This window comes from Brucella sp. GW823-FHT04E01, assembly GCF_058796175.1.
This window is the reverse complement of the sequence record NZ_JBXAIK010000004.1, coordinates 400,061-457,129: the sequence shown is the minus strand read 5'-3', so window position 1 is coordinate 457,129 and position 57,069 is coordinate 400,061. Positions and strand designations below refer to the sequence as shown.

Here is a 57,069-nt window from a genome sequence, read left to right as displayed (position 1 = left end):
AGCGCGCCCGCACCACCGATCCGGGCCTTGCCGAAGACATCGCCTTGCTCCATTCCCAGACCCAGCGCTGCCGTGAAATTCTTCAGCGGCTGACCAGTCTTTCCTCGGAGGGCGAGGAACACATGTCGCGCCTGCCGCTCTCCTCTCTCATCGAAGAGGTGATTGCGCCGCACCGCAACTTCGGTATCACGATTGACGTGCAGAAGACGGAAGGTCCGAAACCGGAACCCGTCACCCGGCGCAATCCCGGCCTTCTCTACGGTCTCGGCAATCTGGTGGAAAATGCCGTCGATTTTGCACGTGGTACGGTCAACGTGACCTGGGGTTGGACCGACGGTAATGTGAGCGTGACCATTCAGGATGATGGCGAGGGGTTCAAGCCGGAAATCCTCGACCGTATCGGCGAGCCCTATATGACGAGTCGCGACAATACGCGGAACGGCGGCGGACTCGGCCTTGGTCTGTTCATCGCCAAGACTCTGCTGGAACGCTCAGGCGCGCATATCACCTTCCGCAATCGCAACAATCCCGGACAGGGCGCAGAAGTGAAGGTGGTGTGGCCGCGTTCAGCATTCACATCAGGCTGAAGAAGGATGCAGCATGACGATTCCGCTTGAAATCCAGAGGGCGACGGAGGAGTTCGACAAGTTTCTCCATATGGCTCGGGATGAGGCAGGGCTCGCTACACGCAATCAGGCCTATACGATGGTGGAAGCTGTGCTGCTCACCTTCCGCCACCGGTTGGAGGTCGATGAAGCGATTCGCTTTGCCACGATATTGCCACCCGTTCTTCGTGCGGTTTTTGTAGCAAACTGGGATATTGGCGAAATTAAACGGCCATTTCAGAACCGACAAGTCTTGACCCGTGAAGTGCAATCTCTGCGCAAAGATCATAATTTTGCACCGGATTCAGCTATTTACGATGTTGCCAAGGCGCTGCGTGCGCATATCGATCAAGTGGAGCTCGACAGCTTTCTGGCTGGGTTATCCGCCGAGGCTCGGCAATATTGGGCCATCTGAGCAAAGGACTGCGGCTTACGCACGATTTTGCTATCAATTCCTTGTGTCCATTTTTAAAAATATTCTGAAAATACAATGGCTTGTATTATTCCTGTGTATGGGCGAATGCTGAAATTGCTTCAACAATTCAATGGCTATTTGACTTTTTGACGCAGGGGTATCAATAAGGAAAGAAAAATACAGGCAGGAAGCACCCGATGGACGACTTGAAGCAGGAAGACACCGAAGCCATAGGCAACGATCCGACCCTCCTTCTGGTTGATGACGACAAGCCCTTTTTGCAGCGCCTTGCCCGCGCCATGGAGAGTCGGGGTTTTCAGGTGACAACTGCGGAATCGGTTGAGGAAGGCATTGCTGCCGCCAAGGCCGCCGCCCCGGCCTATGCGGTCGTGGATATGCGCCTCGGCGACGGCAACGGCCTCGACATCATAGAAGCTATTCGTTCGCGCCGTGCCGATACGCGCGCCATCGTTCTCACCGGATACGGCAATATCGCAACTGCTGTGAACGCTGTTAAGCTCGGCGCAATCGACTATCTGTCGAAGCCTGCCGATGCGGATGAGGTCTTCGCAGCATTGACCCGCCGTCCCGGCGAAAAGGTTGCGCCGCCGGAGAATCCGATGTCTGCCGACCGGGTTCGGTGGGAACATATCCAGCGCGTCTATGAAATGTGCGAACGCAATGTCTCCGAGACCGCACGCCGTCTCAACATGCATCGCCGTACATTGCAGCGCATTCTGGCCAAACGCGCGCCTCGTTAACTTGGGCAGCTAAATCAATCTATTTCTGTCTCGGGTACATCGAGACCCGCAAGTTCGGCGATTGTCAGGCGGGCGGCGCCCGCCCGCGCAAAGCGTAGCATCAACGCCTTTCGGGTTGCGCCGGGCAATTTATGTTCTGGCGCATCACGCATAATTTCCGCCCCATATCCATCAGAGAGAATGAAGCCGCATTCCTGCGGAAATATTTCGCGCGGCACCGCCGGATGAGTGGCGAAGAACAGCCGGTCGCAGTAAGCGCGATATTCGGGCCATTTGTGATCTGCTTTCCAATCCTCGATCGACGATTTGATCTCCACGATCCAGATTTCACCCTTGCGGTTGACCGCCATCAGGTCGGCGCGCCTGCCGGATGCCAGCGGCAGTTCAGGCAATGTTGCAAGCCCCATTTCCAGAAAAAGACGCTGCACGCCACGCCGCACCAGCATGGCGTTGTCCGACTGTCGGCCGTCGGAAAGAGGATGGGTCTGGTTGGGAATCACGATTGGCATGGGCGCATTTTGTGCGTGGATTCAGATCGAAACAATCGGAAAACTGGGACGAGCCGTACGAAAACCGCGCTACCAAGGCAAACATGGCCAAAAAATGTCTTATTCAAGGAATTTTCAATTTACGGTTAACGCCTGGTTAACAATACTACCGCATCTTCGACAAGAATGAGCGATTCGCTTCTATCTCCGGCCCATCGTGGTCCCATTGACGGAATGAACCAATCTGGGGGAATGCATGAATTCTCGCGTCCTTAAATTGACGACGGCTCTTTTTCTGGCAGGTGCATTGGCAGGCTGCTCGACCGTAGGCGGCACTTTCTATACTGCCTCCTATTCTTCGGTCACCGACGCTGGCTATGTCGTCCCGGCCATCCCGAGTGAAAAGATCCAGGCGCAATATCGCCGCCAGATCGTCAAATATCCAACGGACGAAGCCCCCGGCACGATCATCGTCGATACGCGGGAAAAGTTCCTCTATCTCATTATGCCGGAAGGCAAGGCCATGCGTTACGGCATCGGCGTCGGTCGTGAAGGATTTGAATGGTCCGGTACGGCGCGCGTTGCCATGAAGCGGGAATGGCCGACCTGGACGCCGCCTTCCGCCATGATCAAGCGCCAACCGGAACTGGCAAAATATCGCAACGGCATGGACCCCGGCCTGCGCAATCCGCTCGGCGCGCGCGCTCTATATCTCTACAACAAGGGTGGCGACACGGGCTATCGTCTGCACGGAACGCCGGAATGGTGGTCCATCGGCAAGGCAATGTCTTCCGGCTGCATCCGCCTCATGAATCAGGACATCATGGATCTTTACGACCGCACCGAACAGGGTGCCAAGGTCATCGTGAAGCAGTAAGTCCAGATGATGACAGATATGAAAAAGGCCGCTTCAAGCGGCCTTTTTCTTTACAAGTCTCAGCAAGGTCAGATCTGTTCGACCTGCTGCACTTCCGGCACGAAATGGCGCAGGAGGTTCTGAATGCCGTGCTTCAGCGTTGCAGTCGACGACGGGCAACCAGAGCATGCACCCTTCATGTTCAGGAACACGGTGCCGTTCTCGAAACCGCGGAATGTGATGTCGCCACCATCCTGTGCAACTGCCGGACGAACGCGGGTCTCGATCAGTTCCTTGATTATCTCGACGGTTTCGGCATCGGCTTCATCGAAAAACTCTTCTTCGCCATGAGCGGCGGCAGCGTCTGCATTGCTGTTGCCAGCCATTGCAGGTGCGCCCGACATGAAATGTTCCATGATCGTGCCAAGAATGGCGGGCTTCAGATGCTGCCACTCGCCGTCTTCCTTGGTGACGGTGATGAAGTCATAACCGAAGAAAACACCGGTCACGCCCGGAACCGAAAAAAGCTTGGCTGCGAGCGGCGATGTGTTGCCCGCGGTGGAGGCATCGCGGAAATCGGCGGTACCTTCCGGCATCACGACCTTGCCGGGAAGAAACTTCAGGGTCGCCGGGTTGGGCGTGGTTTCAGTCTGGATGAACATGCCAGTTGTCCCGCTTTCAGATTTTGGAACGATTCTCGTAAGCGCAGATACTCATGGACGCAAGTACTGTCCCGATGCTGCGTGTATCAGTTGTCATCAATATAGGGTGATTAGGTCACCGCATCAATGTCATCGTCGCTCATACCTGCCGGAATGACCGTAACCGGGATCGGGAACTGGGAGCGGCTGGCCAGCGATTGCACGAGAGGGCCGGGGCCTTCCTTGCCCGAACCGGCAGCCAGAACCAGAATGGCGATGTCCTGATCTTCTTCGATGAGGCTAATCAACTCCGAGGCGGTTTCGCCCTCACGGATGTTGATTTCCGGCTCGATGCCCTGGGCTGCACGCACAGTTGCGGCGAATTTTTCCAGCGCTGCGCGAGCACGTTCCTGCGCTTCGGAGCGCATGATTTCGCCGACGCCCAGAATTTGCTGGAAATCAGAGTCATCAATCACGAAAAGCAGGATGAGAGAGCCGCCCGTATTTTTTGCACGGCGCGCGGCATATGCAACGGCGCGCCCGCATTCGGGCGTCTCATCGATGACGGCAAGAAACTTGCGGCGGTGACCGGCTTCCCGGCTAAGTCGTTTTGATACCATGGCCGCAATTTGCCATCGGGATTGACCGTCTGCAAGCTGACATTTGGTAGGTACTTGAAGATCGGATGATGATTTTCAAGTGAAGAGCGGCGGCAGCAAAAATGTTGCCGCTCGCTTGATCATTGAGAAGTTTAGTTCTGCAGCCAGCCGACGATGTCGCGAACATGGCGCATGGTCTGTTCGGCAATCACGCCAGCCCGCTCACCACCGTCGCGCAGAACGCTGTCGATGTAAGCCGGATCAGCGACCAGACGGCGCATCTCATGAGTGATCGGCGAAAGCTTTGCCACCGCGAGATCGGCAAGTGATGCCTTGAATTCGGAGAACTGGCGTCCGCCGAATTCGTTGAGCACATCTTCCTTCGATTGAGAGGAAAGTGCTGCATAGATGCCAACCAGATTATCGGCTTCCGGACGACCGGCGAGACCGTCGAGCTCGGTGGGCAGGCCGTCCGAGTCGGTCTTTGCCTTGCGGATTTTCTTGGTGATGGTCTCTTCGTCGTCGATCAGGTTGATGCGCGACAGATCGGACGGATCGGACTTCGACATCTTCTTGGTGCCGTCGCGCAGCGACATGATGCGCATGGCAGGGCCGGAGATCATCGGTTCCGTCATCGGGAAGAAGCCGGAAACCTGCTCGTCACCAACCTGCATATCCACGCCCACGCCGAGCGAAGCGATGCGATCCGAATAATCGTTGTTGAATTTCTGCGCGATGTCGCGGGTCAATTCCAGATGCTGCTTCTGGTCCTCACCCACCGGCACTGCGGTTGCGCGATAAAGCAGGATGTCGGCGGCCATCAGACTTGGATAAGCGAACAGGCCGAGCGAAGCGTTTTCGCGGTCCTTGCCTGCCTTGTCCTTGAACTGGGTCATGCGGCTCATCCAGCCGATGCGCGCGATGCAGTTAAATACCCATGCCAGCTCTGCGTGCTGCATGACGCGGCTCTGGTTGAAGACGATGCTTCTCTTCGGGTCGATACCGGCAGCAAGGAAAGCCGCGGTGACTTCACGGGTCGATTGCATCAGTTCAGCCGGATCTGGCGAAATGGTCAGCGCGTGCATGTCCACGACGCAATAGATGCATTCCTGCGTTTCCTGAACCTCGACCCACCGCTTGATCGCCCCAAGGTAATTGCCGAGGTGAAGATTTCCGGTCGGTTGGACGCCGGAGAAGACAAGCGGTTTGAACGTGCTCATGGCTTTATCCTAAAAAAGTTAGCCCCGCCGGTGGAGAGCGGGGATTTTGAATGCTGGTCTTTTCGCAGAGACGCAGCCGCCTTTCAAGCTTGAATTATTGCTCGCTTTCAGGGGCTTTCTTTGCCGCGCCGCGCTTGATGTTGCGACGGATCATTCCCGTATTGGCGCCACCCAGACCGAAGGCCAAACCGAAATAGACCACCATTGCCGCAACAACGATAGCGGTGACGGTTCCCGCCCGCAGAGCAAGCGGCGCTGCGGAGGAAAGTTCGTAGGCAAAATGGCCGATGGCATAGTGGATTCCGAATGCCATGATCGCGGCAGCGATGAGGAGACGCGGAATACGGGTGAGCAGCGGAATATCGCGTCCCCAATGGCCGCGCTTCACGAGCATGGCGAACAGCAGGATAGCGTTGACCCATCCGGCAACGATTTCAGCCGTGGCGATGCCGGTCGGACCGAAATGCGGGAAAAGCGTGATGGCAAGCGAGACGTTCACCGCCACCGAAATGGCGGCGAAGATCATCGGTGTGCGGGTGTCTTCTCGGGCAAAAAAACCGGGAATGAACGCCTTGATCAGCACGAACGCGGGCAGGCCGAGGCCGTAGATGGCCAGAATATTGGAAACGACAAGCGTGGAATCCGGGCTGAACTTGCCGCGTTCGAACAGAAGCCGGACGATAGGTTCCGACATGACCAGAAGAGCGGCAGCGGCTGGCAACGTTAGAAACAAGGTGAACTCAACCGAGCGGTTCTGAAGGTTCGACGCTTCTTTCATGTGCCCGCCACGCAGCGCGCGTGACAGTTCCGGGAGAAGCACGGTTGCGACGGCGATGCCGACGACGCCGAGCGGAAGCTGATAGATGCGGTCCGCATAGACGAGCGACGATACCGCGCCTTCCATGCCGGATGCGATATTGGTGTTGATGAGCAGGTTGATCTGCGTGATGCCGCCGGTGATCGCTGCGGGCAGTGCCAGCACGAGAAGCCGTTTGACGTTCGAGGTCAGACGTGGACGGCGGAAGCCGATCTTGATACCTGCATTGCGCACGGCGATCCACACAATGGCAAGCTGGACCAGACCTGCAGCCATCACGCCCCACGAAAGGCCATAGCCGACCGAAAGCGCGTCATAGCCACGCCACCACGCGAAAGCCAGAACCCCGATCAGGATGATGTTGAGGAATACCGGCGCAATGGCCGCTGCAAAATAGCGATGCAGCGAATTCAACATCCCGCCCATCATCGCCGCCAGCGACATACAGGCGAGATAGGGGAACATGATAACGGCGAGACGCACCGTATTGTCGAACTTCACCGGATCGTCGGTGAAACCCGGTGCAATTATCGTCCGTACGATGAAGGGCATCGAAAGTTCCATCACGATGGTCAGGAACAGAAGCACCGTGAAGAGAACGCCGAACACTTCTTCGGAAAAACGGCGCGCGCCGTCCATGCCGTTCTTTTCGATTTCCTTGGCAAAAAGCGGCACGAAGGCTGAATTGAACGCGCCTTCGGCAAACAACCGCCGGAAGGTATTTGGAAAACGGAAGGCGGCGTTGAAGGCGTCGGCTACCGGACCGGTGCCGAGCGCTGCCGCCATGAACATCTCGCGCGTGAAGCCGAAAATGCGGCTCATCAGCGTTCCGGACGCGACCGTGGCGAACTTTTTGACCAAACTCATTTACTGAAAAACCTATGCTGCGGCCTGAGATGAGCGGCCGTTTGTCTTGCTGCCATTTTCGCCGCTGAGAACACCAAGCAGCTTGCGCCTGATATTGCCCTGACGGGTGGCGTTTGAAATCTTGTGGCCCACAAGGTCAGTCACATAAAAACTGTCGATCACTTTCTCGCCGAAGGTGGTGATATGAGCCGATGCAATATCCAGCGAAAGGTCGGAAATAAGGCCAGTCAGTTCTGAAAGCAAACCGGGCCGGTCCAGACCTTCCACTTCAATGACGGTAAACTTGTTCGAAAGCGTGTTGTTGATCTCGACTCGCGGTTCCACCTTGAACGCCTTGGCGGCCCTCTTCGGCTTGGTGCGCTTGGCCAGCACGTCCGGCAGATGGGCCTTGCCGGACAAAACATCCTCAATGACCTTGCCGACGCGTTCGGCACGGCGGCGCTCGTCGTCATCAGTGTCGAACTCGCGGCTGATGAGAATGGTATCCAGTGCGCGCCCGTCGCCAGTGGTGAAAATCTGCGCGTCGACAATGTTGGCGCCAGCTGCTGCGCAGGCACCGGTGATGATCGACAACAGGCGCGGATGGTCAGGCGCCAGTACCGTGATTTCCGTAACCGCCTCGAAAGTATGCGGCTTGGCCATGGTGGCCAGCGCCCGCTCGTTGCGGTCGGCTTCGCGAATGAAATGGGCGTGCCGGACCTGATCCTCGAGGCTGACAGTCAGGAAATAGTTGGTGTAATGAAGCGCCAGGTATGCATCGCGCTTGTCCTTCGGCCAATCAGAGAGCCGGTCCGCCAGCGCCTCTCGCGCCTGATGGTCGCGGTCGGCACGGGACAATTCCGAAAAGCCACCGGTCAGGACCAGTTCGGTTTCGTAGAAGAGCGTACGCAGAAGCTGGCCCTTCCAGCCATTCCACACGCCGGGACCAACCGCCTTGATATCGCAGACGGTCAGGATCAGGAGGAGCTTCAACCGCTCCATGGTCTGCACGGTGTCGGCGAAGTCGATGATGGTCTTGCGATCGTTGAGATCACGTGACTGCGCGACCATGCTCATGGTCAGATGTTCGCGCACAAGCCATTCAACGGTTTCTGTTTCGGTAGGGGTAAGACCCAGCCGTGGTCCCAGCCTGCGGGCGATGCGTGCACCAGCAACGGAATGATCTTCCGGGCGCCCCTTGGCGATGTCGTGCAAGAGCAGCGCCACATAAAGCAGGTTGCGGTCGCGCTTGACTGTCGTGATGAGGTGGTTTGAAAGCGGATGTTCGTTTTCAAGCTCACCATGCTCGATTTCCGACAGCACGGCGATGCAGCGTAGCAGATGCTCGTCCACCGTATAATGGTGGTACATGTTGAACTGCATCATGGCGACAATCTTACCGAAGTCAGGAATGAATTTTCCAAGCACGCCGGATTCGTTCATACGGCGCAGGATGAGTTCGGGATTGCGCGGCGAGGTCAGGATTTCGAGGAAAAGCTTGTTCGCTTCGGGATTCTCACGCAGATCGGAATTGATGAGTTTCAGTGAGCGCGTGAGGCTCTGCATTGCTTCGGGGTGAAATTCCAGCCCGTGTTTGTCGGCCAGATGGAAGAGGCGGATGATATTGACCGGGTCTTCCTTGAAAACGTCTGGCCGTGCGATGTTGATGCGGTGATTTTCCGAAACGAAGTCGCCGTCAGCGGAAAGCTTACGCTTGCGTCGCGAGAACGTAAGGAAAATGCGGTTGAAGCCCGGTACATGCTTGGCCTGCTGCTCCTCCAGCGCTGCGCTGATGATGCGGGTGAGATCGCCCACATCCTTGGCCACGAGGAAGTAATGCTTCATGAAACGTTCGACATAGTTCTGGCCGGGATGCGCCGTATAGCCAAGGCGTTGGGCGATTTCCGGCTGGATGTCGAAGGAAAGGCGTTCTTCTGCCTTCAACGTCGCGAAATGCATGTGGCACCGCACCGCCCAAAGAAAATCTTCCGCCTTGTTGAACAGCTTCAGCTCGGCTCGTGACAGAACGCCGAGCTTGACCAGCTCTTCTTTCGTTTTGACACGGTAAAAATATTTGGTGATCCAGAACAGCGTATGCAGGTCGCGCTGGCCGCCCTTGCCTTCCTTGACGTTCGGCTCAACCAGATAGCGGGTTTCGCCTGCCTTGCGGTGGCGCTGGTCGCGCTCGGCAAGCTTGGCCTGGATGAATTCCGGGCCGGTATCCTTGACGATTTCCTCGTCGAAGCGGGTAACAAGCGTTTTGAAGAGCTCGCGATTGCCGGTGAGAAACCGCGCATCGAGAATTGCCGTGCGGATCGTCATGTCTTCGCGCGAAAGCCGGATGCACTCATCGATGTTGCGCGTGGAATGGCCGACTTTCAGTCCCATGTCCCACAGCATGTAGAGCATGTATTCGACAACTTGCTCGCCCCAGGGGGTCTGCTTGTAGGGCAGCAGAAACAGAAGATCGATATCTGACCCCGGCGCCAGCCCGCCGCGCCCGTAACCGCCGACCGCGACGATAGCCATGTTCTCGGCCTTCGACGGGTTGATCATCGGATAGGCTTTGGTAGTGGCGAATTCGAACAGCGCCTCGATCAGCGTATCCATGAGAAAGGACAGACGTTTGGCGCAGAGCGTGCCGCCGCCATCCTTCATCAGCATGCCTTCGGCATTGGCGCGACCGCGCACCAAAGCGTCCTTCAGAGCCTGAAGCACCACTTTTCGCACGGTAGGACTGGTGTAGTTTTCGTCCGTGGAATCCGCCAGTTCGTTGAGCTTGCGGCGTAGCGTCTCGGGATTGACGATCTCTTCCAGCTTAAGGTCGTGTGCGCTCATGCGGCATGTAGATCCGGTTTGCGGAGAAAAGGATAGTGGACGATGGCTATCCTATAGCCGCTTTTATGGATGATGAATATCCAAAAGCAAAGGCCGGGAAAACCCGGCCTTTGTATTACTCTTCGCTGATCTTTCAGTTCGTCGCGTTATAGGCGGTAATTGCCGCCATATTGACGATGTCGGAATCCTTCGCTCCGATGGTGACGATCTGCGCTGGCTTGTCGAGGCCGACGAGCAACGGGCCGATAATCGTTGCGCCACCCAGTTCCTGCAGCATGTCGGCGGCAATCGAGGCCGAATGATTGTCCGGTGTGACGATCACATTGGCCGGGCCCGACAGGCGGATGAACGGATATTGTTCCATCAGCTTCGGGTTCAGCGCCACATCGGCACTCATTTCGCCGTCGAATTCGAAATCGACATGACGCGTTGCGAGAATGCGGACGGCTTCCTGAATGCGCGCGGAGCGTTCACCGCCCATATGGCCGAAAGTCGAGAAGGCGGTCAGTGCAACACGTGGTACATAACCCATGCGGCGCGCCATGCCCGCAGCTTCAACCGCAATATCGGCAAGCTCCGCTGCGGTCGGCATTTCATGAACGGCGGTATCGGCGATGAACACCGTGCGTCCACGGCAAAGTGCGATGGAAACACCAACCATGCGGTGGCCGGGCTTGGAATCGATCACGCGGCGCACGTCGTCCAGACCCGTCGCGTAATTGCGGGTCACGCCCGTTACCATACCGTCGGCATCGCCGAGCGCCACCATACAGGCCGCAAAATGATTGCGGTCATTGTTGATGAGGCGGTGGCAATCGCGCGTCAGATAGCCCTTGCGCTGCAGTTTCTCGTAGAGATAGTCGGCATAGGCCGCATTGCGGCTCGAAAGGCGCGCATTGATGATTTCGATGCCGGGACGGTCGAGATCGAGACCGGCAGCCTTGGCCGTATCCTTCACCCGTTCCTCGCGGCCAACCAGAATAGCGGTGCCGAGGCCCTGATTGACGTAGGAAACGGCGGCACGCATCACCTGTTCTTCTTCACCTTCGGCAAAGACGATGCGCTTCGGCTGACGACGCACGCGCTCATAGATGCCGCGCAGCGTCGAGGCGATCGGATCGCGACGTGCCGACAGTTCGCGCTTGTAGCCTTCGATGTCGGCAATGGCACGCCCGGCAACGCCGGTTTCCATCGCTGCCTTGGCGACGGCAGCCGAGACGGATGCAAGCAGACGCGGATCAAACGGCACCGGAATGATGTAACTTGAGCCGAAGCGCGGACGGCTGCCCTGATAGGCGGCAACCACATCGTCCGGCACGTCCTCGCGGGCAAGTTCGGCCAATGCATTGACGGCTGCGATTTTCATCGCATCGTTGATGGTGGTTGCCCGTACGTCGAGTGCGCCACGGAAGATGTAAGGAAAACCAAGGACATTGTTGACCTGGTTCGGATAATCCGAACGACCGGTGGCAACGATGGCGTCATCACGGATGCGCGCCACTTCTTCGGGCGTTACTTCCGGGTCGGGATTGGCCATGGCGAAGATGATCGGGTTCGGCGCCATGGAACGGACCATGTCTTCGGTGAATGCACCTTTGGCCGAAAGGCCGAACACGACATCCGCGCCGTTCATGGCATCTGCGAGGGACCGCTTGTCGGTTTTCACCGCATGGGCGGACTTCCACTGGTTCATGCCCTCTTCGCGGCCCTGATAGACGACGCCCTTGGTGTCGCACAGGATGACGTTTTCCGAGGCAAAACCCATCGCCTTGATAAGCTCGATACAGGCAATACCCGCCGAGCCCGCGCCATTGCAGACGAGCTTCGTCGTCTTCATGTCGCGGCCGGTCAGATGCAGCGCATTGATCAGGCCGGCAGCGGCAATGATGGCCGTTCCATGCTGGTCGTCATGGAAAACCGGAATGTCCATCAGTTCGCGCAGGCGCTGCTCGATGATGAAGCAGTCGGGCGCCTTGATATCTTCCAGATTGATGCCGCCGAACGACGGTCCGAGATAGCGCACCGCATTGATGAAGGCATCGATATCGGTCGTATCGACCTCAAGATCGATGGAATCGACATCGGCGAAGCGCTTGAACAGCACAGCCTTGCCTTCCATCACCGGCTTGGATGCGAGCGCACCCAGATTGCCGAGCCCGAGAATGGCGGTGCCGTTCGAAATGACAGCGACGAGATTGCCCTTGGCCGTATAGTCATAGGCGCGGGCGGCGTCTTCAGCGATTGCCTTCACCGGCACGGCAACGCCCGGAGAATAGGCGAGCGACAGATCGCGCTGCGTGGTCATGGGCTTGGTGGGGTTGATCTCCAGCTTGCCCGGGCGACCCTGCGCGTGAAAGTCTAGCGCTTCCTTCTCACTGGCTGTGGGTGCGCGTTCTGATGTGTTGCCCTTCGGCGTCGAGGCTGGCATGTTCCCTCCGGTTTCATCTGCGGGAGAACCTCGATAGCGCCAGTCACGCATCGTGTAAACAGTGCTTCGAGGAATAGATATTCATCCAAAAACGATGGAATACGAAATTTTATAACTTTAGCCTCGCCGGCTAAGCAATAAATGAAGGTTTTCAGATGGAAACGACGGCTAACGAACACGGCTCGGAAGCGGAAGAAAACACCGCCGAGGCAGCGCCCGTTCGCCTGACGCCCATGATGGAACAGTATATTGAGATCAAGGCGGCGAATGTCGATTCGTTGCTCTTCTATCGCATGGGCGATTTTTACGAGCTGTTCTTCGATGATGCAGTGGAAGCCTCTGCGGCACTCGGCATCACGCTCACCAAGCGCGGCAAGCATCTGGGCGAGGATATTCCCATGTGCGGCGTGCCGGTCCATGCCGCCGACGATTATCTGCAGAAGCTGATCGCCAAGGGCTATCGCGTCGCGGTCTGCGAACAGGTGGAAGACCCGGCAGAGGCGAAGAAGCGTGGCTCCAAATCGGTGGTGAAGCGCGATGTGATCCGTCTCGTCACACCGGGCACGCTGACCGAAGAAAAGCTGCTGGATCCGTCCGAAGCCAATTTCCTGATGGCGATGGGGCGTACGCGCGGCGATGGTGCGCTGGCGCTCGCCTGGATCGACATTTCAACCGGAACTTTCCGTGTGGCGGAAACCACGCCGGACCGGCTTTTCGCCGATGTGATGCGGGTCGACCCGCGCGAACTGGTCGTGGCTGACAGCGCCTTCCATGATGAGGAGCTGCGCCCGGTCTTCGATCTGGTCGGCAAGGCGGTAACGCCGCAACCGGCGACCCTCTTTGACAGCGCGGCCGCGGAAACGCGCATCCAACGTTATTTCAACGTCGCGACATTGGATGGTTTCGGCCAGTTCAGCCGTCCTGAACTTTCAGCTATTTCCGGGGCAATCGCCTATATCGAGAAGACGCAGATTTCCGAGCGCCCACCCTTGATGCGGCCCGAACGCGAACATGAGGGCGGCACGCTTTTTATCGACCCGGCCACACGCGCCAGTCTGGAACTTGCCCGCACCATGTCGGGCAATCGAGATGGCAGTTTGCTGAAGGCGGTTGATCGCACGGTGACGGGCGGCGGCGCGCGACTCCTTGCCGAACGCCTGACTGCACCGCTGACCAATCCGAAGGAAATCGCGCTGCGGCTCGATTCCGTTTCCTGGTTCCTGAGCGAGCAGTCGCTCTGTGAAGCCATGCGCGCGGAACTGAAGGGCGTGCCGGATATGCCGCGCGGTCTCTCGCGCCTTGCCGTCGGGCGCGGTGGTCCGCGTGATCTGGGCAGCCTTGCCCGAGGCTTCGAGGCTGCGCATGTCATTGCGAGCCTGCTGGAAAGCGCTTTGCTGCCCGACGAACTGGCACATGCCCGCGATGCCGTCAGTGCCATGCCCGCCATCTTTACCGCCCATCTCGACCGGGCCTTGGCCGACGAATTGCCGCTTCTGAAACGCGATGGCGGTTTTGTGCGCGGAGGCTATAATTCCGAACTCGATGAAATGCGGGCTTTGCGTGATCAGTCACGCCGGGTGATCGCCGGTCTGCAGGCAAATTATATCGAAGAAACCGGTATCAAGTCGCTGAAGATCAAGCATAACAATGTGCTTGGCTATTTTATCGAGGTGACGGCCAACAATGCCGGGGCGATGACGGATACGGATGAAGCCAAGAGCCGTTTCATCCATCGCCAGACCATGGCCAATGCCATGCGCTTTACCACGACCGAACTGGCGGAACTGGAAAGCAAGATCGCCAATGCTGCCGACCGCGCATTGTCAATCGAGCTTGCCGTGTTCGAGGAATTGACGGCGGAAGCGGTCTCCCATGCTGATAGCATCCGTGCCGCCGCATCGGCGCTTGCTGTTTTCGACGTCTCGGCAGCGCTTGCTGTGCTGGCGGAAGAGCAGGGTTATTGCCGTCCGCAAGTCGATGACAGCCTGTCCTTCAATATTATCGCGGGTCGTCATCCGGTCGTAGAGCAGGCCCTCCGGCGTCAAGCGGCCAATCCGTTCGTCGCCAATGATTGCGATCTCTCGCCGCAAGCAGACGGCGGCAATGGCGCGATCTGGCTTCTGACCGGCCCGAACATGGGCGGTAAGTCAACCTTCCTGCGCCAGAATGCGCTGATTGCGATCATGGCACAGATGGGCTCCTTCGTGCCTGCGGGTTCTGCACAGATCGGTGTCGTGGACAGGCTGTTCAGTCGTGTCGGTGCTTCCGACGATCTGGCACGCGGGCGTTCAACCTTTATGGTTGAAATGGTGGAAACGGCTGCGATCCTCAATCAGGCAGGCGAACGCTCGCTGGTGATCCTCGATGAGATCGGGCGCGGTACAGCCACTTTCGACGGATTGTCCATTGCCTGGGCAGCGGTTGAATATCTGCATGAAAAGAACCGTTGCCGGGCTTTGTTTGCCACGCATTTTCATGAAATGACTGCACTTTCAGAAAAGCTTGAGCGGCTTTCCAATGTCACCATGCGGGTCAAGGAATGGGACAATGATGTCGTCTTCCTGCATGAGGTGGCGAAAGGGGCAGCTGACCGTTCCTATGGCGTGCAGGTCGCGCGTCTGGCGGGGCTGCCCGAAGCGGTCGTCAATCGCGCGCGCGATGTGCTGCACCAGCTTGAAGCGGGCGAGACCTCGGGCAAGGCTGACAAGCTGATCGATGATCTGCCGCTGTTCTCTGTCGTCTTGCAGCAGGAAAAGCCGAAGCTGCAGGTTCAGGGGAAAGATAGTGAACTGACCAAGGCTGTCTCTGCAATCAGTCCAGACGAACTGACACCGCGAGAAGCGCTGGACCTGATCTACAAATTAAAGGAACTGGCCGGAAAGGCGTGACGAGTTCTGGCCAGGTAGGGTGCTCCAGTCTGTTTGAGATTCTGGTTATGACGAGCCGAAAATGGTGATGTTTGCGACCCGGAGCGGAGTGTACTTTTGGGTACATGAGCACCGGAAGCGCAAAACAGCGCCATTTGCAGGCCGTCAGAACCAGAATATCTACAGACTACACAAAGCGGTTCGCTTCCGCGCCGTAATAGGTGATGTAGCGGCTGGAAATGCGCTCAATCGGCAGGATGATGAAGACATCGGTTGTGCCGAATGCCTCGTCGATCACTGCGCCGTCGCCGATCATTGCGCCGAGACGTAGATAACCCTTGACCAGTGGCGGCATTGAGAACAGCGCAACCTTGTTGTTGATGGCTTCCTTCGGCATCAGGTCCATGGCCTGATAACGATTGGGCAGGGCACGAACGTCCCAGTCATCGGTGGCACGGCAGTTGTGATGGAGGAACGACAGGCCGAGCGCGTGCGCTGCAGGCACCGCGCCGTGGAATGAAGCACAGCCGAACATCACATCGATGGAATGGCGGCGGCAATAGGCCCAGGCACCTTGCCAAAGAAGCTCGACAGTGCGCTTGGAGCGGTATTCCGCCTTCACGCAGGAGCGACCCAGTTCAAGCAGGCGGAGGTTCGGGCGTGAAAGGGCCAGACGCTGCACGTCATATTCATCGGCAGAATAAAAGCCGAGCGCCTGTTCCGCCTGATCGCTACGCATCAGACGATAGGTGCCGACAATCTGCTGATGCTCCGGCACGGGCAGGGCGGTGTCGTAAACGAGCAGATGATCGCAAATAGCGTCGAAACGGTCAGCGTCTCGAAGCTCCACCGCTTCGATGCTTTCCCTACGCGCGCCCATTTCGTCGAAGAAGACGCGGAAACGCAATTCCTGCGCGGCTTCTACCGCCTCGCGTGAATTTGCAAGCCGTACTTCCAGCGATCCGATGCGTCCCAGAACGATGGGATCGCCGTTGGACGCGAACAGCGCCTGTTGTGCTTCTAAGCCTGACATGACCGTATCATCAATGATTTGCTGGTCCATTCCAAGCAGTACTGTCATGATGATGGCTCCTGATTTGTCTATTCACGTATTCCTGAACGGCTTTCCCACGGATATTTCAGCGAGAGCTAGCCAATTCCAATCCTTGTTCAGCCGATTGCATGGACAGGGTGTCCAGTTCGACCGAAGCAGTACAGATTCAGTGCTACGCGACGATGACAGAAGCATGTCACCAATGTGTCAATTCGGATGGCTGGACCTTATCCTCTTCAAAAAGCTTTTAATTTTAAGAGATCAAATTATGCGAAAGGCAGAAACTGTTCAACCCGGCGGGTTAGCGGGCAGCCCGTTCGCGCCGCCAGCCGAGGAATTCCTCCAGAATTATGAGACCTGCACCGATTGTAATGAAGGTGTCGGCGAGGTTGAAAACTGCGAATGACCAGGTTGGCAGGTGAAACAGAATATAATCCACGACGTAACCGTGCATCACGCGGTCGATAAGATTGCCGATGGCGCCGCCAACGACAAGTGCAAAACCGTAGCGTGCGAAGATGCGGTCCGGCGCGTTGGTCCACCACAGATAAAGTACGAACAAGATAACTGCTGCGGTGATTGCGACCAGTCCCCAATCATGCAGCCATGCCAGCATGGAAAAGGCGATGCCCTCATTGTGCGTACGAAACAAGGCAAGGAACGGTAGCAGGTCGATCTGCTGGCCGTAGCCCATCCGTGTTTCCACCAGATGTTTGACACCCTGATCGATCAGTATGGTGAGGACAACGACGAACAGTGAGGACCAGACTGCGTGTCGCTTCATCCGGAAACCCTTTCATCGAGCGTGAGTGCGTCGCGACGAATTTCGTAGAGCATGACGCCGGTGGCAATTGCAAGATTGAGGGAATCTGCACGGCCTGCCTGCGGAATGCGTGCGAGCTTGTCGCAAGTATCGGCCAGACTGTCCGGCAGGCCCTGCTGTTCGTTGCCCATCATCAGCACGACCGGCTTGTTGGCATAGGGAATGGTGCGATAGTCGACCGCACCTTTCAGATGGGTGCCGACGACAAGGCCGGAAATGCCCTTGCGCCAGTTGAGGAAGTCGGCTTCCGTCACTTTATAGAGCGGCATGGAAAAGACCGAGCCCATCGTGGCGCGCACGGTTTCCAGCGAATAGGGGTCGGTGGTGTCGCCGATCAAAATGATGCCCTTGGCGCCGACCGCATCGGCGGTACGGATGACAGTGCCCAGATTGCCGGGATCGCGCACGCGGTCGAGCGCGATATAAACATCGTTGTTCTTCGGCTTGAGGTTTGTGAGCGGGCGATATTGCTGTTCGAAAACACCAACCACCATTTGCGGGTTGTCGCGGCGGGTAATGGCAGCCATGATCTTTTCGGTCACTTCCAGCACCAATCCGCCCTTGGCGAAGGTGCGGGCGGCAACCTGCTCGACCATCTTGTTGCCCTTGCCGGATTTGGCGAAGACCAGCGTCTTGATGCGCCAGTCCTGTTCCAGCGCGTCGATGACAAGCTTCAGCCCTTCGGCCAGAAAAACGCCCTGCTGGTCGCGGAATTTTTTCAGCGCCAGCGAGCGGAGATCTTTCACGATAGGGTTGGTGAGGCTGGTGACTTCCTTCACCTGACCTACCTTGGAATATTCGGCACGAGAGCCGCCTTTGGAAAAATCGTCGTCACGGCTCATTTTGCTACCCAGCGGCTGAACATGGATGTGGAAAGCGCGCGTCCTCCCGACTGATCGGCGGAACGTTCGCGCAGAATAAGTTCGCCCGATTCGACCGTACCACCAAGACCGGTGAAACGGTCGCGCATCAGTTCGTGAATGGCGAAGAAGGATGCGCGGATCGAATAGGCAGTCAGGATGACGGCGAGCGGTTTTGGCGTCAGGATGGACCGGCATGTATCGACCATTGCGGGCAGATGCTCGAACAACTGCCAAACCTCGCCGCTCGGCCCGCGCCCATAGGCAGGCGGATCAAGCAGGATGATGTCATAGAAACTGCCGCGCCGTTCCTCACGCTGAACGAATTTCATCGCGTCTTCACAGATCCATCGGATTGGCTTGTCCGAAAGCCCGGCCATTTCCTGATTTTCACGCGCCCAGAGAATGGCCTTCTTGGAGGCATCCACATGGGTCACTTCCGCACCTGCACGTGCCGCTACCAGCGAGGCGACGCCCGTATAGCCGAAAAGATTGAGCACCTTAACGCTGCGTCCGGACTTTACCCCATCTCGGATAAGCCCATCCATATAGGACCAATGCGCGGCCTGCTCTGGGAACACGCCAACATGGCGGAACGAGGTGAAACGGCCATGAAAGGAAATGCCATCGTGCTGCATTGGCCATGTTTCGCCGAGCGGCACTTTCGGAAAGGCCCAGCGTCCCATGCCTTCCTCGTCGGTGTTGCCGGTGAAGACGGCATCGGCCTGGTCCCATTCCTTCTGCGGCAGGCTCGGCAACCAGATTGCCTGACCTTCCGGGCGGACGATCCGATAGGGACCATATTGCTCGAGCTTCAACCCGTTGCCGCTGTCGAGAAGCGCATAATCGGGCGAGGGTTCCGTTTCGAGAATGAGCGGCAGTCGTTCTCCCGGGCGTGCACCGGCATAAGGCTTGATTTCGCGAAGCGGAGTAGCGGGCTTGTCGTCTACGGGCTTGGGTGCGGCCTTGGCGAATTGGGGACGCGGCTTTTTGAAAGACGAGCCTTTATTGTCAGACTTGCCATCAGATCGGCCTTCAAATTTGCTTTCTGAACGCGGCGCATCATGTCTTGCGCGCTCGAAACCACGGTCCTGTTTGCCGCCCGACGGCTTTTTGCCTTTTCCCTTTGGCGCTTTCACCCGAAACTCCAATCATCATGATTGGGGTCTAGGTAGGATAAACAGGGCCGGTGTGAAAGGGGAAAACGACGTTCAATCGCGCTTCGACCATGAAAACCCGGAAGTTTTGCCTCCGGGTTTGAGAATAGCAGGTGTTTCAGGAGTTCACGACCGGCATATTGCGCTTTTCGGCGGCGGTGCTCCGTTCAAGCAGGCGCGCAGCTTCCTGCTTGTACATGCGCTCCTTGCGGCGGTGCTTGCCTTGTGTGAGCCACGTCACCAGTGAGCCGATGACAACGCCGAGAAGAAGCGCGCCGAACAGCCACAGAAACAGAGGCGCATTATAGGACAGAGCGGGATTGCCCGGATTGAACGGATCGATCGTAAACTGCACCGATGCGCGATTGGCAACCGACAACGCAATCAGAGCCACTGCAAGCGGCACGAGAACGATGATGGCGATGATGCGTTTTGCCGCCATGATGTCTATCAGACTGCGCCGTTGAGACGGTCGCGCAGTTCCTTGCCGGTCTTGAAGAAGGGAACCCACTTTTCTTCCACATCCACCGTTTCGCCGGTGCGCGGATTGCGACCGCTGCGAGCAGGGCGGTTCTTCACCGAAAAGGCGCCGAAGCCGCGCAGCTCAACACGATTGCCTTCGGCAAGAGCGTTTGTGATCTCGTCGAATACCGCGCCCACGATGTTTTCGACATCGCGCTGAAAGAGATGCGGATTACGGCTGGCGATAATCTGAACGAGTTCCGATTTGATCACGGCTTTAAACCCCTGTTCTTCTGTTTGTTTCATCCGGTATCTACCGGATATTGTGTAAGTTTACCTGGCTGGCGTCAATTCGCTTCAGGCGTACCGTCAACGTGCCAAACCGAAAGAAGTCCGTCAAGAAAGATGCGTTCCTTGGCGATCTGCTTCAACATGCCGTCTGCTTCCTGCGGCACGCCAAGAAGGCGTGCACCGGCATGAATGATAAGATCGCGCAGCGAGAAACCCGTTTCACTGCTGACCGGCTTCCATTCCAGACGCGGCAAATCTTTGGAAAGCCCCTTGCTCGCAAGCCAGGCGACCGCTTCCTCTTCACCGCCCAATCCGTCGATCAATTTTTTATCGAGTGCCTGTCGCCCTGTAAAAACCGCGCCATTGGCGAGGGCCAGCGCCTGTTCATGTGTGAACGAACGGCGTTTTTCGACAATGTCCACGAACCATGCATAGGAATCCATGATCATATTGCGGATCATGCCCTTGGCTTCTTCGCTGGCCGGGCTGAAATAATTGGGTTCCGCCTTGAGTGGTGAGGACTTGATGGTTTCGACCTTCACACCGATCGTATCAAGCAGCTTCGAAACATCGGGATACTGGAACAGGACACCAATCGAGCCAACGATGGATGTCTGTCGTGCCACGATGTGGTCCGAAGCGCTGGCAATCATGTAACCGGCGGAAGCTGCAAGGGTTCCTACCTGCGTGACGACCGGCTTTTTCTCGGCAATCTTGCGCACGGCTTCGAAAATCGCTTCGCCGCCCACCGTCGTTCCACCGGGCGAATCGAGAACCAGAATCACGCCTTTGACGGCGTCATCCTTGGCGATCTTGTCGAGACGCTTCAGCAATTCCTCATTCTCGAAGATGGTGCCTTCGATACGAACCTTGGCAATGTGCGGTTGGTTGAAGTTGGTGCCGCGCATGGACCATGAAGCGAAGACGGCAATCAGGGCGGCGATCAAAAGCAGGAAGGCCCCACGCCAGATCGTCAGCTTTCTGCGCAATTTCCGGCGTTCGATAATTGCTTCGGCGTCTTGAGCCATTCCCGTCCATCCGTTCGTTCAAATCGCGCGGCTTGCGCCCCGCAGTTCACCTTGTGCCCCGAATGAGGGCACGCGGCAAGTATCTTCGAAAAATAGGTCTGGTTAGAGATAGTGCCTGAAATACATATTGTAATGAAGCTGTCCGAGATTCTTATGTTCGTTGCCGGATCAGCTCTGGCGGTTGCATTACGCACAGCTGTAATTTGACCGAGTTTTGTGGTATCAAAGAGTTGAATAGCATCCTGCTTAATTCGGTGGGGTGTCAATTGGGCTGAATTATCAAAGGCATAGGCCGTTCCTGTTTGCGAGGCGGGTGCGGTGTTTTGCGCGGTATAAAGCTATTGAGCGACCGACTATTTCACCCCAAATAAACCTTATTGAAATGAAAAAGCGCGACACACACGCGCTGATTATCGAGTTTTACGAAAGCCGTTGAGGAATTGAACGCCACATGACCGCCGACACCACAGATAGCCATGCGCCGCAGAACGCGACCGCTCAAGGTCGCGGCACGGGTGGCATGCGTTTTGGTGCGTCGGAGAAGGCCGAGACGCTTTTTCATGCTGCGCAGCGCCATTCGATCCGCGTTCGCGTTCTGAAGACAGTCCTTCCTGTCGCCGCAATCATCGTGGGAGCGGTATTCTCTTGGTATACGTTTCTTGCGACGCCGAACGCGCCCGTTAAGGTCGAAGTGAACAATGGCGGCGAAAGCGGAAAGCTTGTCATGACGAGCCCGCACCTGAATGGTTATACCAAGGATAACCGCCCCTATTCGATGACCGCTTCCAAGGCGACGCAGGATGCAAAGAACAGCGGTGCGATTTCGCTTGAAGGCATTTCCGCGGAGCTGCCGGTTGGTGACAAGGGCACGGCCAAGGTCGAGGCAACGTCCGGTGTTTACGACAATGCCAATGGGCGTTTGCAACTTGATAAGGACTTTACTGTTACGACAGACGACGGTTTACGTGCGGTGCTGCGTTCTGCGGACGTAAATCTCAAGAGCGGGCAGATCACCACTGACAAGCCCGTGGATATCCGCAGCGGCAGCACGCATATTCTGGCCGACAGCATGCAGGTCAAGGACAACGGCAAGGTTCTGATTTTCGAGAACAAGGTTCGAATGACTGTTGACGGCAGCGTTGTTTCGCCCAACAAGGCTCCCTGAAAAGGGCGCCTGATTTGAGGATAGGGGAAGCGTTCGGACCGATTCATATCTGTGCGGCGCGGTTGAGTACATTCTGAAACCGGTCCTCGGATCGAAATGTGCTCGAAAACAGATTGTTAGAGCGTGATTCTGATGCAATCGGAATGGTACAGGCTCTAAGCCGCTTTTTTGATCGCATTTTGCGATGCTGAATGTTCCCATTTGGCCGCAAAGTGCTTAATGTTGCGTCTGACCGCATGTCGACCCAGAGATGGTCGAATGCTTCGGGGAGCTGAAATTATATGGAACGCGAGACGGGCAAGATGAACAAGGGTACGATGGCCCGCACTTTGCGGATGGGATTTGCAGTTCTGGCGCTCGGCATTGTCGCGGCTCCGACAGTTTCACTGGCGCAGGAAGGCGCAGCCGTGAACGGCCTGAAGCTTTCCAACAGCAAGGCGCCCGTCAAGATCGACGCTGACAAGCTGGAAATGCGCGACAAGGAAGGCATTGCCATATTCACCGGTAATGTTGCCGTTTCGCAGGGCGACGCCCTGTTGAAGGCAGGCCAGATGACAGTCTATTACAACAAGGCCAAGAAAGACGGCGAAGCACCGGCCCCGGAACCGACAAGTGCTGGCGTGGGCGGCCTCGATTCATCGAGCATCGATCACATCGACATTTCGGGGAAAGTCTATCTCAAGTCCGGGACGCAGGTCGCAACTGGTGATACCGGGCGTTATGATGCGAAAAACCAGGTTATGGTTCTTCAGGGGCAGAAAGTGGTTCTGACCGATGGCGACAATGTCGTGACCGGTTGCAAGCTGACGGCGCATCTCGATACGGGCCGCGCCAATGTCGAAAGCTGCAAGGGCCAGACCAAGGGTCGCGTATCGATTATCATGGCCCCGAAAGATCAACAGCAGGGCGGTGCTGCGCCCAAGCAGAACTGACCGGAGCAGGCGTGGGATTGTTCTGGAACAAGAAGGCCGACGGGCCGCAAGACGCATCGCAAAATGTGAACGCACCATCCGATGTCGCGGGCGCTATGCCCGGCCAGCCGGGTAAGTCGACGCGTCTCAAAGGGACGCTGGTGGCACGCGGTCTCTGCAAGAGCTATCGCGGCCGGCAGGTCGTCAATGGCGTATCGTTCGGTGTGCGTGCTGGCGAAGCTGTCGGTATTCTGGGGCCGAACGGCGCAGGCAAGACCACTTGCTTCTATATGGTGACAGGCCTCGTTCCGGCTGATGCCGGTTCCATCGAGATCGACGGTTTCGACGTCACGTCTATGCCGATGTATCGCCGTTCCCGTCTTGGCATCGGCTATCTGCCGCAGGAAGCATCCATTTTCCGTGGCCTTTCGGTGGAAAACAACATCAAGGCTGTGCTGGAAGTTGTGGAGAAAGATCGCTCCAAACGCGCTTCCGAGCTGGATGCGTTGTTGGAAGAATTTCACATCGCTCATCTGCGCAAGGCGCCTGCCATTTCGCTGTCCGGCGGCGAGCGCCGTCGTCTCGAAATTGCGCGTGCGCTGGCATCGCGCCCAAACTTCATGCTGCTCGATGAACCTTTTGCTGGTGTCGATCCGATTGCCGTTTCGGATATCCAGCAACTCGTTCGCCATCTGACAAGCCGCGGCATCGGCGTTCTGATTACCGACCATAATGTGCGTGAAACGCTCGGCCTTATCGACCGCGCCTACATCATTCACGCCGGTCAGGTGCTGACACATGGTCGTCCTGCCGAAATCGTCGCCAATCCCGACGTGCGCCGGCTTTATCTCGGCGACCAATTCACACTTTAATATTCGGCATTTTCATATCGTCTCAGGCTCCTATGGAAATGCCTTCATTCTGATCAGCCATCGGTTTGAGCCTGTTATGTTCTGTACAAAGTTACAGAAAGTGCCGCTGAACCGCGACTATTTCCCCTTTTGTCCCCAAACCGCACATTCTGAATTGACAAGCAAGGTTCATACCAGTTTTCATTCAAATACGCTTTCAGCTTGAAACGGCTGCGAGCGCACGGCTTATTCCTCTGTATGGACTCAGGTCCCATGTCGATGAGTGCCGTCTGAAGGCCAGATTGCTGTCAAGGATATCTCGCGCGTTGACCATGTGTTCCGCGGTTATTGACAGGGTTTAACGGGGGAGAATAACGCGTCGCATGGCTCTGTCGCCCAAGCTCGATTTCCGTCAATCGCAATCGCTGGTGATGACCCCCCAGCTGATGCAGTCGATCAAGCTGCTGCAGATGACGCATATGGAGCTGGAGCAATTTCTCGACATTGAAATTGAAAAAAATCCGCTGCTGGATCGAATTGAGGCAGCGAATGATGATTTTTCAGGCGCTGAATCAGCACGAGACGGTGCTGAAACCGGCGGAGAGGATGCGGCGTCGGACGACTCGCCGGATGGCGACTGGTTCAAAACAGGCGCTTCGGATAATGCCGAAAATCTCTCATCCACCTTCGACAGCTCGCTTGAAAATATCTTTCCGGATGATCCGGGTCGCTTCGACGAGATCGGTCCCGATCTTGCCGCGCAATGGAAATCGTCCGTCGGTGACGGATATGTTTCAGGTGGCAGTTACGACATCGATCAGGTTACGGCCAGCCGGATTTCATTGAGCGAGCACGTAGCGGAACAGATCACGCTGACTTTTTCCAAAGCGGCAGACCGGTTCATTGCGACGGCGCTCGCCGATGCACTGGACGAGAGCGGCTATCTGCGTGTCGATATTGTCGGTCTGGCCCAGAATCTTGGCGTGGAAACCGTCGAGATCGAGCGCGTTCTTGGAATGATGCAAGGCTTTGATCCGGCAGGACTTTTTGCCCGTGATCTGCGGGAGTGTCTGGCGATACAGCTGCGTCTAAAGGATCGGTTCGATCCAGCTATGGAGGCGTTGATCGACAATCTCGATCTTCTTGCACGGCGGGATTTCGCGACGCTCAAGAAGCTGTGCGGTGTCGATCAGGCCGATATCCTCGATATGCTGACCGAAATCCGCATGCTCGATCCGAAGCCGGGTGCTTTGTTCGAAATCTCCGTGGCCGATGCCATCGTGCCGGACGCACTGGTTACACCGTCGCGTGACGGTGGCTGGACTATTGAACTCAACGCAGCCGCAATGCCACGTCTTATCGTCAACAATGAATATTATGCAGAGGTGAGCACCTCGGTCAAAGCCGAAGAAAAAGCATTTCTCTCGGATTGCATGCAGACCGCGAACTGGCTCGTACGCAGTCTCGACCAGCGCGCGCGCACCATTCTCAAGGTAACACAGGAGATCGTCCGGCAGCAGGACGGCTTTCTGCGTCACGGCGTGACCCACTTGAAGCCGCTCAACCTGCGCACGGTTGCCGACGCGGTCGGTATGCATGAATCGACCATCAGCCGCGTGACGGCGAACAAATTCATGGCCACGCCGCGTGGCGTGTTTGAACTGCGCTATTTCTTTACGGCCTCCATTGCCTCATCCGAGGGCGGCGACGCTCATTCGTCGGAGAGCGTGCGCCATCGTATTCGGCAGATGATCGACGCCGAAAAGCCCGATGACGTGCTGTCCGATGATGCCATCGTGGATGCTCTGAAGAAGGACGGTGTGGATATCGCGCGAAGAACGGTCGCAAAATATCGGGAATCGATGAATATTGCTTCATCGGTTCAGCGCAGGCGTGAAAAGAAGGCAAGATTGTCAGCTTCCTGACTGCGTAGAGCATTTTGCATTCAGGTGGTATCACCTGACGTTGCATAAATGCGGTAATACAAACAGATAGAGCGGAAGCGCGAACGAATGTGAGCGCATTTCGCTCTAGCCAAAATGGTTCCACAGATTGCGCTGAGAAGGGACCGTTTTAAATTACCGATTGTACCTCTAGGGCCTTATTCCCGTATTCGAATAGGGGGGAATGCTCTAAAATTTTGGATCTGTAGCGCTGCTCTTTCAGAAAAATTCGATCTCGATTTGTGGAAAGATCAGCATTGCAAGAGGACCAACTGGCAGGAGGACCAATTGACAAGCGCCATTTCACCCAATAGAAGCCCGGCTCGCGTTGCGGCACGTGTCTGGACGCCCTCATTTCCAGGGCTTCCTGATAAGTCGTCAGCGTGAGTTGGCGAGATGTCAGCAGAAGCACTTGTGTTTCTACGATCGAAAATACGCCAAAGCAGAATTGAAGCATGTCTCCTCAAAGTAGAACCGGTTTGGGGATGAAGACATGGGTTGGACGTTTCCGCCGAATGCGTTTTGCAGACAACGTCCGATAATATCGCTGTAATTTCTGGAAGAAATTGCGGTTGTCCATATGTTTGAAGGAAGGGCAATGTGGCGTTCCGGGAAAATCGGGCCGGAAAAATCCGGGCAACGGACCAGCTACTGGGGCGTTACTTAAAAGAGCAATGTGCGGCAACCATCCCGTAAAGGGGCTATTGATTGGAGCAGTCACGACTTCGACGGCTTTTCGGAAGGTGTTTCAACGCCTCATCGGAAAGTGCGCCTGGCAAGCGTGCATGCACCATGAATTTAGTTGGAAAACGCACAGGACGAAAAGCATCTTTGATGCTGGTTCGCTTTGCGCTTCGCTCGCCTTGTGATTAGACTGAGTCCTGTGGTGTAACGCAAATGAGGTGTGCCAAATGACTCTGCGTGTATCTGGAAAGCATATGGACGTCGGTGAAGCTTTCACAACCCGGATCATTGATCGGGTGAATGAAGCAGTCGGCAAATATTTCGATCATGGCTTTTCCGGACAGGTTACGGTCACCAAGTCCGGTTCGCGTTACAGTGCGGATTGCACCTTGCACCTCGATAGTGGTGCAACTCTGCAAAGCACTGGCGACGCGCAGGATCCGCAGCTGGCTTTTGAAGCGGCCGCGGACAAGATCGAAACCCGCCTTCGCCGCTATAAGCGTCGTCTGAAATCGCGCCCGGCTACGCAGCCAGATGCGATCTATGATGACGTTGCATATCGTGTTATGGCACCGCTGTCGGAGGAAGAGGAGGATCTTCCGGCGGATTATGCGCCGACAATTGTTGCGGAATCGTCCGTCGCCCTGCGCACCATGTCGGTGGCGTCGGCGGTTGTGGAACTGGATCTGATCGAGAACCCGGTTCTGGTATTCCGCAATGCCGGCAATGATGAAGTTAACATCGTCTACCGTCGCGCGGACGGCAATATCGGCTGGGTCGATCCATCGATGGTCACCCGCCAGGCCGCGCCACGCGCCTGACGGCAAACCTGAAGCGCACGCAGCAGATCGCGATTAGGCGGCCGCGTGCGCTTCCCAAAACCGGGCCGCAAAGGCCTGATTGAAGAAGGAACGGAGAGAATGGATCTTAGTGATCTGATTCAGCCTGGGGCGATTATCCCGGCGCTGAAAGCCAGCTCCAAAAAACAGCTTTTGCAGATTCTGTCTGAAAAGGCTGCGGAACTGACCGGTCTCCCTGAGCGTGAAGTTTTCGAAACAATTCTCCAGCGTGAGCGCCTCGGTTCTACCGGGGTGGGCAATGGCGTTGCCATTCCGCACGGCAAGCTGGCGAACATCAACAAAATAGCCGGAATTTTCGCTCGTCTGGAAACCCCGGTCGATTTCGAGGCGCTGGACGATCAACCCGTCGATCTTGTTTTTCTGCTTCTCGCGCCGGAGAATGCCGGCGCGGATCACCTGAAGGCACTCTCGCGCATCGCCCGTATGCTGCGCGATGCCGATACGGTTGCCAAATTGCGCGGCACACATGACGCGCAGGCGCTCTATTCATTCCTGACAGCTCAGCCTGCTTCCAACGCCGCCTGAGTTCAAATAGTTTCTCGTAGACAAAACCGCCGTTCGGCTTGAACGGCGGTTTTGTTTGTTTGCTCGCAGAAACGAATTGGCAGGGAAGGAAAAAACAGTCCGAGCAGAAGCATATTTCTTCTGCCTCAAGACGACTTGCGGCATTTGTATACGCCACGATCTTCCGTACTGATTTCATACGGAAGCGCGATACCGGCGATGGCCGGTATCGCGTCTATCCTTAGTGCAGCATTACCGTGCGCAGTTCATGGTCTTGCGCGCCTTGTAGCGCGGTGGCGCGGACATCGGAGAGCACGATTGGCTCGCCGCTGGCGCCAAAAAGCGCCCAGAGTTCAAGGCCCGGCTCTATCGGTGGGAGGGCAGGGAAGCTGCGGGCAAGGTCATCTGAACGGATCTTGCGCACATAGGCAACTTCACCTTCGCCGAGATGGGCGAATTCATTTTCGGTGAATATATGTCTGTTCATGGTCTTAGCCTCCATTTCGTCGGCATGTCATTTGCGACCATGCCGCATCAGAGCTTCACATTCTCAATATAGCGGTATTGTGCTGAACAAAAACTGAACAAGCTCAGTCTTTCACCGCTATGCTGATTCGTTTAACCAGCCGTTCGGGTTCGGGGCGGTCGAGATCGATGGCCAAAAGGCCGTTTTTCAGGTCGCAACCGAGAACCCGCATACCGTCTGCCAGGACGAAAACGCGCTGAAACTGTCGGGCAGCGATGCCACGATGCAGAAATTCCCGTTCGGTATCGTCGGTCTGGCGTCCGCGGATGACGAGCTGATTGTCTTCCGTCATGACTTCGAGGTCTTCGCTGGCAAAACCGGCCACCGCCAAAGTGATGCGCAGACGTTCGGAACCCGTCTCGCCGCGCAGGCGTTCAATATTGTAGGGCGGATAACCGTCGCCGGATTTTGCGATCCGTTCCAGCGTTTTTTCCATCGTGTCGAATCCGAGCAGCAAAGGGCTCGAAAACGGTGTCATTCTTGTCATTGCATCAGTCCTTGATGAGAAGCGACCGTTATGAAGAGAACCCTTACGGCGTATCTCCTCGCTAACTGATATGGCTTGTGAAAAGCCTGACTTCAAGGGCCAATCCGGATTCCTTCGTTTCAACTTAAAACGAAGGAGAGGTTCAGGATACCCGGCAATATTAGGGTCAGGACCTATTAATCTGGTGAAAATGGTGTGAGGCCATCCATTCGGATACGAGGAGAAAAGGCGAAGGAAATGTGGTTCATTTTCGAGCTTTTTCGACAAAGTAGCCGGGTGGATGGACCACATCCTCTGGACACCGAAATGACTGGCGATCTGCTGCGTCGAACCGCTTGACCGGGGAAACCACCCCGTTCTTCGCGTCTCTCCTAGCAGCCCTTGTCATTTCAGGTGCCATTTCCATCAAATTAATAGGTCCTGACCCTAGGGTGTTGCTATCGTCGTGCTTCTGAAAGCGCTGCGCCGAAAGCTGTCGCAAAGCTTTCGCGATCATCCGGGGAGAGGAAGTTTCCGATCACTACACTCGCTTCACGGCTTTCGACGCTCATACCGGTAATTCCGATATCCGGCTTTCGCGCAACCTTGAATCGCGTCCAGAATGGATTGAAACGATGCGCAGTCAGCTTACCGGACGCTGCATATTTGCGAATATACAGGGTGGAACGCGACATGGAAATTTCCTCGCGGGCACGGGCTGCGCGGTAATTCCAGCGAAAAGCCAGATAGATCAGCAGTACATCGAGACCGAAAAATCCGAAGATCGGCCATGCGCCGATGGACCAGAAAAGAATACCGACGAACATCCAGCAGCCGATCAGAGCGCTCATCAATATGGTGAAGCCCGTACGTCCCAGCGAACGATAGGGGGTGAGGAGAGCTTCGAAAATGGGTTTGTCGAACCGGTCAGGTTCTGCGCCGTCTGGGTGATGCATAGCATTCAGGTCGTCTGGCAGATTGTCCCGGCCTATACTGGCCTGCGGCAAGCTGCTGATTGTTTTGTCGATCAAGAAACTATTATAGAGACGGAATGGAAAAGGCCAAAATCAAATCGCCTGTGAACGTCTCTGCCGCCACCCGCCCTCAACGTCGGGTGCGTGGTACGCTTTATACAGCAGACGAAATTCATGAGATATTTCGCCGTTTCTCCATTCAGAGACCGGAGCCGAAGGGCGAGCTTGAGCATGTGAATGCTTTTACGCTTCTTGTCGCCGTGGTCTTGTCGGCACAGGCCACCGATGCCGGGGTCAACAAGGCGACGCGCGGGCTCTTCGCAATTGCCGATACGCCGCAGAAAATGCTGGCGCTGGGCGAAGAGAAAGTCGGCGACCACATTCGCACCATTGGTCTTTGGCGGAACAAGGCAAAGAACGTCATTCTCCTGTCCGAAGCCTTAATCCGCGATCATGGCGGAGAAGTGCCGGGGGACCGGGACGAACTGGTAAAGCTGCCGGGTGTTGGCCGCAAGACTGCCAATGTGGTGCTGAATATGGCTTTCGGCCAGCCGACAATGGCGGTGGACACGCATATCCTGCGTATCGGCAATCGGATTGGTCTTGCGCCGGGAAAAACGCCAGAGGCCGTGGAAGCCATCCTCGTTCGGGTCATCCCCGCAGAATATATGCTTCATGCGCATCACTGGCTGATCTTGCATGGGCGTTACGTGTGCAAGGCGCGCAAGCCGGAATGCGAGAAATGTGTGATTGCCGATATCTGCAAATATCCGGCGAAAACCTGCGACATTCCTGCGCCGCTTATCCCCTTGCCACCGCAGGCGTGAGCCGGGCTTCGCGTTGCGAGACAGCCTTGTGCAGATGGACCATCATCGTTGCCGCGAAAAGCGGTGTCAGCAGATTGACGATGGGGATAGCCATGAAGCCTGCAATCAGCAGCCCGGCCAGAAAGACGGTTACGCTATAATGCGACCGTAGCGCCTTGGCCTCGGCTTCGGAATGATAACGCATAGCGGCAAACTCGAAGAATTCCCGCCCGAGCAGATAGGCATTGATGACGAAGAAGGCGATCAGATTGACGCCGGGTATGAACAGCATGAACAGGGCGACGATGTTGCCGAGGATGACGATACCGAGGAATTTCAGCGAAACAACGATAGAGCGGCCGGTCGGCAAAGGCGTACCGGGTGGATCGTTCGGATAGTCTTCGCGTTCGACCACTTCGGCGACGTCATCGAGAAAGAGACCTGCCACAAGTGCAGTGACAGGTGCGATCATCAATGCGAGAACAAGCGCCAGACCGAGGCCTGCGACAATGGCTGCAACAATGCCGAGCCAGCCTGCCCATTCCGGCATGCCGGGCAGTATCTGCTCCATCCACGGCCAGGCAAAAGTAAAAAAGATTTGACGAACTGCCGCCCAAAGACCGATCAGCAGCAACAGCGTCAAACCGAGGGTCTTCCAGAAAACTGCACGCAATTCTGGCGTGGTCAGGCGTTTCAGAGCTTTCAATGCAGCATCTAAGATCATTTTCGACCCAATTCCGACTGTGGACGAAGATGGAAATAGGTATGCCTTCATCTTGGCGCAAGCTGCACTACCCACAATGCGGGAGGCTTGCAGGGTAGCCAAAGGGGTTTCAAACCGCTAAACCGGCACCCACATGACTGCCGCATATCCGGCCCAACGCATGTCGCGGAAAAATGCATAGCGACTTTTCCGATGACGATCTGTTTTGCCGGATAGGAGACTAATTAAAAGGGGAGCTTCTCGCGCTCATGGCCACATTCGACGTTCTTTGCATCGGCAATGCCATTGTCGATATTCTTTCGCGCACTGATGACTCTTTTCTGGAAACGAATGGAATCGTCAAAGGCGCGATGAACCTGATCGATGCAGAGCGTGCTGAATTGCTCTATGGCCGGATTGCAGGTCCGGCAACAGAAATGTCGGGTGGCAGTGCCGGAAATACGGCAGCCGGCGTCGCGAGCCTTGGCGGACGCTCGGCCTATTTCGGCAAGGTTGCGACCGATCACCTGGGCCGTGTTTTCGCGCATGATATCCGCGCGCAAGGCGTTGCATTCGACACCCGTCCGCTGGAAAAGGGATCGCCGACTGCTCGCTCCATGATTTTCGTGACGCCGGATGGCGAACGCTCGATGAACACCTATCTCGGTGCCTGCGTGGAACTCGGACCGGAAGATGTCGAAACCTCCAAGGTGTCCGATGCGAAGGTGACCTATTTCGAAGGCTATCTGTGGGACCCGCCGCGCGCGAAGGAAGCCATCGTCATGGCATCGAAGATCGCGCACGAAAAGAAGCGCCAGATGGCGATGACGCTTTCCGATCCGTTCTGTGTCGACCGGTATCGCGAAGAGTTTCTGGAACTCATGCGCTCGCGCACTGTCGATATCGTTTTCGCCAATGAGGATGAGGCCAAGTCGCTCTATAAGACGAAGTCGCTTGAAACGGCGATTGCCTCCATGCGCATGGACTGCGCGCTTTCGATCATCACCCGTTCGGAAAAAGGTGCGGTCGTCGTCACACCTGACCAGACCTTGACCGTCCCAGCCATTGAAATCGACGCGCTGGTCGATACGACCGGCGCAGGCGATCTCTACGCAGCTGGTTTCCTTTACGGTTATACGAACGAGCGTTCACTGGAAGATTGCGCCCGTCTTGGTTCATTGGCGGCGGGGCTTATTATCCAGCAGATGGGGCCGCGTCCGCAGCTCAGCCTGCAGGCTGCTGCAGGTCAGGCTGGCCTTGTTTAAGATTTATTCCGGCCTGATGATCCGGTCGCGCTGAAGCTCTTCTTCAGTGCGTCCGGGGCGGCTTTTATAGACGGGCAATGTCCAGCCGAAATAAAGTGCGCCGCCGCGAATGAGAAACGCGGTCAGAGCCGCTGCAATCGCACATATAGCTGGCTCGACCTGCAACCAGGCAAGCAGGACATAGAGACACGCACCGGCAAGCGAAGCCGTGACATAGATTTCGCGACGCATTAGCACGGAAGGCTCGCCCGCCACCATATCGCGCAATATGCCGCCCAGAGTGGCTGTTGAAATGCCGGTCACAATGGCGACGGATGGTCCGAAACCGAGCGCCAGTCCCTTGGCTGCACCTATTACGGTATAGGCGGCCATACCAATGGCATCGAGCCAGAGCAGGACGCGATAGCGCGATTCGACCATGTGTGCGGTGAAATAGACAAAGATGGCCGCCAGCGTACCCGCCAGCAGATAAGTCGGCTCGACAACCCAGAAAACCGGTGCACCGAGGACGAGATCGCGGAACGTTCCGCCGCCAATACCGGTGATATTGGCAAGGAACAGAAAACCGATGATGTCGAGCTGGCGTCGCGATGCTGCAAGAGCGCCGGTCGCAGCGAAAACGAAAACGCCTGCGAAGTTCAAAAACTCAGGAATCGTCACGCTGCAGGTCTCCTCCACACTTCCAGTGACAATTTTTCACCGGTTCGCGCCAATAGCAATATGCACATTAGAGCATAATCCGACCGGAGTGAAACGAGGATCGATAAGATTATGATTAAAATAGAATAGGTTAGACCGCTGATCCGATCCAGTCAGATCGAAATGCGCTTTATCGCAAACTGGACTGCAGATATGAAAAGAGCGGCAGACAAAGCCGCCGCTCCAATACTCATCCGTTATTGCTGAAATAATCAGCCATTGCCTTCGGAAGCGCCATTGTCGGCAGTCGCCTTCGGGCCGCCTTTGGAGACACCGACCATGGCCGGGCGCAGAACACGGTCGCCGATGGCGTAACCATCTTGCACGACCTGCACGACGGTGTTGTTCGGCAAATCCGGATTAGGCACTTCGAACATGGCCTGATGGAAGTTCGGATCGAACTTCTCGCCTTCCGGTTCAAGTTTCTTGACGCCGTGACGCTCCAGAGCCTGCAGCATGGCGCGTTCGGTCATTTCGACGCCGTCTGCGAGCGACTTCAGGCTGGCATCGGTCGCCAGAGCATCAGCAGGAATAGCGTCGAGCGCGCGGCGGAGATTGTCAGAGACCGACAGCATGTCGCGAGCGAAGTTGGTCACGGCATAGGTGCGCGCATCTTGCACATCGCGCTGGGTGCGCTTGCGAAGGTTTTCCATCTCGGCTGCAGCACGCAGGAGCTGATCCTTCAGCTCGCCATTGTCAGCTTCGAGCATCGCGATCCGGTTTGCGGTTTCATCTACCGCCGCCTCAGCTTCATCCTCGGCAACTTCCGCACGAGCTTCAGCCTTGCGCGCTTTCAGAAAATCGTCGGCAGCTCGGTTCAGCGCCTCACGATCCCGGGGATTGTTGATGTCGCGCTGCTCAAGATCGGGGTTCTGGGATTTGTTTTTTTCGTCAGCCATAATGCTACTTCCGTCTTGAATATCTTCTGGGGCGGATATCGAGTTTCATGCCAGTAAAATCAAGGTCTATTTTCAGGGACTTGGTTTGTCCCGGCAAATCTCACAGTTACCGCAGGAGCCGGGAAACGATCTGAGCGGTGTAGTCCACCATGGGAACGATCCGCGCATAGTTGAGCCGTGTGGGCCCAATGACTCCCAGAGCACCAATAACCCTTTGCTCGCTGTCGCGATAGGGGGCGACCACCAGCGATGAGCCGGAAAGGGAGAAAAGCTTGTTCTCCGAACCAATGAAGATGCGGACACCCGAACCGGCTTCCGCGAGATCGAGAAGCTGGACCATGCCGTCCTTGGTTTCGAGATCATCGAACAGATGGCGCAGGCGCTCGATGTCTTCCTGCGCATGGATATTTTCCAGAAGATTAGCGCGTCCGCGAACAATCAGCCGTGCCGGTTGATCCGTTCCGGCACCGCTCCAGACCGCCAGCCCTTGGGCAACAAGTTCCTGCGATAGCTGATCGAGTTCCTGCCGTGTTTCTTCCGTCAGCTTTTTCAATTCGGCTTTGGCTTCGGAAAGCGTGTGGCCATGGATGTGTGCGTTGAGAAAGTTCGATGCCTCGACCAGCTGCGAATTGCTGATGCCGACGGGCAGATTGACGACGCGGTTTTCGACATCGCCGTTCTGCATGACAAGAACAGCCAGTGCCCGTGTCGGTTCGAGGCGAACGAATTCGATGTGTTTCAGCGCACCTTCCGCCTTGGTGGCAAGCACGAGGCCCGCGCCGCGCGACAGACCTGAAAGAACCTGACTTGCTTCGGTCAGAACGCTTTCGACAGAATTGTTCATACCGGCGGAACGAACCTGCGCCTCAATGGAGGAGCGTTCCTCCGGCGGCAGATCGCCCACTTCGAGAAACGCGTCGACAAAGAAGCGTAGCCCGATCTGGGTCGGCAGGCGCCCGGCTGAGACATGCGGTGCGTAGATGAGACCCAGATGCTCGAGATCGCTCATCACATTGCGGATCGTGGCAGGTGAAAGCGTGTGTGGCAGCAGTCGTGAGAGATTGCGCGAGCCAAGCGGATCGCCATCGTTCAGATAGGTTTCCACAATCAGCCGGAAAATATCGCGCGAACGCTGGTCGAGCGAACTCAAAAGCTGGTGTTCCGGCGTTTTCATCATAATATGGTCGCGAACCCTAGTGTGGCTTTGAATCCGAAATTCGTTCACAGCGCTGTTCCCAGGTGATGCGAATTTCGGATTCGCCACACTGGAAATAGCATACGCCAAATATAAGGTCGCAAGTCAAAGCGTCAAAGCCTTTAGGCTATAGTGACAGGCCTCTCAACATCTCTGACGGTTTTTCGGGCAGAATGGCTTTCTATTTGCGACCGGGAAGCCTAAAAAGCCGCACCGGAAAAATGAATCGAGGAATTTTCTATGCGTCCATCCAAGCGTGCGGCTGACGAAATGCGTGCCGTTTCTTTCGAACGCGGCATCTCCAAACATGCCGAAGGTTCCTGCCTCGTCAAGTTTGGCGATACGCATGTGTTGTGCACCGCAAGCCTTGAGGAAAAGGTGCCGGGCTGGATGCGCAATACGGGCAAGGGCTGGGTCACGGCGGAATACGGCATGCTGCCGCGTTCGACCGGCGACCGCATGCGCCGCGAAGCCGCTGCCGGTAAGCAGGGCGGACGCACGCAGGAAATCCAGCGTCTGATCGGACGCTCCTTGCGCGCCGTCGTGGACATGCAGGCGCTTGGCGAAGTACAGATCACGGTAGATTGCGATGTCATTCAGGCCGATGGCGGCACGCGGACGGCAGCCATCACCGGCGGCTGGGTAGCGCTTCATGAATGCCTGCGCTGGATGGAAGCACGCCAGATGGTGCGCGTCGAGAAGGTTCTGAAAGATCATATCGCGGCGATTTCTTGCGGCATCTATGAGGGCGAGCCGGTGCTTGATCTCGACTATGCCGAAGACTCTGTCGCCGAGACCGACAGCAATTTCGTTATGACCGGCAAGGGCGGAATTGTTGAAATTCAGGGAACGGCGGAAGGTGCACCTTTCTCGGAAGAAGAGTTTGCCAATCTGATGAAGCTCGCTCGCGGCGGCATTGATCGCCTTGTGTCCTTGCAGAAGATGGCTGTCGCCTGATAGGAACGAGGTCTGCTCCATATATCGAGGAGACCTCTTCCATGCGCGCAGCACGCATCCTTGAAACCGCGCTCTATGTCCGCGATGTCGCGGAGGCTATAGAGTTCTATCACGGCATTATGGGTCTGGAGCCGGTTGGGAAAGTCAGCGAGCGCAACGCATTTTTCCGGTGCGGCGACGGCATATTGCTTCTCTTCAAGGCCGAAGAGACATTGAAGCCGCCATTGCCAGAGCACTTGCCCGTGCCGTCCCATGGCACAAGCGGTCCCGGCCATGTATGTTTTGCTGCAAGCCGCGAGGAGATGGAACGCTGGCGCAACCATCTGGCAAAACATGGCATAGCAATCGAGGCCGAGTTCGACTGGCCGAATGGTGCGCATTCGATCTACTTCCGTGATCCGTCCGGCAATTCATTGGAGATTGCCGAACCCAAACTGTGGAACTGAAAATGAGAAAACTGGAACAGGGCAAGCTGATCGTCGCTTCGCACAATGCGGGCAAGCTGAAGGAGTTCGACGGTCTGATCGGTCCGTTCGGCTTCGAAGTCAGTTCGGTTGCCGCTCTTGGCCTGCCTGAGCCGGACGAGACCGGCACCACGTTTGAGGAAAACGCCTATATCAAGGCTCTTGCTGCGGCTGAGGCCACCGGATTGCCTGCATTGTCCGACGATTCCGGCATGATGGTCGATGCGCTCGATGGCGATCCGGGAGTCTACACGGCAAACTGGGCCGAGACTGAAGACGGCACACGCGATTTCGACATGGCGATGCAAAAGGTCGAGAACCTGCTGCAAGAAAAGGCTGCCGTTGCGCCACAGCAGCGCAAGGCGCGTTTCGTATCGGTCATCTGCCTTGCCTGGCCCGATGGGGAGGCTGAATATTTCCGTGGCGAAGTCGAGGGCGCGATTGTCTGGCCGCCACGTGGCACTACGGGTTTCGGTTTCGACCCGATTTTCCTGCCCGATGGCTATGAAAAGACTTTCGGCGAAATGACTGCCGATGAGAAGCACGGCTGGAAGCCAGGTGATGCTTCGGCCCTGTCGCACCGTGCCCGTGCTTTCAAGCTTTTCGCCGAAAAAGTGCTTAATGTGGAGCCGGCATCCGCAAAATGAACAAGCTGTTTCCCCCTTTGCAGGCAATAGATGCTGCTCGCGCAAATGCCGCCGGGTCGATCCCAATCGCGCGTGCAAATGGGGAAAATGCGTTTGGCGTTTACCTGCATTGGCCATTCTGTCTGGCCAAATGCCCTTACTGTGACTTCAACAGCCATGTTCGTCACAAGCCGGTCGATCAGGCGCGTTTTTCGGAAGCATTTCTTCGCGAGATGGAAATCTTGCGTGAGCGCACCGGCCCACGCACGATCACCAGCATATTCCTGGGTGGCGGCACACCGTCGCTGATGCAGCCGGAAACCGTGGGTGCACTTCTCGATGGGATCGCGTCCCATTGGTCGGTAGCGCCCGATATTGAGGTGACGCTGGAGGCCAATCCGACCAGCGTGGAGGCAGACCGTTTTCGCGGCTATCGCGCGGCAGGCGTTAATCGCGTGTCGCTTGGCATTCAGGCACTCAACGATCCCGATTTGCGCCGTCTCGGACGCATGCATTCGGTCGAGGAAGCCAAGGCGGCCATTCGGTTGGCACGTGAGATTTTCCCGCGCCTGTCCTTCGATCTGATCTATGCACGCCCGAACCAGACAATCGAGGACTGGCGGGAGGAACTGAAAGAGGCCATCGGGCTTGCTGCCGATCATCTTTCGCTCTATCAGCTGACGATCGAGGAAGGCACACAGTTCTATAATCTCTGGAAGGCTGGCAAGCTGACGACGCCCGAGCCGGATCACGCCGCAGCGCTTTATGAGGAAACGCAAAGGGTCACGGCAGAGCACGGCCTTCCTGCCTATGAAATCTCCAACCATGCGGTGCCGGGGCGCGAGTCACAGCACAATCTCGTCTATTGGCGTTACGGGCAATATGTCGGCATCGGTCCCGGCGCGCATGGGCGTTTCGTAGAGAATGATATTCGTACCGTCACCATGACCGAAAAACATCCGGAAACCTGGCTGGATAAGGTCGAACGCAATGGCCACGGCATTATCGAAGAAGAATATCTCGATGGCGGACAGGAAGGCGACGAGTTCCTGATGATGGGCTTGCGTTTACGCGAAGGCATCGATCTTGCCCGTTATGAGCGACTTTCTGGCCATGCAGTTGATGAAAAGCGACTTGCGAAACTGATCGCGGAAGGCATGATCGAGCCGATGAGCGGCAGCATCATTCGCGCAACGCCAGATGGTGCGCTGGTGCTCGACGCGCTGGTTGCCGACTTGGCGGCATAAGGAACTTATAATGACGGACGAAGCAGGCGAGGGGCGACGGGAATATGTGGTTGGCGGCACGACAATGCGCGCCCGGCCACTGGAGCCTGCTCTTTATATCGTCTCGACCCCCATCGGAAATCTCGGCGATATGACGCTGCGCGGTATCGAAACGCTGGCGTCCGTCGATATTCTGGCTTGCGAAGATACGCGTGTAACCCGCGTTCTGCTCGACCGCTATGGTATAGCGCGCCGCCCCATCAGCTATCATGAGCACAATGCCGCCGAAGCCGGTGAAAAGCTGATAGCGGCGCTCTCAGCGGGCAAAAGCGTTGCGCTGGTGTCCGATGCCGGAACGCCGCTCGTCTCCGATCCCGGTTTCCGTCTGGTGGGCGAAGCGCGCGAGGCGGGCATTCGTGTCGTGCCTATTCCGGGTGCTTCCGCCGTTCTGGCCGCACTTGCCGCTTCGGGCCTGCCGACCGACGCCTTCATGTTCTGCGGCTTTCTGCCGTCCAAGCATGGACAAAAACAGTCGAAGCTCGAAAGCCTCAAGGGCATCGATGCGACGCTGGTTTTTTATGAATCGCCAAACCGGACAGCGGCAACGCTGGCGGAAATGGCCGAAGTGTTCGGGCCGGATCGTATGGGCGCGCTCTGCCGTGAACTGACCAAGGCCTACGAGACCATTCGCACTGCGCCGCTGGGCGAGCTTGCAGCCGAGTTTGACGGCGAAGATCGCATTCGCGGTGAAGTCGTTCTGCTAGTGGGGCCGCCAACGGGCAACGCCGTTCCGCAAAGCGAGGAAGACATCGACAAGCTGCTGCTGTCGCTTGCCGCCGAACTGCCGCCATCCAAGGCCGCAGGCGAGGCAGCCCGCATGACCGGCGGACAGAAATCGGTTCTCTATCAGCGTCTCATGCAATTGAAATCGGATCAGCGATGACAGACCTCCGCGAGAAAAAGCGAACTGCTTTCTTTCGCGGACACAGCACCGAACGTTTTGCTTCAGTGCTTCTTCTTCTGAAAGGTTTTCGGATCGTCGCCCGGCGCTATCGGACAAGGCTCGGCGAAATCGATCTGATCGCCCGGCGTGGCAATCTGATTTTGATCGTTGAGGTCAAGGCGCGGAGCAGTCTGGAAGCAGCACACCTCGCTGTCACGCCGCAGGCCATGCGCCGCATCGAAGCCGCAGCCGATCTCTGGCTGCAACGCCAGCCCGACCATGCCCGCCTGTCGCTGCGTTTCGATCTGATTGCCGTGCTGCCGCGACGGTGGCCCAAACATATTCCGGCATTCTTCACGAGCGGCAACTACTGATAAGTCTATGTAAATCCTATAAAAATTGTGGGGTATATTTCCGGCATTACGGGAAATTAAAATCCCGTATTCCTCTGTTTTGAGGAAAAGTGATGCTCGCCGTCATTTTCACGCGCAAGCCCATTTCTTATAAAATCACGTCGCTCAACGGATAATGGCGCCAACTTTTACAAGACGCATTTCCGCACGCGAAACCAGTATCCACTTTCGCTGGAAATGCTCCCAAGGATGGCGCCGTGTCTCTATCGCAAAAGCGTTTACTGGCTGATTTTCCTGCCTTCTTCCGGGTATCGGAAGAGGTGGTTGTCGTCGTTGGCGGCGGCGAGGAAGCTTTGAACAAGGCGCGCCTTGTGGCGCAGACTTCGGCGCGACTTCGCATCGTTGCCGAAGAAACAGAACATCATCTGGCCGAGTTCATCGCAGGCCACGGCGCGGAGCATGTGGCTGCACCTTTCGCGCCTGAGCATCTCGATGGCGCAAAGCTGGTTTTTGTCGCAACCGGCGATGAAGCGCAGGATCGCGCCATTGCTGCTGCCGCGAAGGCGCAAAAAATTCCGGTCAATGTGGTTGACCGTCCCGCACTTTGCGATTTTCTGACGCCCGCCATCGTCAACCGTGCGCCGGTCACCATTGCTATCGGTTCGGAAGGGACAGCCCCGGTTCTGGCGCAGATGGTGCGCGCGCGGATTGATGCCGCGTTCTCGCCGCGTCTGGGCGAGCTTGCGCATTTTGCCGAAAGCTGGCGTCCGCTGGTCGAGCGCGCCTTGCCCAAGGGGCTGGCACGCCGCAGCTTCTGGCGCGGGTTCTTTTCGGGCCGTGTCGCCCATGCCATCGAGAATGGCGACCGGGAGGAAGCGCAGAAAGCCGCGAACGACCTGATCAAGCAGCGCGACAATGTCGCCGGTTATGTCTGGCTGGTCGGTGCCGGTCCGGGTGCCGAAGACCTGCTGACCCTGCGCGCCCATCGCGCCTTGATGGAAGCCGATGTGATTGTGCATGATGCGCTGGTGCCGGAAGGTGTCATCGCCATGGGTCGCCGCGATGCGGAGCGTCTTGCCGTCGGCAAGCGCAAAGGCTGCCATTCCAAAAGTCAGGAAGAGATCAACCGCCTGCTGGTTGCGCTGGGCCGCGAAGGCAAGCGCGTTGTGCGGCTGAAATCGGGCGATCCGCTGGTGTTCGGACGTGCAGGTGAAGAAATGGCCGCACTGCGTGCCGCCGGTATCGGATTCGAAATCGTTCCCGGCATCACTTCTGCCTTTGCCGCCGCAGCCGACATGGAACTGCCGCTGACGCTGCGCGGTGTCGCCTCGTCGCTGGTGTTCACTACCGGTCATGACATGACCGGCGACGTGCTGCCGGGCTGGGCGAAGCTCGCCGTCTCCGGCGCAACCATTGCCGTCTATATGGGCTCGACCGTCGCGGCATCGGTTGCCGCGCGGCTGATGGGTGCGGGCCTGCACGAAGATACCGCCGTGGCGGTGGTGGAAAATGCGAGCCGGCAGGACAAGCGCCTGTTCCACGGTACGCTGAAGGATTTGCCGGATCTGGAAAGCCGCAAGGAGCTTTCCGGTCCGGTCATGGTGATCATTGGCGATGCGGTCGCCGGTGCCGCAATCGACAAAGCCGAAGCGCTGGCCCTCAAGCCGGTATCCGTCGCAGCCTAAACCTGCGGGATGCGCGGTTAACAAAAGTTTGGAGTTTGGAAATGGTTGTAAAAGTTCTCACTGCAAACCGGCTGATCGACGGACAGGCTGTTTGGCTCGGTGCTGACGGGTCGTGGCAGGAGACCATCGACGGCGCGCTGATCGCCCGCCATGCCGAAGCTGTCACGGCGCTTGAAGATGCGGGCAAGCTTGCAGCGAAGGCCAATCTGGTTGTCGATGTGAATGTGATCGATGTCGAGGAGCGCGAGGAGGGGCTTTACCCGATCCGCCTACGCGAACGCATCCGCCTTTCCGGCCCGACCATCGTGACCTTTGGCGATTTGCCCCTCGAAAAGCCTGAATTGAAGCGCGCCTCCTGATTGTGGATTTGGACCTAGCCTATGTATCGTTACGATGAATTCGACCGCGATTTTGTTGCGGCCCGCGTTGCCCAGTTCAAGGATCAGGTCGAGCGCCGTCTGGCCGGAGAACTGACGGAAGACCAGTTCAAACCGCTGCGTCTGATGAACGGTCTCTATCTGCAACTGCACGCCTATATGCTGCGTGTGGCAATTCCCTATGGCACGCTGTCGAGCCGCCAGCTACGCAAGCTCGGTCACATTGCCCGCGTCTATGACCGCGGCTTCGGCCATTTCACCACGCGCCAGAATATCCAGTATAACTGGCCTGCGCTGAAGGATGTGCCGCGTATTCTGGAAGAGCTGGCGGAAGTCGAAATGCACGCCATCCAGACCTCCGGCAATTGCATTCGCAACGTGACGGCTGATCATTTCGCGGGCGCTGCCGCCGACGAAGTGGCCGATCCGCGCCCATTCGCCGAAATTTTGCGCCAGTGGTCGTCGCTGCATCCGGAGTTTTCCTATCTGCCGCGCAAGTTCAAGATTGCCATCGTCGGCTCGGACCACGACCGCGCCGCCATTCAGGTGCATGACATCGGCTTGCAGCTGAAGAAGAACGAGGCGGGCGATCTGGGGCTGGCTGTCTATATTGGCGGCGGTCAGGGCCGCACGCCGATGGTGGCGAAGAAAATCCGCGACTTCCTGCCCATCGAGGACATGCTGACCTATGTGACGGCCATCGTGCGCGTTTACAATCTGCATGGCCGTCGCGACAACAAATACAAGGCGCGCATCAAGATTCTCGTCCATGAAACGGGCGTTGAAGAGCTGACCCGTGAGATCGATGCCGAGTGGGACGAAATCCGCAATGGCGAATTGAAGCTGCCGCAGCGCGATATCGACGCCATCGAAAGCTATTTCCGCATGCCGAACTTGCCGCAACGGCCGGAAGGTTGGGAAATTCTGGCTGTCACCCAGAAGGCCGATGCGGAATTTGCAAGTTGGGTGGCGCGCAATGTCACGCCGCACAAGAACCCGGATTATGCGGTCGTCACCATTTCGCTCAAGCCCATTGGCGGTATTCCGGGTGACGCAAGCGCTGAACAGATGGAGCTGGTGGCGGATATTGCCGAGACCTATTCCTTTGATGAAATCCGCGTCAGCCACGAGCAGAATCTGGTTCTGCCGCATGTGGCCAAGGCCGATCTCGCAGCCGTCTACGATCTGCTGCAATCGGACGGTCTGGTGACGCCGAATGCCGGTCTCATCACCGATATCATCGCCTGCCCCGGTCTCGATTATTGCGCCCTTGCCAATGCACGCTCCATTCCGGTGGCGCAGCGCATTTCGGAGCGCTTCGGCGACCAGCAGCGCCAGCTTGAGATCGGCGATCTCAAGATCAAGATTTCCGGCTGCATCAATGCCTGCGGTCATCACCATGTCGGCCATATCGGCATTCTGGGCGTCGAGAAGAAGGGCGAAGAGCTTTATCAGATCACGCTTGGCGGTTCGGCGGACGAGTATTCGACTATCGGTGACATCACCGGTCGCGGCTTCTCGTCGGAAGAGGTGGTTGATGCCATCGAAACAGTTGTGGACACCTATCTGTCCTTGCGGGAAAGCCCGGAAGAAACCTTCCTTACCGCCTATCGCCGCGTCGGCATGGAGCCGTTCAAACAAGCGCTTTATGGAGAAATAAGCCGTGCAGCTTGATGCTGAAGAAAGTGCTGCCGCCGAAGCCCGCCTTTTGGAGGCAAGCCACGGTGCGTCTTCCCCGCAGGATGTGATCGCGCTCGTCACGCGTGAACTCTATGAGGGGCAGATCGCGGTCGTGTCTTCCTTCGGCGCGGAATCGGCTGTGCTTTTGCATATGATCTCGCAAATCGATCCGGCGACGCCGGTTCTGTTTCTCGATACGGGCAAGCATTTTCGGGCGACACTTGATTATCGTCATGATCTGGTGGACCGGCTGGGATTGACCGATGTGCAGGATATTCTGCCGCTGGAAGACAGTGTCAGGACGGAAGACCCGTTTGGCGCTTTGTCGATGACCGACAAGGATCGCTGCTGCTTCATCCGCAAGGTCGAGCCGATGGCGCGCGCCGTGGCCCCTTATCGGGCCTGGATGACGGGCCGCAAGCAGTTTCAGGCATCGACGCGCGAAAGCCTGCCGGTGTTTGAATCGGTCGGTTCGCGCATTCGTATCAATCCGCTGGCGCGTTTGCAGGCAGCCGATCTCAAGGCCTATGCCGAAAAACACGACCTGCCGCCGCATCCGCTGATCGCGCAGGGCTATCGTTCCATCGGCTGCATGCCCTGCACACGGCCCGTGAGCGAGGGCGAGGATCAGCGAGCCGGACGCTGGGCCGGATCGGAAAAGACAGAATGCGGCATCCATCTGTCGGGTCTGTCCGATAGTTTGAAGAATTTGGGAGCAGGTGACCGGAAATGAGCGATATCAACGAAACCAAACTCTGGTCTGCCGAGGGCTTTCGCGAGGACGACTATGTCTTTGCCGACGATCTTGAAATGGCGGGCGATGCCCCGGCAATCATCATTCCGCTGGCCGTCTGGCTCGGACTGGATGAGGAGCGCCGCCGCGCCTCCAATCGCCGGATCGGCGTTTCGGTGGCGCCGGGCGAAGCCATTGATCCGCTTCTGGATGATCTGGGCAGTGTGCCGCTGATCGCCTTGCAGTTTCCGGCCTTTAATGACGGGCGTTCCTATTCCAAGGCGGAGATTTTGCGCCGCGAAGGCTTTGCGGGTGAGTTGCGCGCCGTTGGCGACGTGCTGATCGATCAGGCCGCCCTGATGCTGCGGACCGGTTTCGACAGCCTTCAGGTGACCAACAAGGTGGCGCAGGGCCGTCTTGGCGAAAATCGTCTGGTCGATACGCCCGGCTATTATCAGCCAGGACGCGGTTCTGTGCCGGAAGAGGCTGGGTTCGCCTGGCGTCGCGTCAAGGCAAGTTAGGCACATCACTCAAATTTGCCATTTTTCTGCGGGCCTTGATGCGCTAGACACGCCTCACCAACTTCAGGGAGTCGCGGTGTGATCCGGCATATTGTTTTCTTCAGTGTCAAAGAAGGTCAGGATATAGAGACTGTCAAAAAGGGGCTGGAGCAACTCGGCACCATTCCTCATGCTGACCTTTTTGAAGTTCTGCCGAATTCCAGGGTCGATCCGATGTGTGACCGCATTGATCTCGTGGTCTATGCCGAGTTCAAAGATGAGGAAGCGCTTTTCGCTTTTAAGAAACATCCGACCTATGACGCGACGACGCAACTGGTGCGTCCGATGCGCGAATTGCGCTTTTCAGCCGATGTTTTGACAGACAAGCGTTAAAGCATTTCCAGCAAAAGTGCGAAGCGGTTTTGCGTTCGGAAATGCGTAAAAATAACTACCAGTCGGCCTGTGGTCTTTCCTGTAACGGCAGGCCGCCGAAAAGATCAGGCTCGCTGGACGTTCTCGCTCGTTCGATATTGAGGAGCTTGAGTTTTGTTGCCGTTCCGCCTGCTGCGGAAAAGCCGCCGACCTTGCCATTGGCACCGAGCACCCGGTGACAGGGCACAATGATTGGAAACGGGTTTTTGCCCAGTGCATAACCGACAGCCTGCGAGAGACTTACGTCATCGATCCGTCGGGCAATCGCACCATAGGTCGTTGTCTCGCCCGGTTTCAGCTCAAGGATAATTTCATAGACCTGCCGGTTGAGATCGGGCTGGGCATCCAGCGCCAGCGGTGTACCTGAAAAATCGACATCGGTGCCTGCCAGAAGCGCGCGCACACCTTGGATTGCATTGCTGACGAAGGAGGGCTCGTTGATATCTTCGGCACCGGGGAACCGCTCGCCGAGCCGATAGCGGGTTTCCTTCTCGTCAGCATCCCCGATCTCGACGCCCACAATCTTCTGTCCGCGCCATGCAATGCCGCACGGTCCGATCTCTGTTTCGAAAATGGTGACGCCTGACGATTCCATGGAAGTCATATTAACATGGTTTTGAACGGGACAAATGCCGGTTATCGGGCAACGATAGGAACGTTCACGTGAAAAGTCGTAACAATTGCGAAAAATGGCGCAGCGAAATGGTTGAAGAACGACACAAATAATGATTGTGTGATGGCGACCGGCCAATGCCCTTAAATGGCCAAACGGATTGACGAGAGTTTCCGGCACCTGTCACGGCGGGCGCGGAACCAAGGAATTTAAATGGACGATTACGAGCGATATGCCACAGGGTTGATGATCGTTTTTGGCGCGCTGATTATCGGCGGCCTCATGGCGGCCAACCTGTACCACGGCGACAAGCCGGGCTTTTTATTCGCGCTGGGCGCTGCGGTTGTCAGCTGGTTCGCGGCTTTCGCCGTCCTGTTTGACAAGCCACGCGTTTATGGCGTGATGATTGCGGTTGCGATCGGTCTGGTTGCGGCTTCAATCGGTGCTTATGTCACCTGATTTTTGTACCGTATGATTAAGAAAAAAAGCCCCGGTTTTCCGGGGCTTTTTCGTTTTAGAGATATGGCGAATAGCACTGGCGCCGTGGCCCATAGTTGGGCTGGAACGTATTATCGTAGGCTCGGTAGGAACGATAACGGTTGTAGCACCACCGCACATGCGGGTTGCCGCCGCGATAGACCGGTGCCGGACGGTAGCGATAAGCAGGCGGCGGTCCCCAGTAACGGCGATCATAGCGATAGTATGGGCGGTAACGCGGACGATCATGCCGCCAGTGTCGACGATGCTCCCGCCAATAGCGGCGGTCACCACGATAATCGTAATACTGAACGTTCTGAACATTCGGTGCTGGAGCCTGGGCGGACGGTGTCGCCATCAAAGACGGCTGCGCCGCATTCGCAGTTCCGGCAGCAGCGGATAGTCCCATGCCGAGTGACAAACATGCGGCAAACAGAGAATAAGCAAACCTTTTCATCGGTCTCTCCTCACAGCGCATACCGAAAAATGTGAAACGGTTTTCGGATAAGATGCGCGTAAAAATAAACAACACATATCGTCCCTGCCGTTATTTTAGGCCGGACATTGTGGCGGAGCAGTGGCCCTGCGAAGTCACGATTTCTTCGTTGCGGCAACAGATGGGTGATGCTCTGATTTTGGGGTAGGAATTAGTCGCCCCGAATTGACATAAAGATATGTTTATGTCATTAAGCGACTTCCGTGATGTGCGTATAAAGGGCAATTCAGGTTTATGTGTCCGAACAGACCTGCTGCCTGGTAACAGATTGAATATAGGCGGTGTTTTATGGCCTCTTCCCTCGACGGTCTTTTTGGTGCAACGGCTGCGCAGCCGGATGGCTCAGAAGTGCTCGCAGCTCTCACCAAGGCAGCGCGTGAGCGCATCCTGATCCTCGACGGCGCGATGGGAACCCAGATTCAGGGGCTTGGTTTTCATGAAGAGCATTTCCGCGGCGAGCGCTTCGGCGCCTGCGACTGCCAGCTTCAGGGCAATAACGACCTTCTGACGCTGACCCAGCCCAAGGCTATCGAGGAAATCCATTATGCCTACGCCATTGCGGGCGCAGATATTCTCGAAACCAATACGTTTTCGTCCACGACAATTGCCCAGGCCGATTATGGCATGGAAGAGCAGGTCTACGAATTGAACCGCGACGGTGCGCGTCTTGCCCGCCGTGCAGCCTTGCGCGCCGAGCAGAAGGATGGCCGCCGCCGTTTCGTTGCGGGCGCTCTGGGGCCGACAAACCGCACCGCTTCCTTGTCGCCTGACGTCAACAATCCCGGCTACCGCGCTGTTACCTTCGACGATCTGCGCATCGCCTATGCCGAGCAGATCCGGGGGCTGATCGACGGCGGTTCTGATATCATTCTGATTGAAACCATCTTCGATACGCTCAACGCCAAGGCTGCCGTCTTCGCGTCGGAACAAGTGTTCGAGGAAAAGGGCATCTTTCTGCCGGTAATGATTTCCGGCACGATCACCGATCTTTCCGGTCGCACCCTGTCCGGCCAGACGCCAACGGCATTCTGGCATTCGTTGCGTCACGCCAAACCATTTACCATCGGCCTCAATTGCGCGCTCGGCGCCAACGCTATGCGTGCGCATCTCGACGAATTGTCGACCATTGCCGACACCTTCATCTGCGCCTATCCGAATGCCGGTCTGCCGAACGAGTTTGGCCAGTATGACGAAACGCCGGAAGCGATGGCTGCCCAGATCGAAGGCTTTGCCCGTGACGGCATGGTCAATGTGGTCGGCGGCTGCTGCGGATCGACGCCCGAACACATCCGCGCCATTGCCGAGGCTGTTGCGAAACACCCGCCGCGCAAGCCTGCCAAGGTCGCGCCGCTGATGCGCCTTTCGGGCCTTGAGCCCTTCACGCTGACCGAGGATATTCCTTTCGTCAATGTCGGCGAACGCACCAACGTGACCGGCTCGGCACGCTTCCGCAAGCTGATCAAGGCTGGCGATTTTGCTGCTGCGCTCGACGTCGCGCGCGATCAGGTGGTCAACGGCGCCCAGATCATCGATATCAACATGGATGAAGGCCTGATCGATTCCGAAAAGGCCATGGTCGAATTCCTCAATCTGATTGCTGCCGAGCCGGATATCGCTCGCGTGCCGATCATGATTGACAGTTCCAAATGGGAGGTAATCGAGGCTGGCCTGAAATGCGTTCAGGGCAAGGCGGTGGTCAATTCCATCTCGATGAAGGAAGGCGAGGAAGCGTTTATCCATCACGCCAAGCTCGTCCGTGCTTATGGCGCGGCGGTTGTCGTCATGGCTTTCGATGAAACCGGGCAGGCCGATACTGAGGCGCGCAAGATCGAAATTTGTACCCGGGCCTACAAGATCCTGACCGAACAGGTCGGTTTCGCACCGGAAGACATCATCTTCGACCCGAACATCTTTGCAGTGGCGACCGGTATCGAAGAACACAATAATTACGGTGTCGATTTCATCGAAGCGACGCGCAAGATCATGGCGACCTTGCCGCATGTCCATGTCTCGGGTGGCGTGTCGAACCTTTCTTTCTCGTTCCGCGGCAATGAGCCGGTGCGCGAGGCGATGCATGCCGTCTTCCTCTACCACGCCATTCAGGCGGGTATGGATATGGGCATCGTCAATGCCGGTCAGCTGGCGGTTTACGATGCCATCGATCCGGAACTGCGCGAGGCCTGCGAGGATGTGGTGTTGAACCGCCGCTCCGATGCGACCGAACGTTTGCTGGAAATCGCCGAACGTTTCCGCGACTCCGGCTCCAAGGAAGCCAAGGTGCAGGATCTGACCTGGCGCGAATGGCCGGTGGCAAAGCGCCTCGAACATGCGCTGGTCAACGGCATCACCGAATATATCGAAGCCGATACGGAAGAGGCGCGCCAGTCTGCCGAACGTCCGTTGCACGTCATCGAAGGCCCGCTGATGGCTGGCATGAATGTGGTCGGCGATCTGTTCGGTGCCGGCAAGATGTTCCTGCCACAGGTGGTCAAATCGGCCCGCGTGATGAAGCAGGCCGTGGCCGTTCTCCTGCCATATATGGAAGAAGAAAAGCGTCTCAATGCTGAAAAAGGCATTGGCGGCGGTGAACGTCAGAGCGCTGGCAAGGTGCTGATGGCGACCGTGAAGGGCGACGTGCACGATATCGGCAAGAATATCGTCGGCGTCGTGCTGGCCTGCAACAATTACGAGATCATCGATCTTGGCGTGATGGTGCCATCGCAGAAAATTCTGCAGGTAGCGCGTGACGAAAAGGTGGATATCATTGGCCTTTCCGGCCTCATCACGCCTTCGCTGGATGAGATGGCGCATGTGGCAGCAGAAATGGAGCGCGAAGGTTTCGATATTCCGCTTCTGATCGGCGGCGCGACCACGAGCCGTGTCCATACGGCGGTGAAGATTCATCCGCGCTATGAACGCGGACAGGCGGTCTACGTCATCGATGCCAGCCGTGCCGTCGGTGTGGTTTCGAGCCTGCTGTCGCCGGAAGGCAAGCAGGCCTATGTTGACGGTCTGCGCGGGGAATATGCCAAGGTGGCAGCCGCTCATGCGCGCAATGAAGCGGAAAAGCAGCGCCTGCCGATCGCTCGTGCCCGCGCCAATGCGCATAAGGTTGACTGGGATAATTTTGTTCCGGTAAAGCCGACATTCACTGGCACGAAGACCTTCGACGATTACGATCTGGCCGAAATCGCCCGCTATATCGACTGGACGCCGTTCTTCCAGACCTGGGAGTTGAAAGGCCGCTATCCGGCAATTCTTGAAGACGAGAAGCAGGGCGAGGCAGCCCGGCAACTCTGGGACGACGCTCAGGCGATGCTGAAAAAGATCATCGACGAAAAGTGGTTCACGCCGAAAGCTGTCGTCGGTTTCTGGCCCGCCAATGCGGTCGGCGACGATATTCGTCTTTTCACCGATGAAAGCCGGAACGAGGAACTTGCCACTTTCTTCACGCTGCGCCAGCAATTGAGCAAGCGCGATGGTCGTCCGAATGTGGCGATGTCCGACTTCGTCGCACCCGCCGAGAGCGGAAAGCAGGATTATGTCGGCGGCTTCGTCGTCACGGCAGGCATTGGCGAAGTGGCGATTGCCGAGCGTTTCGAGCGCGCCAATGACGACTATTCCGCTATTCTTGTGAAGGCGCTGGCTGACCGTTTTGCCGAAGCCTTTGCAGAACTGATGCATGAGCGCGTGCGCAAGGAGTTCTGGGCTTATGCATCTGACGAGACTTACACGCCTGAAGAACTGATCGGTGAACCCTATCAGGGTATTCGTCCTGCGCCGGGCTATCCGGCCCAGCCCGATCACACTGAAAAGACGACGCTTTTCCGCCTTCTGGACGCGACCGCGAATACGGGCGTGGAACTGACCGAAAGCTACGCCATGTGGCCCGGCTCTTCCGTATCGGGTCTCTATATCGGCCATCCGGAAAGCTATTATTTCGGCGTGGCCAAAGTCGAACGGGATCAGGTCGAGGATTACGCGAGCCGCAAGGGAATGACGATAGAGGAAGTCGAGCGCTGGCTCGCACCGATCCTTAATTATACCCCAGGTGCAGCTCCCGAAGAGGCTGCGGCGTGACAAATGCCGCAACTTGTTTAGCTTAATCTCATATACTCGTATTTCTGACAGATGTATTGGGTGCGTTTGACTGGTTTGTAGTTGCTTGTTGACTACAAACTAGCAGACGTAACTGCATCGGCTCGGCATTCCATGTTCCAGAACCGTTGATTTATTTGGCGTTTTAGAGCTGGCCTTGCTTCATGTAATAATTAAGTATTTATTAAAGTAATTTATAATTTAGATTACTGTAATATTTAACCGGTGGAGATGTATGCATTTCTGATTAGTATATAGAGAAAAATACAGAGATGTGTTACTGATTTGTTGGCGTTTTATTTAAATGCTTCGAATTTCAATAATCATCAATAGTTATATTTTTCGTTGGGAAGTCTGCAATGAAATGGGAACAAATTTATGAATCCATGCAATCTGCTGACGATGCCGGACAGCTCCTTGAATATATAGGCACCTATGCCAGGCAGTGCGGATTTGCACATACGGCGTATGTCATGCGCGTTCCCTTGTTGAACGGCGTGGTCAAATGGCTCAGCTTTGGGTCGTTGCCGCAGGAATGGACCGATCACTATACAGCCCGAAAATATGCGGATGTTGACCCATTGGTTCGCAAGGCACTGAACAGCATAGAGCCATTGGTCTGGTCGTCGAAGCTCTTTGCGGAAGCACCACAGATATGGGCCGATGCACAGCGCTTCGGCCTCAAGGTTGGGATTTCCCAGCCGTGTTGGGCTGCTCAAGGCGTGTTCGGAATGCTGTCTTTCCTGAGAACTGGCCCGGCATTATCTTCCGGCGAGATTTCAATGTTGCGGCGCCAGATGCAGATCGCAGCCAATCTGCTGCATTTGTCCATGTACGAACATCTTGATGTTCCGACGATGAACTGCGTTTCTGAAGTGAACCTGACGATGCGCGAGCGGGAAATCCTGCGCTGGACGAGTGAGGGAAAGACTGCCGAGATCATCGGCACGATCCTCAATATTTCGACGCGCACGGTGAATTTCCATATCAGCAACGTGCTCACAAAGCTTGTTGCGGTGAATAAGGTTCAGGCCGTCGCCAAGGCCCGCACTTTCGGTCTTCTGTAAATATCTTCCAAGTCCCTCGGCGGTTTGATCCGAAGGGCATTTTTCAGCGGCTTTCCGGTTTGCGCTTTTTCTGAAACGGGCTACAAATTCATTATCTTTCCCGGAGGATCAATGAATGACTGCTCAGCCAAACTCTCTTGAAGCTCGCGATATCCGTTATCATCTCCATTCTTATACCGATGCTGTCCGCCTCGAAGCGGAAGGTCCGCTCGTCATCGAGCGTGGCGATGGCATTTACGTCGAAGATGTATCGGGCAAGCGCTATATCGAAGCGATGTCAGGACTGTGGAGTGTTGGCGTGGGCTTTTCCGAACCGCGTCTGGCCGAAGCAGCTGCACGACAGATGAAGAAGCTGCCTTTCTACCATACATTCTCCTACCGTTCGCATGGTCCTGTCATTGATCTGGCTGAAAAGCTTGTCTCAATGGCTCCTGTTCCGATGAGCAAGGCCTACTTCACCAATTCAGGTTCCGAAGCCAACGATACGGTCGTGAAGCTGATCTGGTATCGCTCCAATGCGCTGGGTGAACCGGAGCGCAAGAAAATCATCTCACGCAAGCGCGGCTATCACGGTGTGACGATTGCCTCTGCCAGCCTGACCGGCTTGCCCAACAATCACCGTTCTTTCGATCTGCCGATCGATCGTATCCTGCATACGGGCTGCCCGCATTATTATCGCGAAGGACAGGCTGGCGAGAGTGAGGAACAATTCGCAACGCGGCTGGCGGATGAGCTGGAACAGTTGATCATCGCTGAAGGGCCACACACGATCGCCGCTTTTATCGGAGAGCCGGTCATGGGTGCCGGTGGCGTGGTGGTGCCGCCCAAAACCTATTGGGAAAAAGTGCAGGCTGTTCTCAAGCGCTACGATATTCTGCTGATCGCTGACGAGGTTATTTGCGGCTTCGGACGGACAGGCAATCTGTTCGGCAGCCAGACTTTCGATATGAAACCGGACATTCTGGTGATGTCGAAGCAGCTTTCGTCATCCTATCTGCCGATTTCGGCCTTCCTCATCAACGAGCGTGTGTACGCGCCAATTGCCGAAGAAAGCCACAAGATCGGCACGCTTGGCACGGGCTTCACGGCATCCGGTCATCCGGTGGCGGCAGCGGTAGCGCTGGAAAACCTCGCCATTATTGAAGAGCGTGATCTGGTCGCCAATGCGCGCGACCGCGGCACCTATATGCAGAAGCGCCTGCGTGAGTTGCAGGATCATCCTCTGGTCGGCGAAGTGCGTGGCGTTGGTCTCATAGCCGGTGTCGAGCTTGTCACCGACAAGCAGGCCAAGACGGGCCTTGAACCAACCGGCGCTCTGGGCGCAAAGGCAAACGCCGTTCTTCAGGAGCGCGGCGTCATTTCCCGCGCAATGGGCGATACGCTTGCCTTCTGCCCGCCGCTCATCATCAACGATCAGCAGATTGATACGATGGTGTCCGCGCTCGAGGCGACGCTGAACGATGTTCAGGCAAGCCTCACCAGGTAATAATTTGCTCTGGAGCTGTCCGAATAACGGGCAGCTCCAGAGCAAAATCCCGTTAAATATCACAAAAATTGTATGATTTTCCGTGACTTGGCCAAAAAGCGGCTTTTCCCGGCGCGCGCAAGTTTGTTCCGGCCCCGCGTGCAAATACGGTAAGTTTTTCGCGCAAGCGAGTTGCAATACGCGATAGGTTTCTTTCACTTTTCCGCATCATTTCACGACAATGCGCGCACCGTGGCTTTTGCCACACCTGCGCCGGATGAAGGCATTCGCCATCCCTCCCGCCAGTATCGAGTCCCCATCCGGTTGCCGGGAGTAAGTAGTCGTGCATCATGCATCCCTGACCAAGAACCTGACGCATCTTCAGCGCCTTGAGGCGGAAGCTATCCATATTTTTCGCGAGGTTGCGGCAAGTTTTTCCAACCCGGTAATGCTTTATTCGGTCGGTAAGGATTCGTCGGTGATGCTGCATCTGGCGATGAAGGCATTCTATCCCGCTCCGCCGCCTTTTCCCTTTCTGCATGTTGATACGACATGGAAGTTTCGGGAGATGATTGAGTTTCGCGATGCGCAGGCGCGTGAAAAGGGTTTTGAGCTGCTCGTGCATATCAATGAGGATGGCGTGCGCGAGGGGGTTGGCCCCTTTAGCCATGGATCGAATGTCCACACTCATGTGATGAAGACGGTCGCTTTGCGGCAAGCGCTCGACAAGTACAAGTTCGATGCTGCTTTTGGTGGCGCCCGTCGCGACGAGGAGAAATCGCGCGCCAAGGAGCGCATCTTTTCCTTCCGTAACGCGCAGCATGGTTGGGACCCCAAGAACCAGCGTCCGGAAATGTGGAAGATCTACAATACGCGGGTTTCCGCAGGGGAATCGATCCGCGTCTTTCCGCTGTCGAACTGGACTGAACTCGATATCTGGCAATATATCCTGCAAGAGAATATCCCCATCGTCCCGCTTTATTTTGCAGCGCATCGTCCGGTGGTCGAACGCGACGACATGCTGATCATGCTCGACGACGACCGCATGAAGTTGCGTCCGGGCGAAACGGTGGAAAACCGGCTGGTGCGGTTCCGCACGCTTGGCTGCTATCCGCTGACCGGCGCTATTGAATCCAGTGCGGCTGACCTCTCCGATATTGTCGAAGAAATGCTGATTGCCCGTACATCCGAGCGGCAGGGCCGCGCCATTGACCGTGACGAAGCCGGATCGATGGAAAAAAAGAAGCGCGAGGGCTATTTCTGATGAATGCGATAATCAAGCCTGTTGCGACCAATGCCGCAGTCAGCGACTTCCTGGCCGATCAGGAGCGCAAGACACTCTTGCGCTTCCTTACTTGCGGATCGGTGGATGACGGCAAGTCAACGCTCATCGGACGCCTGCTCTATGACACGAAACTGATCTTCGAAGACCAGCTCGCATCGTTGAAGAACGATAGCCGCAAGTTCGGTACCACGGATGATGATTTCGATTTTGCGTTGCTGGTTGACGGTCTGGAGGCCGAGAGGGAGCAGGGCATCACCATCGATGTCGCCTATCGGTTCTTTTCGACGCCACGTCGTAAATTCATTGTCGCTGATACACCCGGTCATGCGCAATATACGCGCAACATGGCGACTGGTGCCTCGACAGCCGATCTTGCTATCGTGCTCATCGATGCCCGTCAGGGTGTACTGACCCAGACACGACGCCATTCCTTCATTGCCGCTGCACTTGGTATTCGTCACATCGTTCTGGCCGTGAACAAGATCGATCTGGTCGATTTTTCGCAAGAGGCTTTCGAGCGCATCGTTGCCGATTATATGAGTTTCGCCAATGAATTAGGCTTTGTCAGCATCCAGCCGATCCCGCTTTCGGCGCGTTTCGGCGACAATGTCACCCTGCCGTCGCCACGCATGGACTGGTATGAAGGGCCGCATCTGCTCGAACATCTGGAGACCGTGCGCATCGACACGGAGGCAGCGGCCAAGCCGTTTCGTTTTCCGGTGCAATATGTGAACCGGCCGAATCTCGATTTTCGCGGCTTCTCCGGCACTGTGGCATCCGGTTCGATCAGTGCCGGTGATGCCGTGGTGGTTGCCAAATCAGGAAAAACCTCCCGCGTAAAACGCATCGCCACCTATGACGGTGATCTGCCACGTGCTTCCGAAGGACAGGCTGTCACACTGGTGCTTGAGGACGAGATCGAGGTTTCACGCGGCAATATGCTGGTCGGGACGGAGGCCCGGCCCGAAGTTGCTGATCGGTTTTCAGCCAATATAGTCTGGTTCGGCGAGGAGGCGTTGCATCCCGGCCGTTCCTATATCCTGCGTACCGAGACTGATCAGACACCGGTAACGATCAACGAGATCGTATACAGAACCGATGTCGATAGCTTCACCCGTCAGGAAGCACCCCGCCTTGACCTCAACGAAATCGGACTTTGCCATCTCCAGACGGTGGATCAGATTGCGTTCGATCCTTACGCGGATAATCGCGTAACCGGCGCCTTCGTCTTGATCGACCGGCTTACCAACGCGACTGTGGGCGCTGGGATGATCGATAGTGCTCTTCGTCAGGCGACGAATGTGCATCTGCAGTCCTTCGACCTCGACAAGCAGACACGCGCAGCGCAGAAATTCCAGAAACCGGCTGTGCTCTGGTTTACGGGGCTGTCAGGCTCCGGCAAATCCACCATCGCGAACCGGCTGGAACAGCGGCTCCACGCGCTTGGCAAGCACACCTACCTGCTGGACGGTGATAATGTCCGTCATGGCCTCAACAGCGATCTGGGCTTCTCCGATGAGGATAGGGCGGAGAACATCCGCCGTGTCGGCGAAGTCGCCCGGTTGATGACCGATGCGGGGCTGGTTGTGCTGGTTTCCTTCATCTCGCCATTTCAAGCTGAGCGTGATCGGATTCGCGCTCGCCTGCCTGAAGGCGAGTTTGTCGAGATTTTCGTGGATACACCGATAGAGGAATGCATCGCGCGTGACCCGAAGGGGCTCTATGCGCAGGCTTTGCGTGGCGAGATCAAGGCTTTCACCGGGATCGATTCTCCCTATGAGGCGCCAGTTTCACCGGAATTACGCCTTAGCACGACAGGTCGTGACGTTGACGAACTCGTCGCAGAAGTAGAAAAGTATCTTGCCGAACGTGGTATCATCGGCAGTTATGGCAGCGATTCCTGGTCAATCTGAGCAATGAAGATTTCAGCCTCCCCGAAAGCCGATCCGAACGACGAAGCAATGCTGGCCGTCCTGCAGGAAGCTGCACTCGAGGCGGGGCGCGTTATCATGAAGCACTATGCCAATGGTTGCGCGGTTCAGAGTAAGAAAGATTCTTCCCCGGTCACGGAAGCAGATCGTGACG

The 57,069-nt window shown here is 56.6% G+C and carries 55 protein-coding genes (2 of these 55 only partly in view); 32 read left to right on the top strand and 23 right to left on the bottom strand.

Annotated elements, in window-relative coordinates; genetic code table 11:
- The 3 genes from AC1RHM_RS17325 to regA all read left to right on the top strand — a co-directional run.
- Positions 1-587 carry the 3' portion of an ActS/PrrB/RegB family redox-sensitive histidine kinase gene (locus AC1RHM_RS17325; RefSeq protein WP_010657984.1) on the top strand. The gene continues 706 nt to the left of window position 1, outside the view, so 587 of the gene's 1,293 nt are visible here — the last part of the coding sequence; its start codon lies off the left edge, out of view; the stop codon is at positions 585-587.
- 13 nt (positions 588-600) lie between these two features.
- On the top strand, positions 601-1,020 hold the full coding sequence (locus AC1RHM_RS17320; RefSeq protein WP_010657985.1) for a DUF2267 domain-containing protein: 420 nt from the start codon (positions 601-603) through the stop codon (positions 1,018-1,020).
- A gap of 197 nt (positions 1,021-1,217) precedes the next feature.
- Positions 1,218-1,781 (top strand): global response regulator transcription factor RegA, encoded by a 564-nt coding sequence (gene regA / locus AC1RHM_RS17315; RefSeq protein WP_006465866.1) that lies wholly within the window; start codon positions 1,218-1,220, stop codon positions 1,779-1,781.
- Between the two features lie 14 nt (positions 1,782-1,795).
- Here the strand turns inward: regA and AC1RHM_RS17310 are convergent, their stop codons facing one another.
- Complete coding sequence (locus AC1RHM_RS17310) at positions 1,796-2,290, bottom strand: MmcB family DNA repair protein (RefSeq protein WP_010657986.1); 495 nt, start codon at positions 2,288-2,290, stop codon at positions 1,796-1,798.
- Positions 2,291-2,525: 235 nt separating this feature from the next.
- Between AC1RHM_RS17310 and AC1RHM_RS17305 the strand changes: the two genes are divergently transcribed.
- Complete coding sequence (locus AC1RHM_RS17305; RefSeq protein ID WP_010657987.1) at positions 2,526-3,146, top strand: L,D-transpeptidase; 621 nt, start codon at positions 2,526-2,528, stop codon at positions 3,144-3,146.
- Positions 3,147-3,214: 68 nt separating this feature from the next.
- Here the strand turns inward: AC1RHM_RS17305 and AC1RHM_RS17300 are convergent, their stop codons facing one another.
- The 6 genes from AC1RHM_RS17300 to AC1RHM_RS17275 all read right to left on the bottom strand — a co-directional run bounded on the left by AC1RHM_RS17300 (position 3,215) and on the right by AC1RHM_RS17275 (position 12,514).
- Entirely contained in the window at positions 3,215-3,787 is a 573-nt protein-coding gene (locus AC1RHM_RS17300) for a NifU family protein (RefSeq protein ID WP_010657988.1), read from the bottom strand.
- A gap of 110 nt (positions 3,788-3,897) precedes the next feature.
- Positions 3,898-4,386 carry a universal stress protein gene (locus AC1RHM_RS17295; RefSeq protein WP_010657989.1) on the bottom strand — a complete coding sequence of 163 codons (489 nt, stop codon included), beginning with the start codon at positions 4,384-4,386 and terminating at the stop codon, positions 3,898-3,900.
- Positions 4,387-4,517: 131 nt separating this feature from the next.
- On the bottom strand, positions 4,518-5,585 hold the full coding sequence (gene trpS / locus AC1RHM_RS17290; RefSeq protein WP_010657990.1) for a tryptophan--tRNA ligase: 1,068 nt from the start codon (positions 5,583-5,585) through the stop codon (positions 4,518-4,520).
- Positions 5,586-5,679: 94 nt separating this feature from the next.
- The gene (murJ, locus tag AC1RHM_RS17285) at positions 5,680-7,269 is read right to left on the bottom strand and encodes a murein biosynthesis integral membrane protein MurJ (RefSeq protein WP_010657991.1); all 1,590 of its coding nucleotides are present in this window, start codon (positions 7,267-7,269) and stop codon (positions 5,680-5,682) included.
- 12 nt (positions 7,270-7,281) lie between these two features.
- Positions 7,282-10,086: a [protein-PII] uridylyltransferase gene (locus AC1RHM_RS17280; protein ID WP_010657992.1), complete on the bottom strand. Its 2,805-nt coding sequence runs from the start codon at positions 10,084-10,086 to the stop codon at positions 7,282-7,284.
- Positions 10,087-10,219: 133 nt separating this feature from the next.
- Positions 10,220-12,514 carry an NADP-dependent malic enzyme gene (locus AC1RHM_RS17275; RefSeq protein WP_010657993.1) on the bottom strand — a complete coding sequence of 765 codons (2,295 nt, stop codon included), beginning with the start codon at positions 12,512-12,514 and terminating at the stop codon, positions 10,220-10,222.
- Positions 12,515-12,669: 155 nt separating this feature from the next.
- Between AC1RHM_RS17275 and mutS the strand changes: the two genes are divergently transcribed.
- A complete protein-coding gene (gene mutS, locus AC1RHM_RS17270) occupies positions 12,670-15,402 on the top strand; it encodes a DNA mismatch repair protein MutS (protein WP_010657994.1) in 2,733 nt (910 codons plus the stop codon).
- A 166-nt stretch (positions 15,403-15,568) separates the two neighbouring features.
- Here the strand turns inward: mutS and olsB are convergent, their stop codons facing one another.
- The 7 genes from olsB to sppA form a co-directional block, all read right to left on the bottom strand.
- Positions 15,569-16,462, bottom strand: a complete 894-nt coding sequence (olsB, locus tag AC1RHM_RS17265) for a l-ornithine N(alpha)-acyltransferase (protein WP_029375852.1) — start codon at positions 16,460-16,462, stop codon at positions 15,569-15,571.
- Between the two features lie 274 nt (positions 16,463-16,736).
- A complete protein-coding gene (lspA, locus tag AC1RHM_RS17260) occupies positions 16,737-17,219 on the bottom strand; it encodes a signal peptidase II (RefSeq protein ID WP_010657996.1) in 483 nt (160 codons plus the stop codon).
- Complete coding sequence (locus tag AC1RHM_RS17255; protein ID WP_010657997.1) at positions 17,216-18,100, bottom strand: TrmH family RNA methyltransferase; 885 nt, start codon at positions 18,098-18,100, stop codon at positions 17,216-17,218. The genes lspA and AC1RHM_RS17255 overlap by 4 nt, the downstream gene beginning before the upstream one ends.
- A complete protein-coding gene (locus AC1RHM_RS17250) occupies positions 18,097-19,257 on the bottom strand; it encodes an RsmD family RNA methyltransferase (RefSeq protein WP_010657998.1) in 1,161 nt (386 codons plus the stop codon). Before AC1RHM_RS17250 ends, AC1RHM_RS17255 begins: the two co-directional genes overlap by 4 nt.
- A gap of 136 nt (positions 19,258-19,393) precedes the next feature.
- Positions 19,394-19,717, bottom strand: coding sequence for a lipopolysaccharide assembly protein LapA domain-containing protein (locus tag AC1RHM_RS17245; RefSeq protein ID WP_010657999.1), 324 nt, complete (start codon positions 19,715-19,717; stop codon positions 19,394-19,396).
- Between the two features lie 8 nt (positions 19,718-19,725).
- Positions 19,726-20,010, bottom strand: a complete 285-nt coding sequence (locus AC1RHM_RS17240; protein WP_004687882.1) for an integration host factor subunit beta — start codon at positions 20,008-20,010, stop codon at positions 19,726-19,728.
- A gap of 74 nt (positions 20,011-20,084) precedes the next feature.
- Positions 20,085-21,056, bottom strand: coding sequence for a signal peptide peptidase SppA (gene sppA, locus AC1RHM_RS17235; RefSeq protein ID WP_010658000.1), 972 nt, complete (start codon positions 21,054-21,056; stop codon positions 20,085-20,087).
- A gap of 451 nt (positions 21,057-21,507) precedes the next feature.
- Between sppA and lptC the strand changes: the two genes are divergently transcribed.
- The 6 genes from lptC to ptsN all read left to right on the top strand — a co-directional run bounded on the left by lptC (position 21,508) and on the right by ptsN (position 27,995).
- A complete protein-coding gene (gene lptC / locus AC1RHM_RS17230; protein ID WP_029375853.1) occupies positions 21,508-22,221 on the top strand; it encodes an LPS export ABC transporter periplasmic protein LptC in 714 nt (237 codons plus the stop codon).
- A gap of 281 nt (positions 22,222-22,502) precedes the next feature.
- Positions 22,503-23,153: an LptA/OstA family protein gene (locus AC1RHM_RS17225; RefSeq protein WP_011982370.1), complete on the top strand. Its 651-nt coding sequence runs from the start codon at positions 22,503-22,505 to the stop codon at positions 23,151-23,153.
- 11 nt (positions 23,154-23,164) lie between these two features.
- Positions 23,165-24,004, top strand: coding sequence for an LPS export ABC transporter ATP-binding protein (lptB, locus tag AC1RHM_RS17220; RefSeq protein ID WP_010658003.1), 840 nt, complete (start codon positions 23,165-23,167; stop codon positions 24,002-24,004).
- A gap of 362 nt (positions 24,005-24,366) precedes the next feature.
- Entirely contained in the window at positions 24,367-25,908 is a 1,542-nt protein-coding gene (gene rpoN, locus AC1RHM_RS17215; RefSeq protein ID WP_010658004.1) for an RNA polymerase factor sigma-54, read from the top strand.
- A 929-nt stretch (positions 25,909-26,837) separates the two neighbouring features.
- Complete coding sequence (gene hpf / locus AC1RHM_RS17210; RefSeq protein WP_010658005.1) at positions 26,838-27,431, top strand: ribosome hibernation-promoting factor, HPF/YfiA family; 594 nt, start codon at positions 26,838-26,840, stop codon at positions 27,429-27,431.
- A 99-nt stretch (positions 27,432-27,530) separates the two neighbouring features.
- Positions 27,531-27,995 (top strand): PTS IIA-like nitrogen regulatory protein PtsN, encoded by a 465-nt coding sequence (gene ptsN, locus AC1RHM_RS17205; protein ID WP_006465889.1) that lies wholly within the window; start codon positions 27,531-27,533, stop codon positions 27,993-27,995.
- A 220-nt stretch (positions 27,996-28,215) separates the two neighbouring features.
- On the opposite strand, the gene AC1RHM_RS17200 is transcribed toward ptsN, so the two are convergent.
- The 3 genes from AC1RHM_RS17200 to AC1RHM_RS17190 form a co-directional block, all read right to left on the bottom strand.
- The gene (locus AC1RHM_RS17200) at positions 28,216-28,461 is read right to left on the bottom strand and encodes a BQ00720 family protein (protein WP_010658006.1); all 246 of its coding nucleotides are present in this window, start codon (positions 28,459-28,461) and stop codon (positions 28,216-28,218) included.
- 103 nt (positions 28,462-28,564) lie between these two features.
- Complete coding sequence (locus tag AC1RHM_RS17195) at positions 28,565-28,987, bottom strand: Hsp20 family protein (RefSeq protein ID WP_010658007.1); 423 nt, start codon at positions 28,985-28,987, stop codon at positions 28,565-28,567.
- 437 nt (positions 28,988-29,424) lie between these two features.
- Positions 29,425-29,922 (bottom strand): DUF2244 domain-containing protein, encoded by a 498-nt coding sequence (locus AC1RHM_RS17190; RefSeq protein ID WP_010658008.1) that lies wholly within the window; start codon positions 29,920-29,922, stop codon positions 29,425-29,427.
- Positions 29,923-30,017: 95 nt separating this feature from the next.
- Here AC1RHM_RS17190 and nth point away from each other — a divergent pair, with 95 nt between their 5' ends.
- On the top strand, positions 30,018-30,767 hold the full coding sequence (nth, locus tag AC1RHM_RS17185) for an endonuclease III (RefSeq protein ID WP_010658009.1): 750 nt from the start codon (positions 30,018-30,020) through the stop codon (positions 30,765-30,767).
- Here the strand turns inward: nth and AC1RHM_RS17180 are convergent.
- Positions 30,742-31,470, bottom strand: coding sequence for a sulfate transporter family protein (locus AC1RHM_RS17180; protein WP_010658010.1), 729 nt, complete (start codon positions 31,468-31,470; stop codon positions 30,742-30,744). The genes nth and AC1RHM_RS17180 overlap by 26 nt on opposite strands.
- A gap of 248 nt (positions 31,471-31,718) precedes the next feature.
- Between AC1RHM_RS17180 and AC1RHM_RS17175 the strand changes: the two genes are divergently transcribed.
- Positions 31,719-32,714, top strand: coding sequence for an adenosine kinase (locus AC1RHM_RS17175; RefSeq protein WP_010658011.1), 996 nt, complete (start codon positions 31,719-31,721; stop codon positions 32,712-32,714).
- Positions 32,715-32,717: 3 nt separating this feature from the next.
- Here AC1RHM_RS17175 and AC1RHM_RS17170 read toward each other — a convergent pair whose 3' ends face one another.
- The 3 genes from AC1RHM_RS17170 to hrcA form a co-directional block, all read right to left on the bottom strand.
- Positions 32,718-33,374 carry a trimeric intracellular cation channel family protein gene (locus AC1RHM_RS17170; RefSeq protein ID WP_010658012.1) on the bottom strand — a complete coding sequence of 219 codons (657 nt, stop codon included), beginning with the start codon at positions 33,372-33,374 and terminating at the stop codon, positions 32,718-32,720.
- A gap of 251 nt (positions 33,375-33,625) precedes the next feature.
- Positions 33,626-34,312, bottom strand: a complete 687-nt coding sequence (grpE, locus tag AC1RHM_RS17165; protein ID WP_010658013.1) for a nucleotide exchange factor GrpE — start codon at positions 34,310-34,312, stop codon at positions 33,626-33,628.
- A gap of 106 nt (positions 34,313-34,418) precedes the next feature.
- Positions 34,419-35,489 carry a heat-inducible transcriptional repressor HrcA gene (gene hrcA, locus AC1RHM_RS17160; RefSeq protein ID WP_010658014.1) on the bottom strand — a complete coding sequence of 357 codons (1,071 nt, stop codon included), beginning with the start codon at positions 35,487-35,489 and terminating at the stop codon, positions 34,419-34,421.
- A gap of 258 nt (positions 35,490-35,747) precedes the next feature.
- Here hrcA and rph point away from each other — a divergent pair, with 258 nt between their 5' ends.
- From rph to AC1RHM_RS17100, 12 genes are all read left to right on the top strand, one after another.
- A complete protein-coding gene (gene rph / locus AC1RHM_RS17155; RefSeq protein WP_010658015.1) occupies positions 35,748-36,464 on the top strand; it encodes a ribonuclease PH in 717 nt (238 codons plus the stop codon).
- A 41-nt stretch (positions 36,465-36,505) separates the two neighbouring features.
- The gene (locus tag AC1RHM_RS17150; protein ID WP_010658016.1) at positions 36,506-36,910 is read left to right on the top strand and encodes a VOC family protein; all 405 of its coding nucleotides are present in this window, start codon (positions 36,506-36,508) and stop codon (positions 36,908-36,910) included.
- Between the two features lie 2 nt (positions 36,911-36,912).
- Positions 36,913-37,575: an RdgB/HAM1 family non-canonical purine NTP pyrophosphatase gene (gene rdgB / locus AC1RHM_RS17145; protein WP_010658017.1), complete on the top strand. Its 663-nt coding sequence runs from the start codon at positions 36,913-36,915 to the stop codon at positions 37,573-37,575.
- The gene (gene hemW, locus AC1RHM_RS17140; protein WP_010658018.1) at positions 37,572-38,801 is read left to right on the top strand and encodes a radical SAM family heme chaperone HemW; all 1,230 of its coding nucleotides are present in this window, start codon (positions 37,572-37,574) and stop codon (positions 38,799-38,801) included. The genes rdgB and hemW overlap by 4 nt, the downstream gene beginning before the upstream one ends.
- 10 nt (positions 38,802-38,811) lie before the next feature.
- Positions 38,812-39,723 carry a 16S rRNA (cytidine(1402)-2'-O)-methyltransferase gene (gene rsmI / locus AC1RHM_RS17135; RefSeq protein ID WP_010658019.1) on the top strand — a complete coding sequence of 304 codons (912 nt, stop codon included), beginning with the start codon at positions 38,812-38,814 and terminating at the stop codon, positions 39,721-39,723.
- On the top strand, positions 39,720-40,097 hold the full coding sequence (locus AC1RHM_RS17130; protein ID WP_492332604.1) for a YraN family protein: 378 nt from the start codon (positions 39,720-39,722) through the stop codon (positions 40,095-40,097). The genes rsmI and AC1RHM_RS17130 overlap by 4 nt, the downstream gene beginning before the upstream one ends.
- Before the next feature lie 236 nt (positions 40,098-40,333).
- Positions 40,334-41,761, top strand: a complete 1,428-nt coding sequence (gene cysG, locus AC1RHM_RS17125) for a siroheme synthase CysG (RefSeq protein WP_029375857.1) — start codon at positions 40,334-40,336, stop codon at positions 41,759-41,761.
- 41 nt (positions 41,762-41,802) lie between these two features.
- Positions 41,803-42,120 (top strand): DUF2849 domain-containing protein, encoded by a 318-nt coding sequence (locus AC1RHM_RS17120; protein WP_010658022.1) that lies wholly within the window; start codon positions 41,803-41,805, stop codon positions 42,118-42,120.
- Positions 42,121-42,141: 21 nt separating this feature from the next.
- On the top strand, positions 42,142-43,812 hold the full coding sequence (locus tag AC1RHM_RS17115; RefSeq protein WP_010658023.1) for a nitrite/sulfite reductase: 1,671 nt from the start codon (positions 42,142-42,144) through the stop codon (positions 43,810-43,812).
- Positions 43,802-44,551, top strand: a complete 750-nt coding sequence (locus tag AC1RHM_RS17110) for a phosphoadenylyl-sulfate reductase (RefSeq protein ID WP_010658024.1) — start codon at positions 43,802-43,804, stop codon at positions 44,549-44,551. The genes AC1RHM_RS17115 and AC1RHM_RS17110 overlap by 11 nt, the downstream gene beginning before the upstream one ends.
- Positions 44,548-45,072: a DUF934 domain-containing protein gene (locus AC1RHM_RS17105; RefSeq protein ID WP_010658025.1), complete on the top strand. Its 525-nt coding sequence runs from the start codon at positions 44,548-44,550 to the stop codon at positions 45,070-45,072. Before AC1RHM_RS17110 ends, AC1RHM_RS17105 begins: the two co-directional genes overlap by 4 nt.
- A 78-nt stretch (positions 45,073-45,150) precedes the next feature.
- Entirely contained in the window at positions 45,151-45,444 is a 294-nt protein-coding gene (locus AC1RHM_RS17100) for a Dabb family protein (RefSeq protein WP_010658026.1), read from the top strand.
- Positions 45,445-45,499: 55 nt separating this feature from the next.
- Here the strand turns inward: AC1RHM_RS17100 and AC1RHM_RS17095 are convergent, their stop codons facing one another.
- On the bottom strand, positions 45,500-46,078 hold the full coding sequence (locus AC1RHM_RS17095; protein WP_010658027.1) for a methylated-DNA--[protein]-cysteine S-methyltransferase: 579 nt from the start codon (positions 46,076-46,078) through the stop codon (positions 45,500-45,502).
- Positions 46,079-46,309: 231 nt separating this feature from the next.
- Here AC1RHM_RS17095 and AC1RHM_RS17090 point away from each other — a divergent pair, with 231 nt between their 5' ends.
- The gene (locus AC1RHM_RS17090; protein WP_010658028.1) at positions 46,310-46,555 is read left to right on the top strand and encodes a hypothetical protein; all 246 of its coding nucleotides are present in this window, start codon (positions 46,310-46,312) and stop codon (positions 46,553-46,555) included.
- A gap of 55 nt (positions 46,556-46,610) precedes the next feature.
- Here the strand turns inward: AC1RHM_RS17090 and AC1RHM_RS17085 are convergent, their stop codons facing one another.
- Positions 46,611-47,030, bottom strand: coding sequence for a BA14K family protein (locus AC1RHM_RS17085; RefSeq protein WP_010658029.1), 420 nt, complete (start codon positions 47,028-47,030; stop codon positions 46,611-46,613).
- A gap of 327 nt (positions 47,031-47,357) precedes the next feature.
- Here AC1RHM_RS17085 and metH point away from each other — a divergent pair, with 327 nt between their 5' ends.
- The 6 genes from metH to cysQ form a co-directional block, all read left to right on the top strand.
- Entirely contained in the window at positions 47,358-51,149 is a 3,792-nt protein-coding gene (metH, locus tag AC1RHM_RS17080; RefSeq protein WP_010658030.1) for a methionine synthase, read from the top strand.
- A 377-nt stretch (positions 51,150-51,526) separates the two neighbouring features.
- A complete protein-coding gene (locus AC1RHM_RS17075; RefSeq protein ID WP_010658031.1) occupies positions 51,527-52,234 on the top strand; it encodes a LuxR family transcriptional regulator in 708 nt (235 codons plus the stop codon).
- 115 nt (positions 52,235-52,349) lie between these two features.
- Positions 52,350-53,720 carry an aspartate aminotransferase family protein gene (locus AC1RHM_RS17070; RefSeq protein WP_036577631.1) on the top strand — a complete coding sequence of 457 codons (1,371 nt, stop codon included), beginning with the start codon at positions 52,350-52,352 and terminating at the stop codon, positions 53,718-53,720.
- Positions 53,721-54,042: 322 nt separating this feature from the next.
- The gene (gene cysD / locus AC1RHM_RS17065) at positions 54,043-54,963 is read left to right on the top strand and encodes a sulfate adenylyltransferase subunit CysD (RefSeq protein ID WP_010658033.1); all 921 of its coding nucleotides are present in this window, start codon (positions 54,043-54,045) and stop codon (positions 54,961-54,963) included.
- A complete protein-coding gene (gene cysN, locus AC1RHM_RS17060; protein WP_010658034.1) occupies positions 54,963-56,897 on the top strand; it encodes a sulfate adenylyltransferase subunit CysN in 1,935 nt (644 codons plus the stop codon). The genes cysD and cysN overlap by 1 nt, the downstream gene beginning before the upstream one ends.
- A gap of 3 nt (positions 56,898-56,900) precedes the next feature.
- Positions 56,901-57,069 carry the start of a 3'(2'),5'-bisphosphate nucleotidase CysQ gene (gene cysQ / locus AC1RHM_RS17055; protein WP_010658035.1) on the top strand. Its footprint extends 677 nt past the window's final position, so the window shows 169 of its 846 coding nt (coding positions 1-169); it begins with the start codon at positions 56,901-56,903; its stop codon lies off the right edge, out of view.

Excerpts from the sequence above, each read along its gene's own strand:
- AC1RHM_RS17320 (WP_010657985.1), top strand. The coding sequence starts at position 601 with ATGACGATTCCGCTTGAAATCCAGAGGGCGACGGAGGAGTTCGACAAG.
- regA (WP_006465866.1), top strand. The coding sequence starts at position 1,218 with ATGGACGACTTGAAGCAGGAAGACACCGAAGCCATAGGCAACGATCCG.
- AC1RHM_RS17310 (WP_010657986.1), bottom strand. The coding sequence starts at position 2,290 with ATGCCAATCGTGATTCCCAACCAGACCCATCCTCTTTCCGACGGCCGA.
- AC1RHM_RS17305 (WP_010657987.1), top strand. The coding sequence starts at position 2,526 with ATGAATTCTCGCGTCCTTAAATTGACGACGGCTCTTTTTCTGGCAGGT.
- AC1RHM_RS17300 (WP_010657988.1), bottom strand. The coding sequence starts at position 3,787 with ATGTTCATCCAGACTGAAACCACGCCCAACCCGGCGACCCTGAAGTTT.
- AC1RHM_RS17295 (WP_010657989.1), bottom strand. The coding sequence starts at position 4,386 with ATGGTATCAAAACGACTTAGCCGGGAAGCCGGTCACCGCCGCAAGTTT.
- trpS (WP_010657990.1), bottom strand. The coding sequence starts at position 5,585 with ATGAGCACGTTCAAACCGCTTGTCTTCTCCGGCGTCCAACCGACCGGA.
- murJ (WP_010657991.1), bottom strand. The coding sequence starts at position 7,269 with ATGAGTTTGGTCAAAAAGTTCGCCACGGTCGCGTCCGGAACGCTGATG.
- AC1RHM_RS17280 (WP_010657992.1), bottom strand. The coding sequence starts at position 10,086 with ATGAGCGCACACGACCTTAAGCTGGAAGAGATCGTCAATCCCGAGACG.
- AC1RHM_RS17275 (WP_010657993.1), bottom strand. The coding sequence starts at position 12,514 with ATGCCAGCCTCGACGCCGAAGGGCAACACATCAGAACGCGCACCCACA.
- mutS (WP_010657994.1), top strand. The coding sequence starts at position 12,670 with ATGGAAACGACGGCTAACGAACACGGCTCGGAAGCGGAAGAAAACACC.
- olsB (WP_029375852.1), bottom strand. The coding sequence starts at position 16,462 with ATGACAGTACTGCTTGGAATGGACCAGCAAATCATTGATGATACGGTC.
- lspA (WP_010657996.1), bottom strand. The coding sequence starts at position 17,219 with ATGAAGCGACACGCAGTCTGGTCCTCACTGTTCGTCGTTGTCCTCACC.
- AC1RHM_RS17255 (WP_010657997.1), bottom strand. The coding sequence starts at position 18,100 with ATGAGCCGTGACGACGATTTTTCCAAAGGCGGCTCTCGTGCCGAATAT.
- AC1RHM_RS17245 (WP_010657999.1), bottom strand. The coding sequence starts at position 19,717 with ATGGCGGCAAAACGCATCATCGCCATCATCGTTCTCGTGCCGCTTGCA.
- sppA (WP_010658000.1), bottom strand. The coding sequence starts at position 21,056 with ATGGCTCAAGACGCCGAAGCAATTATCGAACGCCGGAAATTGCGCAGA.
- lptC (WP_029375853.1), top strand. The coding sequence starts at position 21,508 with ATGACCGCCGACACCACAGATAGCCATGCGCCGCAGAACGCGACCGCT.
- AC1RHM_RS17225 (WP_011982370.1), top strand. The coding sequence starts at position 22,503 with ATGGAACGCGAGACGGGCAAGATGAACAAGGGTACGATGGCCCGCACT.
- rpoN (WP_010658004.1), top strand. The coding sequence starts at position 24,367 with ATGGCTCTGTCGCCCAAGCTCGATTTCCGTCAATCGCAATCGCTGGTG.
- hpf (WP_010658005.1), top strand. The coding sequence starts at position 26,838 with ATGACTCTGCGTGTATCTGGAAAGCATATGGACGTCGGTGAAGCTTTC.
- ptsN (WP_006465889.1), top strand. The coding sequence starts at position 27,531 with ATGGATCTTAGTGATCTGATTCAGCCTGGGGCGATTATCCCGGCGCTG.
- AC1RHM_RS17200 (WP_010658006.1), bottom strand. The coding sequence starts at position 28,461 with ATGAACAGACATATATTCACCGAAAATGAATTCGCCCATCTCGGCGAA.
- AC1RHM_RS17195 (WP_010658007.1), bottom strand. The coding sequence starts at position 28,987 with ATGACAAGAATGACACCGTTTTCGAGCCCTTTGCTGCTCGGATTCGAC.
- AC1RHM_RS17190 (WP_010658008.1), bottom strand. The coding sequence starts at position 29,922 with ATGCATCACCCAGACGGCGCAGAACCTGACCGGTTCGACAAACCCATT.
- nth (WP_010658009.1), top strand. The coding sequence starts at position 30,018 with ATGGAAAAGGCCAAAATCAAATCGCCTGTGAACGTCTCTGCCGCCACC.
- AC1RHM_RS17180 (WP_010658010.1), bottom strand. The coding sequence starts at position 31,470 with ATGATCTTAGATGCTGCATTGAAAGCTCTGAAACGCCTGACCACGCCA.
- AC1RHM_RS17175 (WP_010658011.1), top strand. The coding sequence starts at position 31,719 with ATGGCCACATTCGACGTTCTTTGCATCGGCAATGCCATTGTCGATATT.
- grpE (WP_010658013.1), bottom strand. The coding sequence starts at position 34,312 with ATGGCTGACGAAAAAAACAAATCCCAGAACCCCGATCTTGAGCAGCGC.
- hrcA (WP_010658014.1), bottom strand. The coding sequence starts at position 35,489 with ATGATGAAAACGCCGGAACACCAGCTTTTGAGTTCGCTCGACCAGCGT.
- rph (WP_010658015.1), top strand. The coding sequence starts at position 35,748 with ATGCGTCCATCCAAGCGTGCGGCTGACGAAATGCGTGCCGTTTCTTTC.
- AC1RHM_RS17150 (WP_010658016.1), top strand. The coding sequence starts at position 36,506 with ATGCGCGCAGCACGCATCCTTGAAACCGCGCTCTATGTCCGCGATGTC.
- rdgB (WP_010658017.1), top strand. The coding sequence starts at position 36,913 with ATGAGAAAACTGGAACAGGGCAAGCTGATCGTCGCTTCGCACAATGCG.
- hemW (WP_010658018.1), top strand. The coding sequence starts at position 37,572 with ATGAACAAGCTGTTTCCCCCTTTGCAGGCAATAGATGCTGCTCGCGCA.
- rsmI (WP_010658019.1), top strand. The coding sequence starts at position 38,812 with ATGACGGACGAAGCAGGCGAGGGGCGACGGGAATATGTGGTTGGCGGC.
- AC1RHM_RS17130 (WP_492332604.1), top strand. The coding sequence starts at position 39,720 with ATGACAGACCTCCGCGAGAAAAAGCGAACTGCTTTCTTTCGCGGACAC.
- AC1RHM_RS17120 (WP_010658022.1), top strand. The coding sequence starts at position 41,803 with ATGGTTGTAAAAGTTCTCACTGCAAACCGGCTGATCGACGGACAGGCT.
- AC1RHM_RS17115 (WP_010658023.1), top strand. The coding sequence starts at position 42,142 with ATGTATCGTTACGATGAATTCGACCGCGATTTTGTTGCGGCCCGCGTT.
- AC1RHM_RS17105 (WP_010658025.1), top strand. The coding sequence starts at position 44,548 with ATGAGCGATATCAACGAAACCAAACTCTGGTCTGCCGAGGGCTTTCGC.
- AC1RHM_RS17095 (WP_010658027.1), bottom strand. The coding sequence starts at position 46,078 with ATGGAATCGTCAGGCGTCACCATTTTCGAAACAGAGATCGGACCGTGC.
- AC1RHM_RS17090 (WP_010658028.1), top strand. The coding sequence starts at position 46,310 with ATGGACGATTACGAGCGATATGCCACAGGGTTGATGATCGTTTTTGGC.
- AC1RHM_RS17085 (WP_010658029.1), bottom strand. The coding sequence starts at position 47,030 with ATGAAAAGGTTTGCTTATTCTCTGTTTGCCGCATGTTTGTCACTCGGC.
- metH (WP_010658030.1), top strand. The coding sequence starts at position 47,358 with ATGGCCTCTTCCCTCGACGGTCTTTTTGGTGCAACGGCTGCGCAGCCG.
- AC1RHM_RS17075 (WP_010658031.1), top strand. The coding sequence starts at position 51,527 with ATGAAATGGGAACAAATTTATGAATCCATGCAATCTGCTGACGATGCC.
- AC1RHM_RS17070 (WP_036577631.1), top strand. The coding sequence starts at position 52,350 with ATGACTGCTCAGCCAAACTCTCTTGAAGCTCGCGATATCCGTTATCAT.
- cysN (WP_010658034.1), top strand. The coding sequence starts at position 54,963 with ATGAATGCGATAATCAAGCCTGTTGCGACCAATGCCGCAGTCAGCGAC.